Origin of the sequence: Paenibacillus puerhi (assembly GCF_009846885.1) — a bacterium.
Classification (GTDB): domain Bacteria; phylum Bacillota; class Bacilli; order Paenibacillales; family NBRC-103111; genus Paenibacillus_G; species Paenibacillus_G puerhi.
Map to the genome: position 1 here is coordinate 1 of NZ_WUWM01000026.1, position 57,671 is coordinate 57,671.

Annotated in this window: 41 protein-coding genes and 4 pseudogenes (1 of these 45 running past the window's edge); 8 read left to right on the forward strand and 37 right to left on the reverse strand. The window is 49.2% G+C overall.

Going from position 1 to position 57,671, the window contains the following annotated elements; genetic code table 11:
* The 4 genes from GSF01_RS21165 to GSF01_RS21180 form a co-directional block, all read right to left on the reverse strand.
* A partial coding sequence (locus tag GSF01_RS21165) for a polysaccharide deacetylase family protein (protein WP_159887299.1) occupies positions 1 to 452 on the reverse strand: 452 nt, incomplete at its 3' end.
* Positions 453 to 654: 202 nt separating this feature from the next.
* Positions 655 to 1,497 carry a carbohydrate ABC transporter permease gene (locus GSF01_RS21170; RefSeq protein ID WP_407945786.1) on the reverse strand — a complete coding sequence of 281 codons (843 nt, stop codon included), beginning with the start codon at positions 1,495 to 1,497 and terminating at the stop codon, positions 655 to 657.
* Between the two features lie 63 nt (positions 1,498 to 1,560).
* Entirely contained in the window at positions 1,561 to 2,475 is a 915-nt protein-coding gene (locus GSF01_RS21175; RefSeq protein WP_159887301.1) for an ABC transporter permease, read from the reverse strand.
* 95 nt (positions 2,476 to 2,570) lie between these two features.
* On the reverse strand, positions 2,571 to 4,094 hold the full coding sequence (locus tag GSF01_RS21180; RefSeq protein WP_159887302.1) for an extracellular solute-binding protein: 1,524 nt from the start codon (positions 4,092 to 4,094) through the stop codon (positions 2,571 to 2,573).
* Positions 4,095 to 4,352: 258 nt separating this feature from the next.
* On the opposite strand from GSF01_RS21180, the gene GSF01_RS21185 reads away from it, so the two are divergent.
* Entirely contained in the window at positions 4,353 to 6,659 is a 2,307-nt protein-coding gene (locus GSF01_RS21185) for a helix-turn-helix transcriptional regulator (protein WP_159887303.1), read from the forward strand.
* A 156-nt stretch (positions 6,660 to 6,815) separates the two neighbouring features.
* Here GSF01_RS21185 and GSF01_RS21190 read toward each other — a convergent pair whose 3' ends face one another.
* Positions 6,816 to 7,427 (reverse strand): sialate O-acetylesterase, encoded by a 612-nt coding sequence (locus tag GSF01_RS21190; protein ID WP_159887304.1) that lies wholly within the window; start codon positions 7,425 to 7,427, stop codon positions 6,816 to 6,818.
* A 274-nt stretch (positions 7,428 to 7,701) separates the two neighbouring features.
* Here GSF01_RS21190 and GSF01_RS21200 point away from each other — a divergent pair, with 274 nt between their 5' ends.
* Positions 7,702 to 8,190 (forward strand): helix-turn-helix transcriptional regulator, encoded by a 489-nt coding sequence (locus GSF01_RS21200; RefSeq protein ID WP_159887305.1) that lies wholly within the window; start codon positions 7,702 to 7,704, stop codon positions 8,188 to 8,190.
* Positions 8,191 to 8,345: 155 nt separating this feature from the next.
* Here the strand turns inward: GSF01_RS21200 and GSF01_RS21205 are convergent, their stop codons facing one another.
* A complete protein-coding gene (locus GSF01_RS21205; RefSeq protein ID WP_201305455.1) occupies positions 8,346 to 9,095 on the reverse strand; it encodes an SGNH/GDSL hydrolase family protein in 750 nt (249 codons plus the stop codon).
* A gap of 12 nt (positions 9,096 to 9,107) precedes the next feature.
* The gene (locus GSF01_RS29410; protein ID WP_201305456.1) at positions 9,108 to 9,320 is read right to left on the reverse strand and encodes an SGNH/GDSL hydrolase N-terminal domain-containing protein; all 213 of its coding nucleotides are present in this window, start codon (positions 9,318 to 9,320) and stop codon (positions 9,108 to 9,110) included.
* A gap of 409 nt (positions 9,321 to 9,729) precedes the next feature.
* Here GSF01_RS29410 and GSF01_RS30610 point away from each other — a divergent pair.
* Positions 9,730 to 9,945, forward strand: a pseudogene (locus GSF01_RS30610) (hypothetical protein); the annotation flags it as partial.
* A gap of 82 nt (positions 9,946 to 10,027) precedes the next feature.
* On the opposite strand, the gene GSF01_RS30220 reads toward GSF01_RS30610, so the two are convergent.
* The 18 genes and pseudogenes from GSF01_RS30220 to GSF01_RS30440 form a co-directional block, all read right to left on the reverse strand.
* Positions 10,028 to 15,943 (reverse strand): rhamnogalacturonan lyase family protein, encoded by a 5,916-nt coding sequence (locus GSF01_RS30220; protein ID WP_328803701.1) that lies wholly within the window; start codon positions 15,941 to 15,943, stop codon positions 10,028 to 10,030.
* 217 nt (positions 15,944 to 16,160) lie between these two features.
* Positions 16,161 to 17,822, reverse strand: coding sequence for a type 2 periplasmic-binding domain-containing protein (locus GSF01_RS21215; protein ID WP_159887306.1), 1,662 nt, complete (start codon positions 17,820 to 17,822; stop codon positions 16,161 to 16,163).
* 31 nt (positions 17,823 to 17,853) lie between these two features.
* Positions 17,854 to 18,723 (reverse strand): carbohydrate ABC transporter permease, encoded by an 870-nt coding sequence (locus tag GSF01_RS21220; RefSeq protein WP_159887307.1) that lies wholly within the window; start codon positions 18,721 to 18,723, stop codon positions 17,854 to 17,856.
* 13 nt (positions 18,724 to 18,736) lie between these two features.
* A complete protein-coding gene (locus tag GSF01_RS21225) occupies positions 18,737 to 19,681 on the reverse strand; it encodes an ABC transporter permease (RefSeq protein ID WP_201305460.1) in 945 nt (314 codons plus the stop codon).
* Between the two features lie 114 nt (positions 19,682 to 19,795).
* Positions 19,796 to 22,108, reverse strand: coding sequence for a helix-turn-helix domain-containing protein (locus GSF01_RS21230; protein ID WP_159887309.1), 2,313 nt, complete (start codon positions 22,106 to 22,108; stop codon positions 19,796 to 19,798).
* A 117-nt stretch (positions 22,109 to 22,225) separates the two neighbouring features.
* A complete protein-coding gene (locus GSF01_RS21235; RefSeq protein ID WP_159887310.1) occupies positions 22,226 to 22,810 on the reverse strand; it encodes a glycoside hydrolase family 88 protein in 585 nt (194 codons plus the stop codon).
* A 138-nt stretch (positions 22,811 to 22,948) separates the two neighbouring features.
* The gene (locus GSF01_RS21240) at positions 22,949 to 23,140 is read right to left on the reverse strand and encodes a hypothetical protein (protein ID WP_159887311.1); all 192 of its coding nucleotides are present in this window, start codon (positions 23,138 to 23,140) and stop codon (positions 22,949 to 22,951) included.
* A 502-nt stretch (positions 23,141 to 23,642) separates the two neighbouring features.
* Complete coding sequence (locus tag GSF01_RS21245; RefSeq protein ID WP_159887312.1) at positions 23,643 to 24,008, reverse strand: hypothetical protein; 366 nt, start codon at positions 24,006 to 24,008, stop codon at positions 23,643 to 23,645.
* A gap of 18 nt (positions 24,009 to 24,026) precedes the next feature.
* Positions 24,027 to 24,509, reverse strand: a complete 483-nt coding sequence (locus tag GSF01_RS21250) for a type 2 periplasmic-binding domain-containing protein (protein ID WP_235941658.1) — start codon at positions 24,507 to 24,509, stop codon at positions 24,027 to 24,029.
* A gap of 852 nt (positions 24,510 to 25,361) precedes the next feature.
* Positions 25,362 to 26,405: pseudogene (gene bglB / locus GSF01_RS29825) on the reverse strand (beta-galactosidase BglB).
* A 40-nt stretch (positions 26,406 to 26,445) separates the two neighbouring features.
* Entirely contained in the window at positions 26,446 to 27,708 is a 1,263-nt protein-coding gene (locus tag GSF01_RS21260) for an FG-GAP-like repeat-containing protein (RefSeq protein WP_235941659.1), read from the reverse strand.
* Positions 27,709 to 28,043: 335 nt separating this feature from the next.
* Positions 28,044 to 29,069: a GDSL-type esterase/lipase family protein gene (locus GSF01_RS21265; protein ID WP_159887313.1), complete on the reverse strand. Its 1,026-nt coding sequence runs from the start codon at positions 29,067 to 29,069 to the stop codon at positions 28,044 to 28,046.
* Positions 29,070 to 29,931: 862 nt separating this feature from the next.
* The gene (locus tag GSF01_RS21270) at positions 29,932 to 30,696 is read right to left on the reverse strand and encodes a sugar phosphate isomerase/epimerase family protein (protein WP_159887314.1); all 765 of its coding nucleotides are present in this window, start codon (positions 30,694 to 30,696) and stop codon (positions 29,932 to 29,934) included.
* Between the two features lie 79 nt (positions 30,697 to 30,775).
* A complete protein-coding gene (locus tag GSF01_RS21275) occupies positions 30,776 to 32,113 on the reverse strand; it encodes an ABC transporter substrate-binding protein (protein ID WP_159887315.1) in 1,338 nt (445 codons plus the stop codon).
* A gap of 125 nt (positions 32,114 to 32,238) precedes the next feature.
* Complete coding sequence (locus tag GSF01_RS21280) at positions 32,239 to 34,413, reverse strand: rhamnogalacturonan lyase (RefSeq protein ID WP_456238671.1); 2,175 nt, start codon at positions 34,411 to 34,413, stop codon at positions 32,239 to 32,241.
* A gap of 535 nt (positions 34,414 to 34,948) precedes the next feature.
* Positions 34,949 to 36,250, reverse strand: a complete 1,302-nt coding sequence (locus tag GSF01_RS21285) for a glycoside hydrolase family 28 protein (protein WP_159887316.1) — start codon at positions 36,248 to 36,250, stop codon at positions 34,949 to 34,951.
* Positions 36,251 to 36,315: 65 nt separating this feature from the next.
* Positions 36,316 to 36,624, reverse strand: coding sequence for a helix-turn-helix domain-containing protein (locus tag GSF01_RS21290; protein ID WP_159887317.1), 309 nt, complete (start codon positions 36,622 to 36,624; stop codon positions 36,316 to 36,318).
* Between the two features lie 448 nt (positions 36,625 to 37,072).
* Positions 37,073 to 37,168 (reverse strand): annotated as a pseudogene (locus tag GSF01_RS30440) (D-mannonate oxidoreductase); the annotation flags it as partial.
* A 378-nt stretch (positions 37,169 to 37,546) separates the two neighbouring features.
* Between GSF01_RS30440 and GSF01_RS21305 the strand changes: the two are divergent.
* Positions 37,547 to 38,398 carry an AraC family transcriptional regulator gene (locus GSF01_RS21305; protein WP_235941660.1) on the forward strand — a complete coding sequence of 284 codons (852 nt, stop codon included), beginning with the start codon at positions 37,547 to 37,549 and terminating at the stop codon, positions 38,396 to 38,398.
* A gap of 80 nt (positions 38,399 to 38,478) precedes the next feature.
* On the opposite strand, the gene GSF01_RS21310 is transcribed toward GSF01_RS21305, so the two are convergent.
* Both GSF01_RS21310 and GSF01_RS21315 read right to left on the reverse strand, forming a co-directional pair.
* Positions 38,479 to 41,283 carry a glycoside hydrolase family 2 protein gene (locus GSF01_RS21310; RefSeq protein WP_159887318.1) on the reverse strand — a complete coding sequence of 935 codons (2,805 nt, stop codon included), beginning with the start codon at positions 41,281 to 41,283 and terminating at the stop codon, positions 38,479 to 38,481.
* A 908-nt stretch (positions 41,284 to 42,191) separates the two neighbouring features.
* Entirely contained in the window at positions 42,192 to 42,548 is a 357-nt protein-coding gene (locus tag GSF01_RS21315; protein ID WP_159887319.1) for a helix-turn-helix domain-containing protein, read from the reverse strand.
* 189 nt (positions 42,549 to 42,737) lie between these two features.
* Here GSF01_RS21315 and GSF01_RS21320 point away from each other — a divergent pair.
* Positions 42,738 to 43,550 (forward strand): annotated as a pseudogene (locus tag GSF01_RS21320) (IS3 family transposase); the annotation flags it as partial.
* A 481-nt stretch (positions 43,551 to 44,031) separates the two neighbouring features.
* Positions 44,032 to 44,187: a hypothetical protein gene (locus tag GSF01_RS21325; RefSeq protein ID WP_159887321.1), complete on the forward strand. Its 156-nt coding sequence runs from the start codon at positions 44,032 to 44,034 to the stop codon at positions 44,185 to 44,187.
* A gap of 143 nt (positions 44,188 to 44,330) precedes the next feature.
* Here GSF01_RS21325 and GSF01_RS21330 read toward each other — a convergent pair whose 3' ends face one another.
* The 4 genes from GSF01_RS21330 to hxlA form a co-directional block, all read right to left on the reverse strand.
* On the reverse strand, positions 44,331 to 44,969 hold the full coding sequence (locus tag GSF01_RS21330) for a histidine phosphatase family protein (protein WP_201305459.1): 639 nt from the start codon (positions 44,967 to 44,969) through the stop codon (positions 44,331 to 44,333).
* Positions 44,970 to 45,012: 43 nt separating this feature from the next.
* Positions 45,013 to 45,393: a winged helix-turn-helix transcriptional regulator gene (locus tag GSF01_RS21335; protein ID WP_159887322.1), complete on the reverse strand. Its 381-nt coding sequence runs from the start codon at positions 45,391 to 45,393 to the stop codon at positions 45,013 to 45,015.
* A 109-nt stretch (positions 45,394 to 45,502) separates the two neighbouring features.
* On the reverse strand, positions 45,503 to 46,063 hold the full coding sequence (gene hxlB, locus GSF01_RS21340; RefSeq protein WP_159887323.1) for a 6-phospho-3-hexuloisomerase: 561 nt from the start codon (positions 46,061 to 46,063) through the stop codon (positions 45,503 to 45,505).
* Positions 46,064 to 46,068: 5 nt separating this feature from the next.
* Positions 46,069 to 46,701, reverse strand: a complete 633-nt coding sequence (gene hxlA / locus GSF01_RS21345) for a 3-hexulose-6-phosphate synthase (protein ID WP_159887324.1) — start codon at positions 46,699 to 46,701, stop codon at positions 46,069 to 46,071.
* A 221-nt stretch (positions 46,702 to 46,922) separates the two neighbouring features.
* On the opposite strand from hxlA, the gene GSF01_RS21350 reads away from it, so the two are divergent.
* Together GSF01_RS21350 and GSF01_RS21355 are read left to right on the forward strand one after the other, a co-directional pair.
* Entirely contained in the window at positions 46,923 to 48,215 is a 1,293-nt protein-coding gene (locus GSF01_RS21350; protein ID WP_159887325.1) for an arsenic transporter, read from the forward strand.
* Positions 48,216 to 48,464: 249 nt separating this feature from the next.
* The gene (locus GSF01_RS21355; RefSeq protein ID WP_159887326.1) at positions 48,465 to 50,441 is read left to right on the forward strand and encodes a TOMM precursor leader peptide-binding protein; all 1,977 of its coding nucleotides are present in this window, start codon (positions 48,465 to 48,467) and stop codon (positions 50,439 to 50,441) included.
* A gap of 13 nt (positions 50,442 to 50,454) precedes the next feature.
* On the opposite strand, the gene GSF01_RS21360 is transcribed toward GSF01_RS21355, so the two are convergent.
* The 6 genes from GSF01_RS21360 to glyS form a co-directional block, all read right to left on the reverse strand.
* A complete protein-coding gene (locus GSF01_RS21360; RefSeq protein WP_159887327.1) occupies positions 50,455 to 51,357 on the reverse strand; it encodes an NAD(P)/FAD-dependent oxidoreductase in 903 nt (300 codons plus the stop codon).
* Between the two features lie 81 nt (positions 51,358 to 51,438).
* Entirely contained in the window at positions 51,439 to 51,843 is a 405-nt protein-coding gene (locus GSF01_RS21365) for an RrF2 family transcriptional regulator (protein WP_159887328.1), read from the reverse strand.
* A 135-nt stretch (positions 51,844 to 51,978) separates the two neighbouring features.
* Positions 51,979 to 53,094, reverse strand: a complete 1,116-nt coding sequence (locus GSF01_RS21370; protein WP_159887329.1) for an extracellular solute-binding protein — start codon at positions 53,092 to 53,094, stop codon at positions 51,979 to 51,981.
* Between the two features lie 32 nt (positions 53,095 to 53,126).
* Positions 53,127 to 54,926: an RNA polymerase sigma factor gene (locus GSF01_RS21375; RefSeq protein WP_159887330.1), complete on the reverse strand. Its 1,800-nt coding sequence runs from the start codon at positions 54,924 to 54,926 to the stop codon at positions 53,127 to 53,129.
* A 192-nt stretch (positions 54,927 to 55,118) separates the two neighbouring features.
* A complete protein-coding gene (locus GSF01_RS21380; protein WP_159887331.1) occupies positions 55,119 to 56,351 on the reverse strand; it encodes an aminopeptidase in 1,233 nt (410 codons plus the stop codon).
* A gap of 145 nt (positions 56,352 to 56,496) precedes the next feature.
* Positions 56,497 to 57,671, reverse strand: partial view of a glycine--tRNA ligase subunit beta gene (gene glyS, locus GSF01_RS21385; RefSeq protein ID WP_159887332.1) — the 3' portion only. Its footprint extends 910 nt past the window's final position; 1,175 of the gene's 2,085 nt are visible here — the last part of the coding sequence; the start codon falls outside the window, past its right edge; it ends in the stop codon at positions 56,497 to 56,499.

A 57,671-nucleotide genomic window follows, 5' to 3' on the forward strand; every position in this document is an offset into this window, starting at 1 on the left:
CACTCCAGCCAGTCATCCGGCAGACCAAAGCCTCCCGTCGTCTCCACCACCCGGGCGTACTCGATGCCCAGATGTGGAAGCAGGTTCTTAATGGCCTGGTTAAAGGATCCGCCGGGATAAGACATGCCTCTGATCGTGTAGCCGAAGATCCGCTCCAGGTTCTTACGGTCTTCCATCACCTCATGCACGAGCAATTCCTTGGGAATCCGGGCAATGCTCGGATGGGTTAGCGTATGGGCAGATGCTTCATGCCCTTCATACGTACGGCCAAGCTCCCCTTCCTCCATCCGGTCAAGTGTCCCCGTCAGACCTGAGTTAATATGGAAGGTTCCTTTAATTCCGTTGCGGTTAAAGATGTCAACCAGCCGCTTGTCGGCATTGCGTCCATCATCATAACTCATGGTCAACGCCTTGAACTTTCCTTGCGGATAACGCAATTGGATACTTTTCATCGTCACGCCTCTCATTATGAAATCGGCGGGACAGGATTGCCTCCAGCCGCTGGAGTTCCGGCTCGCTTGCTTTTCCGGATCAATCATATCCCGACGAAACTTCCAATTGTCCTGTTTACTTTATGGAGAAATTTTGAACCTGCAAATTCCACCCGTTTTCATAAATGAAACCTCATCATACCAGCGAGTCTGACAGCCAACCTCATCCTTTCACTGAGCCTAGCATGACTCCCTTTGCAAAGTGCTTCTGTAAGAATGGATACACGCATAGAATCGGCAGCGTCGCCACGACGATCACTGCCATCTTCACAGCTTGCTGCGGAATAACGACATTTGGGTCTATCTCCGAGGAGTCTCCTGCGCCGCCTTGCGACAAAATAACAATTTGCCGCATCAATACTTGAATGGGCCATTTCGTGGAGTCGTTGATATACATGACGGCGGTGAAGAATGTATTCCAATGCCCTACCGCGTAGAACAAAGAGAACGTAGCAAGTGCCGGCAGCGATAGTGGAAGCACGATACTGAACAAAATGCGGAATTCATTCGCACCGTCGATCTTCGCCGACTCCGCCAAGCTTTCAGGGATATTTTGAAAAAAGTTCTTGAGCACAATCAAGTTAAACGTGCTGATTGCGCCCGGGATAAGAAGCGACCAGTACGTATCCAGCATGCCCAGTGACTTAACGATGAGGAAGTTGGGAATCATGCCGCCGCCAAACAGCATCGTGAAAATAATCGCGAGCATGAGCTTTCGCCGCGCGAACAAGTTCTTATGCGCCAGCGGATAAGCCATTAGCGACGTGAATACGATATTGATCAGCGTCCCCATCACGGTAATATATACGGTAACGAGCAGACTGCGAAGCACGGAGCCGCTTGAAAAAATATACTTATATGCATCCAGCGAGAATTGCGTAGGGAACAGGATGAACCCTCGACGCAGCAATTCGTCATTCGTAGCAAATGATCCGGCGATCACATATACAAACGGAATGAGCGCCAATATGGAAGCCACAACAAGAATCACATATATAATTGCCATAACTCCGATATAGCTTAAACTTCTTCGATGCAGCATGGATAGTCTCCCTTCACATTCGCGATCTTAGTAGATGCCCTCTTCTCCGAATTTCTTCGCCAAATAATTGGAGCCCATCACCAAAATGAGTCCCACAACTGACTTAAACAGCCCGATAGCCGTGCTATAGCTGAATTGCCCACCGGCAATCCCTTTGCTGTACACGTACGTATCGAAAATTTCGCCGACGTTGCGGTTCATCGCATTGAGATGCATATACACTTGATCGAAGCCGAGATCGAGGAAATCGCCAAGCTGCAGGATGAGAAGGATGACGATCGTGCTGCGGATCGCCGGCAACGTCACATGCCAGATTTGTCTCAACCGGCTTGCGCCGTCCATACGTGCGGCTTCGTAGAGCTGCGGATCTACCCCGGCTAACGCCGCCAAAAAAATAATCGTCCCCCAGCCTGTCTCTTTCCATATCCGTTCGCCGACAATGAACGTACGGAACCATTCTTCGCTCAGTAGAAAGTTGATCTTGGTGCCGCCCCACGAGTGAATCAACTCGTTAACGACTCCGCCCTCTGTCGTAAAGAAGATGTGGACGATGCCAACGATAACGACCCAGGACATGAAATGCGGAATGTATGTCAATGTCTGGACGACCCGTTTGAACACTTCTAGCCTGATTTCATTCAGCATAAGCGCCAGCACAATCTTGATCGGGAAGGTAACAACCAAAATAAGCAAGCCTAGCACAACGGTGTTGCGCAGCAGCAACCAGAAGGCGGGTTCAGAAAAGAAACGTTGAAAGTGTTCGAACCCGACCCACTTGCTGCCGGTGAAACCGAGGAAAGGCTGGTAATTCTGAAAGGCAATAACTATGCCTCCCATCGGGATATATTTGAAAATAATAAAGTACAAAATGCCTGGAAGCATCATAATGAGCAGCCAGCGGTCTTTGTGTATATGCCGCAGCGATTCCTGTATTGGCTTCATGATGGTCTCCCCCTCCTGATCGTCATTTTATGTCTGGTCGACATAGCGGGAGCCGCCCTCATAACGGTTCGGCCCCCCGCTACTATCATGTATTACTACTTCTTCATTTGGTTATACTGAGCGGTCATCTCGTCAATAACCTTGCTGCCACCGCTCGTCATCCATCGATCAAGCTCTTTCTTGAAGCCCGCCTCGTCAATAGAGCCGAGGATGAATTTGATCCGTGCATCCTCAATGATTTTTTGCAAGTCGTCGCCCTTACTCGTTTTTGTCTCGGAAATGAAGGCTGCCGCCGGATCGTACACCGCGAATTTCTCATTTTCCTTCGTGAGCTTGCTCGCCTTCATAATAATATCGTCAACATTCTTAGGAATTGCCGCGTCTGTGGACAACTGCAGCTGCGAGAGAGTCGTTAAGTTGTCCGCTTTGGCCTGGTTTGTGTTCATGATGGCTTTGCCGTTCTCCACGGTGAAGTCCCGTCCCTCTATCCCGGTAAACAGAAGCGTCTGATTTTCCGGGGTGAGCAACTTATCCATGAATCCGAGCGCTTGCTTCAATTGCTGTTCTGTCTTGAGGCTCGTCTTTGGGAACATGAATACGCCGAAATAGCCGTTGCCCGCATAGCGCCTATCTCCCTGCGGTCCGGTAAGGCCGCCGACGAAGTCTAACTGCGCCTTCGGATCGATCTTGACCAGATCTTCCATCACGGCGATGGTACTGCCCGGCTTCTCGAATATGACACCGGCTTTGCCTTTGGCGAAATTATCCCGCTTCTGATTCAACGTAGGAAAATCTAGATTCATCAGCTTCTCATCATACAGTCGCTTGTAAAACTTCATTGTTTCCATAAAAGCCGGCGACATGAAATCTGGACTGAGCTTGCCGTCCTTCACTTCCCACTTGTTCGGTCCCCCTAAATAGGTTGCAATTTCACGGAACGAAACAGCCAGGTTCTTGTCCTCGGTCAACCCGATAGTATCGTTCTTGCCGTTCTTGTCGGGATCGTCCAGCGTGAACGCTTTAATGATTTGATACAGATCGTCCATCGTTTTCGGTTCCTTCAAGCCGAGGTTATCCAGCCAGTCCTTGCGGAAATTAATCGATCCCTGAGTTAGATCGCGCTGCCGATAGATGCCGTACAGTTTACCATCTACAGAAATATTATTCAGAATATTCGGGTTCAGCTTGGCCAAATTCGGGTAGTCCTTCAAGTAAGGACCGATCTCCCAGAACATGCCGGAGCGGACGGAGTTGACGATGCTCGCCATACCGGGATTGTCAACCATAATAATGTCCGGCAGCGTGCCGGAAGCAATCGTCACATTTAGCTTGTCGCTATAGGTCTTGTCAGGAGTCCATGTTATTTCCAACTTTGTGTTCGTTCTTTTCTCAAGCTCTCCAATAATCGGGTTGTCCGCCTTGGGCGCTTCAGGATCATACAAGATGTTGAGCATTGACAGCTTGAGCGGCTCCTTGGAACTTACGGAAGCATTATCTCCGGGTGCTGCCGTCCCTTGTCCACCATCGTTCTGCACGTTGCCTTTCCCGCACCCAGCCACCATCACCATAAGTAGCGATGCCACACATATCACTGTAACCACTTTCATTTTTCTCTTCATACCAGAAACCCTCCTGAACGTTAGTATATTGGTCCCTTACACTCCTTACATTACATACCCTGGGCGATAACCGTCTATACTCCAAACCGTACCCGTTTGCCTCAGTTGCCGAAATACCGCGGAAATACATCGGATACTTCAACGAATAATCATCTTCGGCGCTGCGGATAATCATATTCGGAAATTCCACCTTCCTGCAATAATATTGTATGGTATAATGTTCGCGATACGATACCTACAACAAGGGGATTATTTACGATGAAACTGCCTGTCCTAACTTATCGTTGGAAGATGTTCTGGTTCATTCTTCTGTCTGCGACTCTTCCCGTTATGCTGCTCGGCCTGTTTTCTTATGTACAGACATCTACCAGCCTGGAGCAGAAGGTGCTACTTTCCAACAACCAGAATGTGCTCCAAACCCAGCTCAGAGTTGAACAACTGCTCAAGACTATTGACAACTCGATGGTACAGTTGATCCAGCAAGCCAAATTTGAGGATATATTGGAAATGGAGATTTCCCGTTCCCCATATCATTTCGATGAGTTAAACGACATTCGCTCTTCGCTCAATTCGCTGCAAGCTTATGAGCTGGGGATTTATGATGTGTATCTCGTTAGTCTGAAGGAAAGTTGGTACAGCGGAAACAATGACTTTCAGCGTCTTTCGCAGGAAGTCCAGCAGGCGATGCTCAGCGAGTTGGGTCCGTTCACCTATGGAACTCGTTGGGTGTATACACCAACGCCCACACTTTTCGGCACGCCGCCACCCACAAGATCTATGCCGACGATTAATCTGGTCAAGACCATTCCCTTCAACACGACAAAGCCCGAAGGCCTCTTGATCGTGCAGGTCACGAATGATGATCTCGCCAAACTGATCGCGCAAACAGAAGGACTTGGAAATTTTACGATTGCGGATGAGAACTTCCGACTGCTGGCGAGCCCCGCAGAGAACACGCCGCCTATGCAGGCACTTCCACCGGCGATTACCAACCATCTTCAAAATCAGAATGCAGGTGAAGGATATTTCCAGATAGCGCTCCAAAAGGAAGCTTACGGGGTATCGTACCGCAAATCGTCCTATAATCACTGGATCTACATCAACACTGTCTCTATAGGAGACATCAAGCAAGATTCGAGTGCGATCGGATTAGTGACGCTACTCATCACAGGTCTGCTCGTCGCTCTTATATCCTTCATCTCGTTGCGCGGCTCTCAAAGGATGTACAGACCTATCCGTGGCATCTATCAAGCTTTAACCTCGCAATTTGACACCACCGCGAAAGACAGGGAAAGCGACGATATCGAGGATATTCAGAACCGGATTTATGCTTTGGCTATACAACATTCCGCCATGTCTGATCAAATCAAAGGGCAGTCGAACCAAATCATGCAGTTCTTCCTTACCAAGTTGTTACGAGGTGAAGTATCCGCCCACGAGGTTCAAGAGAAGCTAGAATGGTTTCATCAGCTTGGCACATGGAAGCAAATGTGCGTGCTTACGACGCAAGTGGACGCATTCGAAGACACAAGATTTGACGAGCGGGACAAAGATTTGCTGCTTTTTGCCGTCAACAATATCATTGAAGAAATCGTTTCGAGAGAACAGTGTTTACAGCCCGTCCTTATTCATGAATCCCAAGTTACCGTTCTGGGAATAGACAGTATCGATGAAGAAAAATGCGTTAGTCAAGCTATGGAACTAGCTAAACATATTCAGAGTACCGTTCAAATGTACCTCCAGTTGAAAATAAGCATCGGCATCAGCCTTCCTTTCCAAGATTTGCGGTACGCGTCCCTCGCCTTTCAGGAAGGTCTGGAAGCGCTTAAGCACCGCATTCGACTCGGACAGGAGCTTATCCTTTATATTGGGGATGTGGAGCCGAAGCAATCCATGAAACACCATTATCCGAAATTTATAGAGAAAGAGCTTATCGATGCGATTCGGTTCGGCAATCGGGAACAATCCCGCGAGCTGCTGCACCGCTTCTTTCACGAAGTCAATCAGAAGAATATGGGGATTAAAGAATATCAACTGTACTTGAATCGGCTATTGCTGGAGATGCTTTCTCTTGCCGAGAATACAGATCATACGATCAAGGGAATACTGGATGACAATGGAAATCTGATGGAGCATATCTCCCGTATTCAGAGCGAGCAGGAGATGAAGACATGGTTTGAATTCCATATTATGGAGCCGATTGTAAGTGATCTAGAGAAAGAGAGCAAAGACAGGTACAAGAAGCTGTCGGAAACAGTGATTCAACTCATTCAGCAGGAATTCGACACAGAGATGACGCTCGAATCGTGCGCAGCACGGCTGAACTACAACCCCGATTATATTCGCCGCGTATTTCGCCAGGAGACGGGCATGAACTTTAGCGAATATTTATACCAATATCGTCTCGATACGGCCAAGAAGTGGCTTATCGAAACCGATATGAAGATCGCCGACATAGCAGCTGCACTGAAATATAACAATTCCCAGAATTTTATCCGGTATTTCCGCAAATTCGAAGGGATGACGCCAGGGCAATACCGGGAACAATTCAAGCTTGACGGCTAAGGCTTCTAGCCCCCGAAATCTTGCCTTCGCATGAATAAGGCGCGGGATTACGGCTTGCTGCTGCGCTCCGCGCCACCTCACTTACTTGAAAAGATCGTAATCTTTTTAAGCGCGAAGGGATAGTTAGCAGGGATTGATTTCCCGGCAATAAAGGCATTACGGCCGAAGCGTCTTCCTTTCGCTTGGTTTTTGCATTTGTGATCGCCTTTGTACGAGCTCTGAAATCTCGATTGTCGTAGGGAGATCGACTGGCAGACTCTGATCAGACTCACTTTGATGCCACAAAATACCTCTGAGTGTTCCGGATTTCATCGCCTCCTTCGTTCTTCGGACGGCCTCCTCATACAGTTCTGTTCCAGCTTCCATTTGCCACTCTTCTATTCTTGTTCCGCCTCGGGAATTCGAGATCACTCCGAGCGAGCTATGTGGATAGCTTTTCGATGTCAGCCTTGTAAATTCGCTTGCGATACTCAAACCGTTCAGCTTACGCTCCCATTGATTCAAGCCATTGAACAAAGATGCTCTATCTATAGGCTCTAAGTCCTTGATCTCAAGTCTCGCTCGGCCAGCCCTGTTGGACTTTCCGATAAAAAAGGTGACCTTTTCCAACTCGAAAATCTGTTCTTCATAGCTGTCTGACAGCGTGAACTCCACCAGCTGATTTCTCTCCCCCTCGTGATTCACAAACCAGACATGAATCGTATTTTTATCGATCGGGGATCTGCCGTAAACGACAAGCTTAGTGGCGCCGGCATTTGTGAAATCCATGTGTTCAAATTCCAGGGAAACGTTATTTCCTATGGCGAGAGAGCTTAGAAACCAATCAGAACTATGAAGTCAGTTTCACCTTGGGCATGCGAGGGATTCATGACGACGCGTTTAAGACTCAGGCCATTAATGAGGATGCGACCTTGACCGAGGAGGAGAAGGTGGAAGCCAAGGTCCGGGTGATTTGATTGCGCAACCTATGAATATAACGAAGGGCGTTGGCAGAGTCCGACCCCGCTTGGCAGAATGAATTTGACTTTGCTTCAACAGTTTGATGGGGGTTACGGTATGGAACTCGAAAAACTGTTCACTGCATTACATCAACATTGGCTCCCAACTCGCATCGGGGGTCAGTCTGCCACCAGCTATTCTGCAGGGCATTGTAGTCAAAGTTCACTTTCCCGATACAATTGCTCAATTGACTGACCCTTCCTTAATAGCCTATGAGCATATCAAGCGAATAATCGAAAAGGACTTCTCACTATCCATCAGAATTGAGAAACTGGCCGGTTCATACTCCATTTCCCCTTCGTATCTTCGCAAGCTGTTTCTTGAGCGTGTGGGACTTGCCCAAAAAAAATACCTGGAGCTTGTCCGCATCCAACACGCCATACGCTACCTCGCTTTTTCCGATATGCCCATCTATGTGATTGCCAAAGAGTGTGGCTACTTGAATCCTTTTCATTTCAGCAAAATGTTCCACAAGGTGCATAACATCTCTCCATCCGCTTATCGGGAAAAACATCAGATCCGATCTCGTTGACACAGCTAGCGAATTATCAAAAAAGCTGTCGAGGAAAGTCTCGACAGCCTGCTTGGGGAATCAGCCACTCTTATCTTCGTTTTTTCGTGTCTCTTTGTACAGCGTATCTTTGGCTTTACGTTGCGATGATTTGTCGCAGCAGCGGATAGATTCGCTCAGCCATTCTCATAAAACCAAGGCTGTTCGGGTGACATCCGTCGATTGTGCATTCCTCCCGTCCCATCGAACCAAAAAGAGCTTTGGCCATCGATAAAATACACATTACGGTCGCCGTTTCGTATGGCCGTCAGATATGTATCGTTTATGATAGCGCGACGTCTGTTGCTGTCCTCGGGATTTCGATCAAAATCCGGACGCGTTAGCAGCAGGATCGGGATCGAAGGATGCGCTTTGCGAATCACTTCGAAGAAAGGCTTGTGCGTTTGCTCCAAATGTTCCGACGTAGGCGCATTGTGATCGTAGTCGTAGACAAAGGCTCTTATGGTCGGATGAGCGGCAATAAATTCAGCAACGACGGATTCGCCCTTGGCGCTTCCGGAAAAGCCGTAATTGAAGGATTCGGCATCCAGCCATCTGGACACTATACTGGTATATGCCGTCCCCGGACGGTCAGCGCAGCCTCCTTCGGTGATCGAGGAGCCGTAGAATACAATGGGTGACGGGATGGTATAAGGGTTTGCAGCTTCCACATGGTCATCGTCCTCCACCACAATCTCTATATGGGACAATTGCTCGTTTCGCGGCAAGTTAATGGTTACCGTCTCCATAACCGGTTTCTTGTTGATAGTTCCTTCAATAATCGTATTCTTGAATCCGTATTGGGCTGGAGCCACATAACCTGCATAACGCGAATTCATGCCTGAGCCGATATACACATCTACTCCGGCAGACGCCGGAAGCGCCATAGAACGGTCGACCTATTCCGTCTTTAGTGAATAACGAATGATAATCCTGGATGCATCTGTGCGAAATCGCAATCTGGCACCGGCACATCTTCTCCCAAGATGCTCGTATTGTGGCATCAGCTTCAGAATATCGAGCGGAAAACGCCAGTATTCCCCAGTATCCGGCTGGATATGATTCAAACCATGGAGACTGAACGGCTTCTCGTAGCATGGATAGGTTTTCATAAGTTCCTCCTTTTGATGGACATGATATTGAGCGAAATCTTACTTCTGATTTATAAAACTGTCAAGAGATTTGAAAAAATATGTACATCACGAAACGATTTGGGTACTGGAAATTACTTATTTCTCGGCACTTACTTCCGTACCATCAACCGGTTTCGCTCAGAACGGGCCAATGCCAATCGGAATACCTTTGTTAATGAACGAAAAGCTATCGTCATATACAATATGTATCATCGTGAAACAAGCAAGGCCTGGCAAAAGGACATCAGCAAGATCGACAATTAGACCTATGATACAAAAACGGATACATGGACATGTGCAGGGGGAAAACCGCTCCATTTCCACCGAGTGAGCAAAGAAAGTGGTAGGAAATCGAATACCGGTATTACCGAAATGCAAGCAGTGAGGATTGCCCGCTGAAGCAGGCTATGCACTAGCGGTGAGACGGAATCGAGCCGTAGCCCGTGTTTGGAGATATCAAAAAAACCAAGATAAACGGTTCCTGCCTCGAGGCTGACCAAAAGTAAGTCTGGAGGTCGGGTGGCTTTCCCTTGCCCATAATTTGCTCAAGAAAGTCGCAGTGGACGTTAAAAACCAAGGTGTTAGGCGAGAACAGGCTGCCTAGCACCTTGATTTCTTCTACATACCACCTTGTTTTGTTGACGAGGGTGTTCCAAACATTACTTTTGGAACACCCTCAAACCTGGTTATTGACGGACTTGTACAGTAATAGTGGAACTTGCCGTCTCACCCGCAGCATTGCTCAATACAGCCTTGTACTCATAAACTCCCTTAGCCTTATTACTGATAACAGATATGGCGGATTGGGCTCCAGGCGTATGGGCGTTCAGCGTCTGGGAATCAACCAGGGTTCCGTTTTCATACAGCTCATACCGGGTAGCATTTGTTCCCCACCACATGTTCATGGTGACCTTGTAGTTGCCGTCTCCGTCCCAATTATCCTGGGAGAGAACGGGCTGGCCTGGCGCAGCGTCCGTCACGGTCACAGTCAACGGATCGCTTTTTGTAGAGCCATATGCATTGAGCAATTCGCCTGTGTAAACATAAGTGCCGTTTTTCTTGCCGGCAATGTCAATCTTCACTGTCTGTGCTGATGGGGATTGGTCGGTCAGATTCTTGGTGCTGACCAGTTGCCCGTTCTCATAAAGCTTGAACTGGCTGCCGTTATTGCCCCACCACATATTCATGGTGACCATGAAGTTCCCTTCCCTTAATCCCGTATAACCGTTATTGTCCGACAGGACCGGCTTGCCGGGAGCGCTGGAGGCCAGGGGAGGAACTCCAACAACGGAAATCTGTGGTTCAGCCGGCTCCTCCATCCCTGTACCGAGGAAGAAGCCGGTATGAGGCGGCTGATTGTAACCCGCATTTTGCCAAGCAATTCCCAAGCGGTAGATCGGATCGTGCATCAGGGTGCGCAGCCGGGTTTCCGTAAGATCTGTTGTCGTATAAATCCTCAGTTCCGAGCTGTCCACAGACCGGAGCACAAGCTCCTCCCGCCAATCACCGAACAGGTCCGCCTGCAAATTGGGGGTTGCCTTCGTGCTGTTATTGGACGCCGCGCCTTCAGCAGTAAACAGACGGTTCGTGGTATGGTTCACATAATCCCACTTGTCAATATGGTTATCATCTAACAGTTCCCGGCTCAAATCCCCGTCCCACCAAATACCGAAATTCGTGGAGCTAGGTATGGTCGTACTAATAACTTCTCCCTTGGCGCTATATAGGGCTGAAATCGGAATATGTTGGGCATTGGTAATGGTAGCTGCCCACATCTCCTCACCCGGATAGCTCGGATCAAGATCCGCCGTCATTCCCCGGCCCGTATCCAGACCGGTCCAGACTCCCCAGATCACTTCGCCCGTTTTGGCATCGCGGAGTTCGAGACCATAGGGGGAAGAACTATGCTCATGGACATCGAAATATTCCAGTCCAGGGCGTTCAGGGTCCAAATCTCCCAGATGCTGGGCATCCCCATGTCCAAATCCAGTGTTGTACAACGGCTTTCCGTTATCGTCGATGGCCATGCCGCCGAAGGTAATCTCGTCTTTGCCATCACCGTCCACATCGCCGACGGACAGGTTGTGATTCCCTTGACCCTGGTACGCCTCACCGATCTCGTCATCGTTGGTATCGAATCTCCAGCGTTTCACAAGCTCGCCATTTTTGAAGTCATAGGCCACAATCACTGTTTTTTGGTAATAGCCTCTGCTGAAAATCAGGCTAGGACGCTCACCGTCCAGATAGGCCACAGCCGCCAGGAAACGGTCCACCCGGTTGCCGTACGTATCACCCCAATCGCCAACCACGCCGCGGGGAGGATCATAATCGGTTGTCGCCAGCGCTTTTCCGGTCAGACCGTCAAATACCGTGAGGTACTCGGGGCCTTGGAGGATATAGCCGCTGCTGTTTCTGTGATCGGCATTGGCCACGCCAATAACTGCGCCAGTGCCATCTTTTGTGCCATCCGCCGTTTTCAAGGCGACCTCCGCTTTGCCGTCTCCGTCCATGTCATACACCATGAACTGGCTGTAGTGAGCCCCCGCCCGGATATTTTTGCCCAAGTCAATCCGCCACAGCCGAGTTCCATCCAGCTTATAGGCATCCAGGTATACGTTACCGGTGTAGCCGCTGTGGGCATTGTCCTTGGAATTCGACGGGTCCCACTTGACGATCAACTCATAGGTACCGTCACCATCCAGATCGCCAACGCTGGTATCATTAGCTCTGTACGTATAAGCCAGTCCATTCGGCGTAATGCCATCCTCCGGCTTCTGCAATGGGACAGACAAGTAGTTGGCGTCCCACACTCCCGTTTCCTTGGCGGCTGTCTTATCGGCACCAGAAGCGCTTACTGTCTTTAAAGCATAAACCGAAGACAGCTTCCCGTTGCGATCCAGGATATTTGTTGCACCGGTAATTGGAGTTGCATTGACTTTCATCCCGTCCCGATAAAGGTTAAAGGCAATATCGGAAGGATCGGTGCCAAGCATTTTCCAACCGACATATACTCCCTCATCGGTTTTTACCGCTACCAGCGCCCGGTCCAGATATTCCGCCTGTCGGTACAGCACGGTCACAACAGGGGTGGTTAACATCTCCGAAAGCTCTGACACTCCGCCTGCGCTTACAGCGGCCACTTTGTAGTAGTAAGGAATGGTAGTAAGAACGGTTGAATCGGTGTAGCTGGTTTCCTTGGTTTTACCAATAAGCTCAAATGTCTTCTCGACATCATCCGTACGGTAAATATTGTAGGTTTTGGCGCCTTCAGATGCAGCCCAATTGAAGCTTACATCCAGTTTGTTGACCGTTCCCAATTGCAGGTTGACCGGTGTTGCAGGAACCGGCACCAACGGATCGATCATGGATACGGCCAAAGGCGCGGCAGGTCCGGTTTCCATCCCGGCCAAGTCTACGGTTGTTACCTGGTACATATATTCCATTCCCACATCGGCTGCCGAATCAACATATCTATTCGTCAGACTTGTGCCGATGAGCTGGAACGTGGAAGCATCCGCGGTTTTCCGGTAGATGTTATAATGGGCCGCATCTTCCGCACCAGTCCAACTCAGCGTTACGGATGGTTGTTCAGGGTCCGTACTCTTCTCCTCTTCCTTCAACTGGGAAGGCGCCATTAGCACCGGAGTAATTTCCACACCGTTGGCGATGCCTGTGTCTGAGCCAAATTTGAAATTCATCTGTCCGTCTACAACAGAGATTTGGTTAATAACTTTTGTTGAGACACTATTTTTTGCTGTTACAGAACCCTGGCCTTTGTCTTCCACCGTAATACTGGTTTTAGCGCTGCCGTTCATATCTCCTACATATATCTTGGCAGCGTACAAGCCATTGGGCACATCCACGGCAAACTGCCAGCCTGTCGTAAACTTGCCCAGCCAATCCCGGTACAAATCACTGCCCAATTTCCGGTCACGAGAGGAAACGCTTGCGGAGTCGACAATGCCGTAGCCAAGCTCCGGCGTATAGAAGGTATTCGGATACACACCGGTATATCCTTCCATCACGGGGGCGGATTCGGGACCAAAGTCGAATTTAAACGCTGCCTGTTTTGTTTTGATCACCACTGCATCCGACAGCTCAGATTCGCCTTTTCCATTAACGGCTGTTACGGCGAGTTCATAAAGCTGCCCCTCAGACATGCCTTGAACGGTTATCGTGGGAGCAGTTGCAGTACCCACCAGCGAATATTCAGAATCCTCAGAGAGCTTCCGGTAAACTTTGTAAATATCCGCACCTTCCACAGCATTCCAGGTCAGCATAGCGCTGACGTTGCTGATGCTTCCTGCGACAAGTCCTGTTGGTTTTACCGGAACATGTTCTGGAGGAGTAATATCCGTTACATAGGCGGACAGCGGATTTCCCAGATCCCGGATGCCTGTGGAAACCAGGCGTGCAATCTGGATGGCGCCGTACTCCTGGAAGTGAGTATTGTCCTCCTTGCCCTCCGGAAATGCCGTGTATACACCTACCGGAACATGAAGGAACACGGCCAACGTCCCGCCAGGACCAATGGAATTGTAATATTCCCGGCTCAGGGCGCTCAAGTCCACAATGTCCACTTGCTGTTCAGCAGCCACTTCCTTCATAGCATTGACGTATGCCGGGAAGCTGACATTGAATTGTCCCGTATCTGCATTGAAATCCCGGCGGCCAACAGGAGTCACCAGAATCGGAATACCTCCCCGTTGACGTGCTCCCTCAATATAAGTGTTCAGGAAAACCTTATAATCCGAGGGAGAAGCATACCGATCAGGGTTGGAGATTGTAGCATCATTATGGCCGAATTGAATCAGGAAATAATCATTGGGTTTGATGGAACGCAGAATCGTATCCAGACGTCCCTCCCTAATGAAGGACTTGGTGCTGCGCCCTCCGATGGACTGATTGCTGAAGGACAGATCGGTTGTAAAGTAGCGGGATATCATCTGGCCCCAACCTGCTTGCGGCTGCCAGTATCCATCATAAGTCTGGACAGTGGAGTCACCAGCGATATAGACCGTCGGAGTTTCTCCTGTTGTCCTGTCCGGAAGCTTGTTAATCACAATCCCGTTTATCTTAGGCGCCGTTCCGGCAAAGGAAATATTCAATTGCCCGTCAACCAGAGCTATCTGAAAGGTTTGCTCCAGAAATTCTCCGGCCGCTTTGGAGGTAAGCGCAATCTTGGTGGAGGACATGCCCTCCACAGAAACCTGAACCTCTGTGGCATCTGCATAATCTCCCGCAGTAACGGTTACGGAATAGTCTCCGTTAGGCAAATCCAGATTGAAGTCCGTTCCGGCCGGGTTCAGGTAATCATCCTTCAGGGGATTGGAGCCTGTACCTGTATTGCCCAGACTTACAACGCTGGGATTAACAAAGCCGTATCCCAGTTCCTCCGTATAAAGAACGGGTGACTGGATTCCGAAGTATCCCTCCGCAACTGTACCTGGACCAAAATCCAGCTTCAGCGGAAACCCGGACGGCAAGGAGTCAGGCGCAGTATATACCTGGCTTTGCGCAACGTTGGAGCCAGAGGATTGCCCAGCTTCATTGGATGCCTTGACCTGATAATAGTGTGAGCTGGAAGTATCCACTTGGTCCGTATAGGCGTATGTGGCGGCAGTTACAGTGGAAATCCTCGTAAACGGTCCTTCAGACGATTCCGCACGAAATACTTCGTAAGCGGTTGCAAAATCAGAAGCAGACCATCGCAGATTAACACCTGCTGGTGTCACATAGGCCACAGCCAGATTTGCGGGCGGCTGTGGAATGTTCATCCTTGATACAATCTCGACTGAAGCCGCAGCGCTTGCCTGGGATTCCTGACCGAAGGCATTCAAGGCGGTCACCTGATAGGAATAACTTCCACGAGGCAAGACAGCAGCATCAACATAGGAAGTAGCCGAGATCCGGGAGAGAAGGCTGTAAGTAGCCCCTGCATCCTCCGACCGGTACAGATGGTAATACACAGCGTCGGTGACACTGCTCCATTGCAAGGAAGCGGTTGGCGGCATATAAGTGACACCGCTTACAGAAACCGACGCGGGAGCTGCCGGTGCAGGCACGGTCACCTTACGGACGATAAGACCGTTCAAGTAGGCACTACCACCGCTAACGCCGTTAAGCCCGACGGTTAATTGTCCGTCCAGCACCATGGCGCGAAACGTCTGCTCACTCACCGATGCTTTGGCTTGTACAGTCCCGACGGAAGCACCCTCCAGAACCACGTTAAGCTTGGTCGTAGAAGTTCCTGTCAGCAAATCACCGGAATATACGGTGACATCATATAATCCGTTGGGTACATCCACCATAAAGTTAAAAGAAGCAGCCAAGACAAAGTCATTGGTCAACGCCGTACCACCGGAACGGTTGCGGGAACCGACGGTGCGGTCCAATCCATACCCCAATTCTGGCGTATAAAGTGTCGTTTGATCAACCTTTGTAAACCCTTCCATTACTGGGCTGGTCGAAGTGCCGAAGTCAAATTTTTGCTCAAGCACTTCTTCAGCGTAAGCCGCATGGCTCAGAAAGGGAGTTGCGGGAAGGATGCAGTAAAGAAAGAACACCGTGCTCATAAACATGGCAAATGAACGCCTAGTCATACGTTTCACAAACTTGTCCTCGCTTTCACAATTTAGATTTTTTTCCTTTGAAACGATTGCTAATTGGCTTGGCAGCTCACCTCCCGGCGCTTGCTATTTCCCTCGCTTGCAATTCCATGTTTTGGAATCTGCCTCAGAATATCATACCAATACGCCTGCAGGGAATAATCATAAATTATGATTATTCCCTGCAAGCGATCCTCCTCTTTAATGCAGCTTAACGCTTCTCATAACGCGCGTAGGAATCTTCGTATACCTTGATAATTTGATCGATACCCATCGATTTAATGGTTTGAACAAACTTGTCGTAGTCGGACATCGGCGCCTTGCCGACGATAAACTTGGTCATCATTTCGTTCAGATAGGTGGTGATCGGAGTAAGTACAGAAGCCCGAAGTCTGGCTTCATCCTCCGTAAAGCGAAGGGATGACGGAATGGTAAGAGACTCATCCGCATTCATCCAGAGAGCATTCGCCTCCCTTTGCGAGTCGAAGCCTATAAGAGCATCCAGATAACGGGGATCCTGGTTGATCGGTCCATCCATAATGGAAAGGGCATAGCTGGCAAGAGCTTGGTCATACGTTAATTTTTCATTTTTCATAATCTTGTCGGTGAATTTAATCGTATTCCCTTCTTTGGTATAGCTCTCGCCTTCGATACCGAAGTTGAACAGATCATGGCCTTGCTGGCTGTAGTTAAAGTCCATCCATTGTACGATATACTTGATCTTTTCCTTGCTCGCCGAGGAAGTAATGGCTTCTCCGAAGTTCGTAACCTTCCTACTAAGCTCGTTGCTGGAATAAGCCTTACCGGCCGGTCCGGTCGGCCGTGCTACGCCGGTTACGTTAAAGGACGGGTTCGTATCCTTCATCAAGTTCATGTACTTACTCATACCGCTGAAGATGCCTCCGGAATAAGAACCTGCAACGTTGTTCGTGACCTTATAGTCAAAGGCTTTAGCGTCATTGGTGATCATTTCCGGGTCAATCAAGCCTTCCGCATACCACTTGGACATAGTCTCCAGGAATGCCTTGTATTCCGGCTCAAGCGGCCCATAGGCGATTTTACCATTCTTGAATTGGAACCCGCCGGTCACACCGTAAGCCGGGGCAAAGGTGTGGAGCCCGACCATTCCAGGGCTACTCGAGTTGGCCGCTGCGCTGAACGGAAGCTCGTCCTGCTTGCCGTTGCCGTTCGGGTCTTTTTCCCGGAACGCCTTCAACACGGTGTACCATTCATCAATGGTTTTCGGCTCCTTCAGGTTCAGCTTATCCAGCCAGTCCTTCCTCATGATCAAGCCTGTTGTTCCGGACAGTTTTTTGGCATCGGAACGGATGAAGGGGAACATATAGATCGTACCATCATCAAGAGATATTTCCTTCTTGACTCTTGCATCGGATTCGATCAGCTTCTTCAGATTAGGTGCATATTGGTCAATATATTCATTCAGCTTGATAATACGGCCATCAGCCAGCATCTTCTCCGGCCCGCCGACTGCAGTAGACCAATCGTAATAAATAACGTCCGGCATATTGTTAGTGGCCATCAGCAAGTTAAATTGATCCTTTTGCTGTCCAAGAGGTGGGTGTGTCCACTTGACCTTAATCCCGGTCAGCTCTTCCTTTTTCTTGTAGGCGGCAACATCTCCAAAATTCTGAAGAGATGCTGTTACCTTGGCATCATTGGCGCGCCAGTAGTTAATGGTGAACGGCTCCGTCGTTATGGGCAGCGGAATGGAGGTCAGTGCACTTTCGGTTGCTTTGGGAGACTCGTTTGCTGGACTTGGCGCTGTCTCGCTGCCCTTATCGGCGCAGGCTGCAAGCAGTCCGGTTGTCAAAAGTGTGCTGCAAACAATCAGAACGAACTTGTGTTTCTTCATTTTTTGAACTCCCCTTTGCTTCTTTTAGTTTTTATTGTTTCACGGCGCCGACTAAAGCACCTTGAACAAAATATTTTTGGATGAACGGATAAACCAGCATGATTGGAAGAGTAGACACAATAATCGTTGCGTACTTAATGTTCTCGCCAATCGCAAAGCCGCTGTCCGTTCCGGCTCCCATCGCCTCCACGCTGTTGCTGAGCAGAATATCCCGCAATACAATTTGCAGCGGATATAATTCCTGGCTGCGCAAGTACAAGAGAGGGCCCATAAAATCATTCCAGTGATCCACCGCGTAATACAGGGCCATAACGGCCAAGATCGCTTTGGAGATCGGAAGGATAATCCGGAACAACACGGTGAAATCATTTGCTCCATCCAATTTGGCGGATTCAATTAACTCTGTAGGAATATTCTGAAAATTGGTTCTCATGATCAGGAAATTAAACGTACTGATGATTCCCGGAATAAGAATGGCCAGTCGGCTGTCGACCAAACCGAGGTTCTTGACCAGCAGGAAGGTTGGAATCATCCCGCCGCCGAAAAACATGGTGAAGGTAATCAGCTTCATCATGGTTTTGCGGCCATAGAGATCAGGCCGTGAAAGCGCATAAGCTGCCAAGGAGGTCATTAGCAGATTGAGCGTAGTGCCGACAATGACATAAAACAAGGTGTTCAGATAGCCGTTATATATTTTGGGGTTTTGCAGGACCAGCTCATAGGCTTGAAGACTAAAGCCTTCCGGCCACAACATGAAGGATCTGCTCATAAGCAGCAGATCAGGATCACTGATCGATGAGTTCAGAATATAGACCATGGGATAGACGGTGAGAATGATCACCATGCTTAGAAGGACATAGTTCACTACGTCGAATATACGTTCACCAGCCGATTGTTTCATGTTATGAATCCTCCTACCACAGACTTGTTGAATTTGCTTTTCGGCTGATGGCGTTCGCAATGACGAGGAACGTAAAGTTAATGACACTGTTAAACAAGCCGATTGCAGTCGAATACGTATAATTGGCCTCCAGCACGCCGGCGCGGTAAACGAAGGTAGCGATCACATCCGATACCTCATAGGTGGATGGCGTCTGCATCAGGAAGATCTTCTGGAAGTCCGAGCTCATCACGGCGCCCAACCGCAAGATCAGCATGATGATAATCGTCGGCAAAATTCCCGGAATGGTAACATGCAGCAGCTGCTTCCATCTGCCTGCTCCATCGATTTTAGCTGCTTCATACAATTGGGAGTCAATCCCCGCGAGGGCCGCCAGGAAAATAATTGAAGCCCAACCTGCTCCTTGCCAAATGTTAGACAAAATGTACATGGGACGGAACACGTCCGATTCTGTAAAGAACATGATCGGCTCTAAGCCAAACATGGAACGGACGAGGTTGAACAAACCGCCATCTAATGCTGAGAACGTGCTAAGTATGCCCACAACCACAACGACGGAGATAAAGTGAGGCAGGTAGCTTACAGTCTGGACAATGCGCTTAAAAGATTTGGCTCTCACCTCGTTAAGCAATAAAGCGAGAAGAATCGGAGCCGGAAAACCAAATACAATGCTGTAGAAGCTCAGCACAATTGTATTTTTGATCAATCTTCCAAAGTAATAGCTGTTAAAGAACGTGGTAAAGTTATCGAAACCTACCCATGTGCCGGCAAAAATGCCTTTGATCGGACTGTAGCCCTTCTGAAACGCCATTAACAGACCATACATCGGACCATAATGGAAAATGAAATAATACGCGAACACCGGCACCAACATCAAATACACATACTTATTGCGGATTAGCTCCTTCTTCAAGAAGGCCAGCTTGCCTTCTGGGACTGCCATTCCTGCTGCAGTCATCTTCTGTTGTCTTGCATCCACTGTTCAGTCCTCCCACCGAAATAACTGGTTAATCTCTTTCTGATTCTGAGATTACCACGTCATAACCGCGAAATATATAATCTTAAATTAAGATTATCCCTTGTCAGGCCTGGAATAGCGGCTTCTGTATTCGCCAGGAGTCATTCCGTTCATCTTCTTGAAGATACGGATGAAATTTTGCGAGTTGTTGTACCGGAGCTTCTCGGCAATATCGGAAATCCGCGTATCTGTCTGTTCCAGCAGCTCCCTGGCCTTCTCCATCCGGTGGGAAATCAAATACTCGGAGAAGTTAATCCCCATCTCTTCCTTGAACATATAGCTAAACTGGGAAACCGGCATGGAAACCATGTCGGCAAACAGGGTCAGAGACAGGTCCGTATCGTAATAGCGGTGAATATGGTCCAATGTCATCTGAATGGTGCCGTGGTTCCGGTGAACCATTCTGTTGTGGATATGTTCAACAATGGGCGGATATACCTCTGTTTTCAGCCAGTGAACGATCTTCTCCGAGGTATTCAATTCATTGAGATGTTGGTACAGGTTGTACTCGTGGAGCTGCGGAAAATTGGAATCCAGCTCAAATAAGGAGCGAAGGGATACGGCAATAAGTTGGGCGAAGGATTGACGGACGTATTCACTGTTGGCTACTTCGGTCTTGAGCGCTTGATTGAATTCATCTATGAAGCTGTGTATGGAGGCTAGATTGGCCATTTTCAAGTGGGTGACAATCTGCTGTTCAATCTCGTACGGATAGGAGAAGGACGCGGCTCCTGGCTTGATTTGTTCGATAAACAGCACTCTGCCGCTACCTGCAATCAGTTGATATTCTAACGCCTCCAGTGCCTGGCAGTACGAAGCCCTCACTTGGGCAAGTCCCTCATAGCTGCGGCCGATCCCCATGGTGACCGTGATGTGAAGCAAATTCTCGGATACGTTGCGTATTTCCTCGGCAACTCGGAATGATACCGATTTCAAATCAACGAGCAAGGAGTCTTCTTCCGCAGCATGATTAATCAGAATCGCAATATGGCCGCTGTACATGCGGATGACAATTCCCTCTGCATGATGGCTGGTAACTTCCCTTGAGATATTGGCCACCGCATAGTAGAAGAGATTGATGTCCTGCTCCGTGTGGCCCCGCATATTGTCCAACTCTACGCAGATGACCGTGTAGTAGGCATGCTTGAGCGGAATATCATAATACTTGGCCCGGTCGGTCATACTGCTGTGGAACGGTTCGGACAACAGATTCTGGATAAAATTAACCCGTAGCAGGGGCATGGACTCCTTGATCTGTTTATCCAGAAGCTCGTTGCTCTTTTGCAACGACTCAAAATAATTACGAATGACAGCGAACTCACTCTGATTTCTGTGGAATTCGACAGGTCCGCTTTTATTCTTGATTAGGTCGACCAAAGACTGCAAGGGTCGGTACCAGCCTTTGGAAAATAGTCCCGCGGAGACAGCGCTGATTACAACAAGCAGGAAGCAAATCAGGAAGGTGGTTTGCTTAATTCCGTCCAGATATCGGGTCAGATCGCTATATGGAATAATGGTTACATATTTCCACCCATTATAGCTGGATCTTAAGGATGTAATGAACATGCTCCGGCCAGCCACTTGCTCTTGCAGCAGCATTTCGTTTATGTCGGATTTCATCAGCTGATCGATAAATTCATACTGGCGCAACTGATTCGGCAGAAGAGCGCTGCCCCCATTGGAGAATATGTTGCCGCTGGGCGTTACAATCAGCAGTTCTCTGGAACCCAGCTGCATATTGCTAAATACGCGAAAAAAAGCGGTATCGTTTAAGTTAAGCAGTAAATAGCCGTCCGATGAAGAATTGGAAGCGTGGATTCGCCGTACGTACGTAATCCGATGGAAGCCCTCCCGCACCAGGCTGGAATCCAGAGCATGATCAATCCACACGCCTGACGGATTTAGACTGACGGCCTCCCTTATGTGCGCGGGGAGCATCTCTTCCCCTTTCATCCCAGCGTTGGGAGAGATGACCAGACGCTTATCCGGACGATACAGGTACACATTGTCAACGTCCTGGATCAACACCTGCATGGAGTTCAAGAGTGACATCGTCTTGCCGAATGTTTCGAAATCATCCTCCGGATTCTCCAGAGAAAGAAACTGGGCAAGTACCGGGTTGACCGCATTCTGAAGGGTCACCTTCTCCAGCATGACCAGCTTCTCATCAATCCGCTGTTGAATTTGCAGCATGGTCTGTCTATTGGCCAGCCGGATCTCTTCCTTGAATGCCCCGCTAATCATATAATAAGCAGACATTCCCATGACTAACACGGGAATCGTCGCAAGCAGCGAAGCCACGATCAGTACCTTCTTGCGTGCCCATCCAGATTCTGATGTAAAAAACGACCTAAGTTTATTGAGCATCCGTTTCCCGCCTTTTTACTTATCCATATGATGGTCAAACTCAAACGCCTCATAGTTCCGCCAAATCCAGCGTTGGATTTGCGGAACTATGAAGCGCGCCTGTACAATCTGTATGCTCTATTCTCCCTGGCGCTGGAGCAACGACACCAGAAACGCCAGTGTCAGTCCTTGCCCCCAACCCTGAATTCTTTTGGTGGAAATAGCCTTGTAATCTTCTGCAGAATACATCACGGCTGTTCCCGCTGACACCTTCCGAATCGAACCGTCATCATCGATCTGGGCTACAATTCCTTCATACGCTTTGGCAATGGCCTGCTCGTGCAGCGGATGGCCCTTGAGTACCAAGGCGGCAGCGATGACTGCGGAAGCGGAGGTTTCCAGATAAGAGGTGTCATCATCCAGCACCGTCCGCCACAGTCCTTCCGGTGACTGCAGCCGGACTAGTGCGCTCAATTGATCGCCGAGAGCGCCACCGATCTGCATCCACATGGGCATGAACGGATTCAGCATCATGGAGGCTTGCGCCATGGTATAAGTGGCCCATGCATTGCAGATATTTTCAACGAAGCCACCCCGGCCTCGCATGGACTTAAGTCGGATTCCCCGATCTCCCCCACTAATTTTGCAGTGCTGGGCGTACACATATCTGACTCCTCCGGACATTCCGCTTCCTATTACTAATCCGCCATGTCCTTTCTTCATTACTCAATTCCTGATAATATTATTCTCACAAGGCTTATTTACTCTCCATCCATCCTCATTCATACCTAAGTTTATTGCGATACAGTCATCCCCTGCATTCCTGTTCCCACGCAGCCCGGTCGTCCTCATATTCGCCCTTTAACAGAATTTGCAGAAATTGCTGCTCCGGATAACCTGGTGTTCCTGCTGTTTTTCCTGAAAATCCATATTACTTGTTATTAAACGTTCCATAGCTTGTTCGATAAATGCAAATTCATTTCCTTTTTGTTCTATGGGCTTCACAACAGAAGAGAACCGATCAATACGCTGTAAAATCGCTTTGATCAGCATGTAGCTTTTCCGGGTTACGTACAACGTCGAGCATATAGCAAAGATGATCGATCCTAGGCCCACCCATAAGCCAAATTGTATTGCCATGAACCAGATTAACAAACCATTTGCCGCCTTTAATATTAATCTGGTATTTCCAGTTCGTATAATTGGATACGATATCTGAATTCAAACCATTATTAGATGAGGCTGAGTGACCCTCGAAGAAAAGCTTTCTTTGGGAGTCGAATATCTGCACCTCGGTTACTTCTTGGTTGATCATCTGATTAATAAATGATTTTAGCGAAGAAAGATTGACATTGATGATTAAATATCAAAGACTTCCGGAATCATGCGGTATTTTTAAGATTAACGAGATGACGGATGTAGACATGTCTTTCCCGTCATTCTCTATAAACCGTGGTGAAGACCAAACCCCTGTCAGAGTTTGCTGTAAGGAGCTGCGCATATAACTGCGGTCCGGGAATTGTTCAATCGAACGCAACGCATTTTGATCAAGCACCTAGCCATCCTTAGCCCGATACAAGTATATAGAATCGATCAGCCCGTATCGAAGATCCATGAGGTTGCTCAGTAAATTGGAAATATCGAATTCAAGTGCCCGGTCTGAAGGACCTTCAAGGAAATAGCGCAGCTGTCCGTTCGTATCCGCCATCTTCTGTGCATCGTCAGCCATGCCCTTCAGCGTGTTGTCGACCACATTCACGATAAAGGCCGCCGTTAAGTGATTCGCTTTAATGGCATTACGAACATTGACTTGATTAAATATGGAAAAGAAGATAAAGATCAGTATGCTAACCGTTACAAACAAAATGGGGAGATATGAAAGCAGCATTCGCTTGATGTAATTGGGATTTTGGTCTTTCATATCTCCACTCCTCTGCCTTTATTTCGACTTCATTTCCTTATACGCCGCTCTGCGTTCGTCAATGACGGCTTGGCCGCCCAGCTTCAAAAATTCCTGAGTCATCGAATCGAAGGTTTTGTTGAAGTCCTCCGGCTTGGCCAAAATACTCTTCACGACAGTCTCCTGGGATTTATCCACAAGCGTTTTGTTGTATTTGTTCTCGGCATCAATCGGTCGATCGAATCGGGGCTCTATATATCCGTCTGCCAGCCCGTTGAGTATGCTTTGCTTAGCGAGCTCTCTATAGTCCGGAAATGCAAGAGTGGTCGCTTCGATATTTTTTTCCAGGGATCCATAATCTTTACCATTAACTATAATTGCAATATCGACGTTATTATAGAAGGTTTTCTTTGCTTCATCTGTTGTGATTGCTTTCGGGAAGCCATTCTCGAGCATGTAATACTGGCCTTCGATGCCATTTGTCAACGTGAATAACACGTCTTGCGGAAACATCCAATCCAATTATTTAATCGCTTCCACCGCATGTTTGCTCGACTTCAGAATCATAATGTGCATACCGGACGGACCGTAAATATTTTCGGATGCTTTCCTTCCTCATTCGTAAAGGGATCCATCGCGACAAACTCTCCGCCTGGGACGTTTTTCTTTAACGTGTCGAATAAGTTGCCCGGAGCCAGAATGCTATTATTTTCGCACTCTCGGTTCTCCGTGTCCAATATTGAATCTAGCACCAGTCTCAATGAAATGCGGTTTGATATTTGTAGAACTTTTGTTCATGTGTAACCCTCCTCTCTATATCGTTATAAGCTTTGGTGCCTGAGCCCAATTGAACGAACCAAATGTAACCACACTATACTTTGAACGTTGCGAAATACACAATAGATATGATTCTGTTGATATGCTGGATTCCGAATCCCTTGTTACGACTGGTCTTTTCGGCATATCTAATGAAATTCCTTGAGAGAATAAAGCACCCTTTGCCGATATGATTATGTCTTTCTCGCAGGAATCCTAAATCCTAAAATGTACATCACAAAGCGAATTTTATATCAATGTCAACCGCGAGTACATCTTGTTTCTGTGGTGTCCACATTCTCTTCATGAAACATGCATTGTCCCGTTGGTGTGATTCCGTCAGTCGGCTCTCGCGAAGGAATTTACAGTACTGACTGATCCAAGGGGTAACTTCGACACTTTGTCCGACTTCCGTCTCGTAGTAGTCCAAATAATTGTTGCAGTCGTTGACTGCTGCGATGACTCCATCGTCCAAATTCCGATACTACATCGAAAAAAAAAACATCCCACCCTTTATGAGTTTAGCAGGAGAATTAAAGACCAGGAACAATAAATCATTCACTTCGACGCTTCGGTCAGCAAAAGGATCGCGAGTGCTTGTCCGTAGACCGTCTGCGTAATCGGAATGCTCTTGTAATGCTCGTCATTCATCCCGATAGCAGTTCCAAAGGACACCTGGTTTACCGTGCCGTCCGCCTCGATTCGTCTAAATACTGCCTGCATTGCCTTCCGACCGACGTCTTTGAAGCGCCGGTCTACGAAGTCACAGCGAACTCCCTTAAGAATCCCATAGCCGAACCCGGCGGTCGCCGACGTCTCGACATAGGAGCTCGGATCGTTAAGAACGGTATGCCACATGCCGTCTTCAGCCTGAAATTCGGCCAATCGCTCTATCTGCGAGTTAAGGGCTTCTAGCACGAACCGCTTCACTGCTCCCTGAGAGCCGGAGATCTCGAGAAACTCCACTGCCCCTGCGGTGAACCAGCAATTTCCACGGGCCCACAACGTCTTGTTGAAGGCGTGACGACCAATGAAGTTCCAGCCATGGTACCATAAACCTGTGGACGGGTCATGTAGATATTTAATATGCAGCAGAAACTGGTATTCCGCCTCGTCCAGCAGTTCCTGACGGCCTGTTATGCGGCCCATCTTGGCAAGGAACAACACGGTCATAAACAACGTGTCGTCCCAGAGCTGACCTTAGTTGTCGGCTCTGATAGTGATATGCTGCAAGCCCCCCTCTTCGGTCCGCGGCATGTCATTCAGCACCCAATTGACCCATTCGTTACAGAGTGCCCCATACTTCGGATCCTTTCCCTGTTCGTAAATATGCGCTAGCGTCAGCATCGGGGCTACGGAATTGACGTTCTTTGGCGGAAGGCCTAAATCTATTTGCCGGTCAAACCATTCTTTCATGAAGTCCAGCATCATCTGGTGACCTGTGCCTTTGTAGTAGTGGAACAAGCCATAGAGCGCCACTCCTGCCGGCCACTCCCATTTCTGAAAATCCATATGATTGTTGGAATTTTCCGCATTAGCTTCAATCAACCGCTCAAACACAGTTTCCAGCAGCGTTTTGGTTTGCGATGGCGTCATAAACATAGAACCAGCCCTTCTTTATGCGTTTTTGTAAGTACATAGATCATAAAATTTCACCGCCAGGATATAAGGTTGAGCTGTACAGCCTCTTGGTCTGCAACAGCGGCCTTCCTGTACCTTTGCTCAAACTCAGTCTACGGCTGCTGAAAATGGATGCCGACTCATCATTGAAGATGATCACCTGCTCCGACCCGCTACCGAGCAGATCCGCATGCACAGCGTAGCCCTCCGCAGGAAACTCAGTGACGACATTCATATAGCCATCGTATAGCGATGGAGGGACGCCGCCGCCCCGGCGATAAGCCAAAATATAGTCAATTCCACTATCGTCCCATCCCCGTAACGTCTCAATAATTGTGAGCCATCCGTCCGTTTTGCGATCTTCTTTCAAGAGCTCCCGACCTTCCGAATCAAGCAGGAAAATTCCGTCCTTGCCTTTGCGACCATGCCCCGTATCCTCACGAACGATGCGATCAAGTCCGGCCACCTGCAATCCAGGCAGGTCCATGCGGAAGCTGCCAAGCGCCACGTGTTGCGACTCAATGGAGCCGTCGTAGCGCCACATCTCCATGCCCTTGGCATTGTACATGACCGTGACGCTGCCACCGATAACTAGCTCCGGCTCGCCATCTCCATTGACGTCACCGACCCAAATACAATCAGCGTGATCTTCCAAATCGCGGCAAGCCCACTGTACATCGCCGTCAGGACTCAACATCTCGTAGCCCGCCATCACTTCGTCCCGGCCGTCCCCATCGAAATCGTATACCCAAGGGAAGTGGCCCGGATTGCCTTTGTGCTTCCACAGCAGCTCGAAATCACGGTTGAACGCCCAGAGCCTACGGTAACGGTCCTTAAGGATAATATCCTGCGGTAGTGGGCCTCCCGTCAGGTTGGCGATTACGATGCAGTCGTGTGCCTGCGGATCCGGAAGCTCATGTGAACGTTTTGTCTTTCCCGTTGCACCGTCTATCACAACGAATTGACCATCCATGACGCAAACTACCTCGAGTTGACCATCCCCGTCGATATCTACCACCTGGGCAGGGTAATCTGAACCAGGCGATCCTGCATTCGTGCTAGGTGTACCCACCTGCCACAACAGCCTTCCATCCAGATCAAAGACTGTGATGCACTGAACATAGTGCGGAATATGGCGCACATCCGCCCTGTCATCTGGCTGGACAAGCACCATCTCCATTCGACCGTCACCGTTCAAATCGCCTAGCAACATTTTGCAACGGTAGCCCGCTTGTGTAATATCGATTTTACCCAACAACACAGCCTTGGAATTCTGCGACTTCATCAATGACGCCTCATTTCACAATGGATTGAATAAAAATATGAAATATCCCAATAACATGAACTCCTTAACAATGTAGCCCCGGCAGTGACTAATCTTAACCTGACTGTCTCCACTCCGTCGCCAGTAGTCCATTTGACGCTTCTCTTTCCAGAACCCTTTCATTTGCTGCGTAAGAAAAATGGCATCTTTGACCTTTTTCGTCTCCCCCGATCAAGTGTCAAGCCCAGCAACTAAGATCGGACAAGTGACTACAAAAATGCCCTTTGCTACCACCAAGTCTTCCTGCTGGATATTGGTTGTTAAGAGGTAAAGCGGAATTGGCTTTTAAACCAATGCTATTCCGCCTCCATCCGGCGACGCATGAGATCGGACCAACGCAGGGCAATGGCCTCTTGGCCCGCTGCCGAAGGATGAACAAGATCGGCGGATAACTCCGTGACGCTTCGCAAGAGTTCCGTTCCCGGTGTGTAGACGGTCCTCGAATCACCTAAATCCTCGACTGCGCGGCGAACTGCCTTCCTATAGGCTACGATCCGATCCAAGCCATCCAGATCACGGTTACAAAGAAATAGGTCCGTCACGAAGAGCAAGCGATTGCGTTTGCCTCCCAAGATGGCAGCCAGAAAATCACGCATCCTACTCTCGAATACTTCGGCCGTCCATAACCCGATAACGTTTATACCCATCTCAAGAGATGCGAAATCCCAATCGTCCCGTTCAGCTATATGAAGACCGAGTGCCGGGTCCATATAGGCACTACCCGCGAATCCCTTATTCAATAGATCCACGCCAAGCAGGTCAGCGATGCGCATAGCATAAGATCCGGTTGGACGCACGGCGTCGCCGCCGTGCGTGATGGAAGAGCCGTAAGCCAGATACCGACGTTTCGGCAACTGCTCCGGCTTCGGAGGGACTAGGTCACCTTCCGCATCGATGAAGATAATCTTCCAATCGTACGGCAACACGATTCTTATAACGTCCGGATCAAAGATGAAACCGCGCTCTCGGTGTAGCGATGAGAGCTTCTTCGTATCCGGCCGTTCGATAGTGATCGTCGTAGGCTCAGTTCCAATCATTCTCGGCGTGACGGTGTAGGGCGCCTGAAACTGGCCGTAATAGATTTCGGCCGCATGCGATGAATTGGGGCGCGCCTCGTCCCGGCGAAGAGTGAACGTCGCCCGCTCACTCCGCATTATGAAGCGCAGCTCCACGCCGCACGTATTAACTGCCCGGTCCACTCTGGCTGCCTCGTTCAGCTCCTCTCTCACATGGGCAGGAACACGGCTTAGAGTCCAACCTCCGCCTTCAAACGGCACGAGTTGATCCACGTTGTGAAATGTAATTCCCTTAAAAACCTGCATGTTTAATTATCTCCTTCTCAAATTGCATTACTTTTCTAGTCCGAACCGAGACACAGTTACGCGGTTCGTATCGTTTCTCGGTTTGTGGCATTGTGTAGTCTAAACCTTATCGTCGCTCTTACCTACGATTAGACCTTCCTTGTATAATTCGCTCACGCCATGAACATCTTAAAGATAGGCTTGATCGGCTCTTCGCCAAGCCGCCCTTCGAGTTATAAAAAATTGATTCCGTTGTGCCGCACGATGAGAACATCTCATTCGAATGGCCTAGATATATGAATAGTAACATTAATTGTCTCGAATCGGAATGTAAGAAAGCGAAAGTAAACTTGTAATAAACAATACTAGATTGCATATTAATAAAAAGATTTTACTTTATCGATTCTTTGGTCTGAAGTAATAAAACGCAAGCACCTTCGAGTTGGAAAAAATGGTAAGAGCAACGGATATCTTGATGCCCTAAAAAACGTGTAATGCTTTCTAGGCGACACATGAAGCTGTTGCAATGTGTTTCAAGGGGATCTGTAGTACATAAAAAAAGCCTACGGTGTCCAGGCCGAAGGCATCTCATTGTATACTATTCCCTATTCCCATTACTCAGGAAGATGAAAATAAATTCAATGCATCATTCCATGTATTTTGATAAGGATTCGGCCATTTATTTCTAAAGACAGTGACTCTGAAAACATCCCCGATTTTCTTATGAGACCATTCACCGGAATGATATGGGAGATACCGCTTTAGGTTTGTTTTCATGGAGACGCTAGTCCTCACTCCGCTTCCTGCTTCGATAAATGCTTGGCGAAACGCCATTGATCTGCTTGAACATTTTGCTGAAACAAGATCGATCGGATCGGTATGCTTACTTAAACCTATTTTTCATAAAATCCAAAGCCGCCGTAAGCTCTACTTTCGGGTTTTTCACGCTGCATTCTGCGGATATGAGGCCGGAGTAGCCTGCTTTTTTTAGTGACTGAATAAATTGTTCATATGGGTATTGCCCCGTCCCTGGACTTAACCGTCCTGTATCAGCCAAATGAATGTGTGCCAGCCAGTCCTTATGCTCCACTAGCGTATCAAGCGGTTCGTGTTCTTCGTCCATATGATAAAAATCCGCCAATACGCGAATCGAGCGGCGGTTGGCTTCCTTTGCAAAACGTACCGCTTCCGAAACATTATTGATTAGATTCGTTTCCTTCTTATTGAGCGGCTCGATCACTAGGGTAACACCGGTTCCATCAAATTCGTCACCCATCCAACCCAGCAGTTGAGCAAACTGCTCTTCCGCGCGTCCCCGCTCCCAACCGTCCGGCACATTCCGGGCGCGACCGCTGCCCAATACCACGACACGCGCACCGATCCGGTTCAATGCGGATGCTGCCTTCGATACATATCTGCGAATGCGGTCGGAATCCGTATCAGGACCGATTACAGATAAGCCGCCTGGAAAAAAGACGTTAAACGCAAGAACCGGCAGCGGACTATCCGTATACTTCGGTAAAACCTTCTCAAATTCCGAGTCATCCTCCAGCTTTAACGAAGTGACAGTACATTCGATGTAGTCGAATCCCAGCCTGTGAAGCATCTCCGCATCATCAATACTCGTACACCATCCGAATGAATACATATTATTGCTCCTCTATTTGAAATATTTATGTTTCTAGACGCAGCCGTTCCCAACCGGGAACGGCTGCCAAGTATAAGTATTACTTGTTTTTTTCCGATGTGATCGCTTTGTTCGCTGCCTCCTGAGCCTGTCTGAGCGCTGAGTTAATGTCGGTCTTCTTCGCCGCGATAGATTGCGTCAAATCACTCAGCGGCTTCTCAGCGATGCCATCATACGCGGATTTGTAAGACACCTTCGCAGGCTGGTTATAAAATGACGCTCCCCAGTTTATTCCTTTGCGGGGGTAATCAGAGCCGTATGCCTTCCGGATGTCGGGATTAATCAGCGACGTCAGCTCCCCACGCTTGGAAAGAATCAGTTGGAATTCGTCCGAGGTTAAATATTTAATCACTTGCATCGCCGCGTCCTTCTGCGTGCTGGTGGAAGCGACGTTCCAATAAAGCGGATACGATTGAGATCCTATTTTCGGCATGTCCTTAAATGTAGGAAGCGCCACAACATCCCAGTTGATAGAATCCATTTCCGGATAAGAGATCGGTAAATCCGATAAATAACCGAACATCGCGAGGTTTTTATATTTCAAAAACTCATCTTTGTACGGGATTTTGTTTTTATTCGATTCCATGTATTTTTGGTAGCCGGCGTCGTCTGCTTGCCCCACGTAAATTGTGGAGAGGATCGTTTTCCATTTTTCGTTGTCGTAGATGGACTGCTGAGTCTTTTCGTCAACATATCCGATCGAATATTGATTCATACGCAGCATATGCTGTGACGACACCGCGAGTCCGAGATACTGTGTTCCGTTCTCCGAACGATTCAGCTTCTTCGCCAGCTCAAGCGCTTCATCCCAGGTCATGCCATCCTTCGGATATGCGACGCCGAATCTATCGAAAATGTCCTTATTGTAGTACAGATTCAAGGTATAGTTATACACCGGCAGGCCGTACAGCTTTCCACCGGCTACTGCACGCATCCCGTCAATTAAAGTAGGTTCAAACCGGTTTAAATCAATATTCGCTTTTTTTGCCAAGTCGGTAATGTCCCCGCCAAGACCCGGTCGAATAAGACCGTCAACCATCGAGCCTATCGATTCAAAAATCAGGTCGATCTTTGTACCCGCCACTAAAAGTTCGTTAATCGATGTACCCGAACCTACAGAGCCCTTTTTAATGTAACTGATATTATAATTAGGAAATTTTTTCTTAATGTATTGGCCGTAGTTTTTTTCGAATACCGCATCATCCAGAGCGCTACCCGATGTGATCACAAGATTAGCCGGCTGATTCGCTGCATCGCTCCCCAGCTGGGATGATCCGCCGTCCGTGCCGGCCGTACCGCCTCCTTGGTTACAACCTGTAAGCGCTGCCGCTACACTGCCTGCAAGCAGCAGCAACGTCCATTTTTTATTACTCCGCATATAGATATTCCCCCTTCTCATTCCATTCGTTCGACGTACCTGTCTGACCGTATCACACATTATTTCCCTTGAACTTGGCCTCAGTTGTTTTATTTTTCGGCTTCGAGGCATACAGCCGAGCCTAATTAATGAATTACGTTAAGTATCCCGTTCCCATGAAAATGTGTTCCATCCTCCAAAACACCTGAAACTGAAACCGGAATACGACCGTTCTGCCCGGCCAACGCCGAAATAACCTGCTGGCGGTCAAACTTGGCTTTAAAGCCACTGTTCCCTTGTCCTTTTTCAGGAGTTTGCGCGGCAATTTCAGCTCCATTCACCTTCATCCGTAACGTCTCCTGATTGATTCGTGAAGCTTCATATCCATCCGGTAGGGAAATGCTCACCGTCACTGAATTTTCATTGCCGTTGCTTTTCCGATTGAGCACAGTCGGCTGCACATCAACATTTGTGGGCACTGTCAAATAAATACTCGGAACCGGCGGATTTTGCATTCCAACTCCCAAATAGAATCCGGTATGCGGCGGCTGGTTATAGCCTACATTTTGCCAAGCAATGCTCAATCGATATAAAGGATCATGCATCAACGTATAAATTCGGTGTTCCGTGAGATCCGTCGTCGTGTAAATGCGCAGGGCGGTGCTGTCTTCCGTTCTCCATACGGCTTCTTCTCTCCAGTCACCGAACAGATCGGCTTGCAGGCTGGGAGTAGCCTTTGTGCCGTTATTGGACCCGGCTCCGTTCGCAGTCAGCAAGTTGACGCTAACGAAGTTGTTGTAATCCCATTTGTCGATACGGTTGTTGTCCAGCAGTTCGCGAAGCAAGTCCCCATCCCACCAGATGCCGAAGTTTATGGAAGGACCCTTGCTGCTGATCTTTTGCCCTTTAACGGTATAAAGTCCTACCCCCGTACTGGCCCATTGCTCTTCACCCAAATAATTGGGATCTATATCGGCCGACATGCCGCGTCCGGTATCCTTCCCGGTGTACACTCCCCAGGTAACTGTTCCGGTCTTGGCATCCCAAAGAGCGGCTCCGTAGGGAGACTTTGTAGATTCCATTACCTTAAACACTTCGAGCCCTGGACGAGTCGGGTCCAGATCGCCAACATGTAGAGCATCGCCGTGCCCTAGCATCGTGTTGTACAAGCCTTGCCCATTATCGTCGACCGTCATGGCTCCATAAATGATTTCGTCCTTGCCGTCTCCATCCACATCCGCAATGCTTAAGCTATGGTTGCCCTGACCACTCCATGATTCGTACCCCGGGGTTTTGCTATCGAATCTCCACTGCTTCGTCAACTGGCCATCACGCCAATTGTAAGCGACGAGCACCGTGCGGGCATTATAATATCCACGCGCCACAATTAGGCTCGGTCTTTGACCGTCCAGATAAGCGATGCCGGCCAGAAACCGGTCTACCCGGTTGCCGTAACTGTCGCCCCAATCGCTTACGGTTCCTCTTGGCGGGTCGTAATCGGTCGTTACCATTTCCTGACCAGTCTTGCCGTTAAAAATCGTCAAATATTCCGGTCCGTCCAAGATTCTGCCTTTATTATTACGGTAATCCGCATTTGGATCGCCTATGACTTTGCCCAATCCATCCGTTGTACCATCTGCCGTTTTGACAGCTATTTCAGCACACCCGTCTCCGTCCAGGTCATAGACCATAAATTGGGTATAGTGGGCACCGGCCCGGATGTTCTTGCCCAAACCAATTCGCCACATAAATGTTCCGTCGAGCTTATAAGCATCAAGGAAGACCTCACCGGTAGTTCCATCATTGGAGTTATCTTTGGAGTTGGTTGGATCCCATTTGAGCACGATTTCGTACTCGCCGTCACCGTCCAAATCGCCGATACTAGCGTCATTTGCCGTGTATGCAAAGGAAACACCGTCTTTTGTGATGCCACCTTCAGGCTTCTGCAAAGGTACAGTTAAATAATTGCTGCCCCAGACGCCGACCGCTTTCGAATGCTCTTGTTGTTTTCCATTCAGCACGGCCCTAATCATATACTTGGATTCCGGGGTACCGCCAGTATCCAAAAAATTCGTGCTGTTCGCAATCGGTTCGGCATTGACTTTCACTCCATCCCGATACAGGTTGAACGATATGCCCGAAGGTTCGGTCCCAAGAAGCCTCCAACTGACGAATACCCCGCTGTCCACCTTTACGGCTACAAGCCCGTGATCCAAATATTCCATTTGACGTTGGAACTGCATCGGATTTGCTGCCGCATTTTCTGCCGCAAGAGCAGGTGGCTGGGGGACGAATGACGCAATCTGAATGACGCCGAGCAGTGCAACGCCCGCTTTTTTCAATCGACTGTTAATGTTCCGGATCAATTCATATGCCTCCTTAGTTTTAGATGCCTCTCGGCATTCGCCGAGGCAGATGGACAAGAATTTCCTTGAACCATCAATCTTGCTTCCTCCAACATTTGTGGAGGGATTTTTTCGTTTGCACCATATTTTGATCTGGAAAAAAAATACTTCAAAAATATGGTTTTTGTTACAAAAATACACTTGACTTTTTCGAAATCGCCCCCAAAATCCAAGAGTCTATTTAGTTAACTAACGACCTGTATCCATTGAGTATACCTCCTACCACCTCCTTTCAGGCATGGCATCTTTTCAAATATAGGTATAAGCCACGTCCAAGAAACCGCTTTCTTTTCGCTTCATAATTCAATTAGCGTTTTCCTAAAAATATTGGGCGCGCCACCGTTCGGCAGTACAAAGTCCTTGGAAAAACTTAGAGGCTTCCCAAGGACTCAATGGTGTAACTCGAAGATGCATCCGAAAGGATGAGGGTCTGTCTTATTTGGAACAACATTTATTTCACAGATAAATCCTTTACCTTCAAATCGTGAACATTTGCAAAATCCGTACTCTTATTAATGGTTGCAAAAATATCGAGTCCTCGAATGTCTATTTTTTCTACGTCGGTGCAAATTATTGCATTTTCAGCAGATAAATTAATGTTTTCCAGGCTGATATTCTTTAATCGGCGCTCCGGTAATCCCTTAATTTCAACAGCGATTTTAGCACCTTTTCCAGTAATATTTTTGATGTTTATATTATTGAAATCGGAAGGAGCTTGGGTTTTTGGAACAACTGTACTATATCCGTAGAACATATTTATTTGTAATGCCTCTTTTCTAACATCGTTTATATCTATATTTTCAAACCAGACATTTTCAACAAATCCCCCTCTGCCACGCATTGACTTAAGACGGATTCCTTGGTCTCCCCCACCGATTTTGCAGTCATGGGCATATACATTTCTCACTCCCCCTGACATTCCGCTTCCTATTACTAACCCTCCATGACCTTCCTTCATGACGCAATTCCTTATCACTATTTTCTCACAAGGTGTATTTACCCTCCGGCCATCCTCATTCATGCCGGAGTTTATTGCAATACAATCATCCCCTGTTTCGAAGAAGCTATCCTCAATCAGCACATTTTTACATGAGTCGGGATTCAATCCATCGGTATTAGGACCGTGACTTACAATCTCAACTTTTCGTACTATAACGTTTTCGCAGTATACCGGATGTATTGTCCACTGAGGTCCATTCTTGACAGAAAGGCCCTCAATTAGAACATTTTTACAATTAATAGGTTGGATAAATGAAGGCCTTAGAGCGTCTTGCTCCGTACCGAAAATTCTATCTTGAACCGGTATGCCGTCGTTCTCGGCATAGCATAGCCTGTTTGCCGCATCCTGCTGGAGCTTTTTCCAATGCCACCAATACTCCCCATTTCCAATAAGCGTACCTTCTCCTGTTACGGCAATGTTTTCGCAATCCTTGGCATAAATGAAAGGTGAATAATTATAACACTCCATGCCCTCCCATCTTGTAAATACGACAGGTAGATAGTCAGCAAATTTGCCACTAAATTTAATAATTGCGCCTTTTTCAAATGTTAAATGGATGTTGCTTTGTAAATGAATTGGCCCTGACCACCATTCTCCTTCGGGCACAATTACCGTGCCACCTCCATTTGCGGAGCACGCTTCAATCGCCCTTTGTATAATACGATGGTCAGCTTCTCCATCCCGTTGATTATATTGGAAATCAGTTATATAGAAAATCTTATCCGGGAATTGGGGAGCGACGATCTCTTCCATCTCAAACGGAGTCCCATAAAAGTATCTGCTCATAACGATTCTAAATTGCCACCCTTCTTTAGACTTTACTTGTCATTGTCAACAGCCAATCTACGTTCTTCGTTTTTTGCTTGAGACTCCCGATATTGCCCGGGAGACATGCCGACGATTTTCTTAAAAGACGTTGTATTCGTATAACCCACATGCTCTGAAACACCCCCTACCGTAACCTCTGTCTCGCGAAACATTTTCTTTGCATATTCCATTCTTAGAAAGACCAGGAAATCAATAAGCCGCGGAGATGACCAGTCATCTGTAAGCGTTTTCATAAAGGAACTGCTGACATAATCTGATTTACTTCTTCTTTTCCTTATACGCCACCATGCGTTCATCAATGTCAGCTTGCCCACCCAGCTTCAGGATCAGCACGGCCAACTGCTGGTTCCCTGCTCCTGTTCATGCGCGCATCTGTAAAAAGAATCTTAACCGGTGACAAGTTCTCACTTTTATTCATTTACATGATTAAGTACCACTGACAATAAAGTATACACAATGTTCGCTCCCAAGACCTTCATTACATGTACCCTCCTCAAATCCCCACGAGCCAGGTATAGCTCTGTTGTTCGAGTGTGATGCACTCTGATAGTATCATGTTGAATTCTGGTTAGGAATGGAAAAAAACGAGTAGCGCTTGTAAGATTCGAGCTTAATTCAGCCAGACGACTTTAAAGATAATTAATTCTCACATAGCACTGTCTACTTAAAAGGGGTTGTATCAACCGCACCACATCGAATGGGAAGTATACGAATGCCAGAGCATTTGTCTGCTTCCAATTTCGTTTTCTATACCCCCGAATACGCCATAAACCCTCCGCCAACCGGAACCGTGATACCGGTTACGAAAACGATGGCCGTATTGTCAGCCAACCAGAGCAGCGTGCACGCGCCATCATAGAGACCGTAGCCCAGACGACACCGTTCATCCCAAATGTAAACCCGCTCTCATGATACTCCCTGACGATTTCGCAAATATTCACGGTCCCATCGGAGGCGCGGTGCGAAGTTTCAATGAATGCCGTACAGCTCTCCTTTCTCTACGTGTTGGGACGGTATCTTTCGATGAGAAAGATTCTGAACCAATATAATCTATTAACCGATCTAAGCTCTAGGTGCTCATACCTAATTATAGGGTTGTGGTTCAAAAGCGGAATATTAGATGGTTTTCATTTCATGTTAAAAAGTACGATTTTATGCGTTTAGTAAGTTTAAATGATATAATTCTTTGTGAAGGATATGTCTTATGGTAGAGGTAGCCAAGTGGATAAGAACTTAATGGATATGAGTATATTCAATGAATTGGCGGAACAAATTACGATTCACCTTAAATCTTATCATGCGCTTACTAAACCCAAAGGTTGGAGTGAACATAAAGTTCACATCGATTACGATCTTTGGATCGTTCAATCCGGGACCATATATATTTCAATAAATGGTATCACACATGCAGCAAATCCCGGAGATGTGATCTTTTTTTACCCCCAATTACCCTATATGGCGGCTTCGCCCGATGATGAATGCCGGTTTATTTACATTCACTTTGATTTTGAAATCGGCGGGCAGCAACGAATCCTTAGCGACTTTCCACTTTCGGGGATCATACCGCAGGAGCTCATCGGTGAGGAAGCCCTCCTTTTCAGCAAAAACTATATGCAGTTAGAAAATATAAGCAATATACCTGGCATGCAGTTATCTTTAAAAGCTAGTTTAATGCTAGTTGTAGCGAAAATCATTGAAATTTACGGTAATGGTAAATATGCAGGCACATTTTTGAACGGCTTTTCATCAAGAAAATCAGAGAAAAGTCTCGATGCATTGCGACCGGTATTTAGATATATCAATAATCATTTACATACTCCGATTAAAATGAGTGAGCTTGCTGAGCTTGTTGGCATATCTGAAAAATATTTTATTTCCTACTTCAAGAAGGCATTGGGTATCACTCCGGGTCAATATATCAACCAGGTTAAAATGAACCGAGCAAGAGATTATCTCTACGAAAAAAAGCACACGATTCAACAAATTGCCTGCTATCTCGGTTATCCAGACCCATTTACCTTCTCGAAGGCTTTTAAGAAACACTATAATTCCCCCCCGTCCAAATTTCTCTAAGCCTGCTTGAATCGAATAGAAATAGCGACAGCCAAATCAAACGTTTGACTGCCGCTGTTTATTATGTGAAATTCGATCTTTTAAAGCGTATCTACATGTCCACCATTGTCATAACCTTCATCTGTGGAAAAATCCACTTTTAGTTCTTGTGAAGAGTTCAGCAAGTCGGATATTTGATCTAGCTTAACCTTCACTTTTGGCGAGAATGCATCAGAAATCAGATAGGAAAGCATTCGATGTTGAAGATATGAAGCGCCGGGATTGGTAGTATCCAAATTCAGTGTGCAGACGATCAATCCCCCACTTCCAATTCCAAGTTCGAATAAACTTGCTTGCTTGCGAATCATTTTATAGCTGCTGACGATTTCCACAATCGGCACGAACGGAAAATTCAGTTCATTAAAGACGACAGTTTGTGCACCCTCCATCATGGAATAAAACTGCCAGTCACAAAATCCTTCATGGGGAAATGCGCTCAATATTGGATGATCATGAATCACTGTTGCATTATTCCCTTGTACCCGACCACCCGACATAATTTGAAAAGTTGTTTTCAAAGTAGGAAAGGGACCTTTACCCAGAAGCAGCGCCCTACCTCCGTCAGCAATAAAATTCAATGTTTCTGAATCTATTTCATTTACAATCTTTATCCCATGTGTTAGTGCAGATGGCTGGGATAGCTGATCGATAGATGGAAATACCCAATAATCCCACTGGTTTCGTATCTCATAGGCTCCTCCCGAAAGAGAAGCTTCGAGTATCAGATGCTTGGCAATCAGAAGATCAGGTGTTTCAACCTCAACCATTCCTAGATCCGTCACTTTACCATTACATATGAAAGGGATTTCCTTCTCTCCACGGGCATAGACTCTCCGCTGATCATCGACCAACTGCCACTTTAGCATCCCCAGTTCCAAGTTATCACTGCCATAAAGCGAGGCAAACATGCGAACCGACAGCACTTCTCCGGACTTGAGATTACGACTGGTTCCGCAGTTAGCCAACAACACGCTTTCCCCGTTGTATCGCATGACGGCTTCTTCAGAAATACCAGCCTTTAGTTCATAAAACTCGTTAAGCAAGCCAACGGCATAGCCTGTGCGGTGCCAATGACAGTCAATTGCCCCAAGCAGATCATACCCTGATACATTTTCATAACGGCGTGCTTGCTCTAGGCTGAATTTGACTATTTGATGCATCCACCTGCACGAGTTTTGATAATACACAGGAGCATGCTTTAACACGCCCATCTCCTTCAGATAAGCTCGCGCAGCGGTGAATAGTTCCGGCCCGATCCTTGTGCCAACATACCGATGCTCAAGATCGAGATTGAGATAACTGTCGTTAATCCCAACTTCATGCATGAGGGATGGTCGCTGTAGCATAGCAAGTCTACGTTCCATCAAAGCATCGTCCGTCGCTAGTGAGTGATAACTGAAGATCGAGCCGTGTGGCGCATAGACATCACTAAAGGTGTCCAAACGCTTGAGCTTGGCGGCGTTATGCGGATACGGTTCCTCAACAAAACCTGGATCACTCTCGTCGAGTTCATATTCAACGGCACGAAGTCCCTCCATCGGATTAAATAATGCGTCCGGCGCAAGTCGCTTACAGTGCTGCGCCATCAGCTCCAGATGATCAAGCATCTGTTCATCCAAGGCTACTTCGTTTCCACAACAGTAAATAACTACCGACGGATGCTTTCGACAAGTAGTCAATATGTCAAGCCAATCGGTCTCCTGAAATCCGTTCGGTGCCTCGACCTGCAGCATCATCCCAAGTTCGTCCGCAGCAATCAGGCATTCCTCAGGAGGTGTCCAAGTGTGAAAACGAATCCAATTGAAGCCGATCCGCTTGAGTTTTTGTAAAGTATCCATATAAAAGGACCTTGCTGTCGGAACCGTACAAGTTTCGGGGAAATACGCGTGGTCGGTTAATCCGCGCAACAGGACTGGTTCGCCATTCAACAATAGCTTACGCCCCAGTGCTTCCATATTTCTGAAACCGAATGGCTGCTCGTGCGTGTCCAGAATACGAATACCGTCACGCAAGATAAAGCGAAGTTGATACAGCCTTGGATTCCGGTCAGACCATGCTTCCAACCCGAATACCTCCGTCGTCCATCGGGATAGGGGATAACTCACATTCTGAGAACCTTTTGCAATCTTTTGACCAATTAATGGATCCACGATCTCCCAGTCTATAGTAAGCTGTGCAGCAGCCGACTTGTGCGCTATATCCATCTCCCAAATCAGCTGATCCCTCACAGCGTTTGGACGGACATAACAGTCACGAATCCTTGTTTCTCCTGTGACCTGCAGATAGACCGAACGCGTAATCCCTGCGCTTTTTCCTTGGAACCCACGGATACTGCAGCCAATTCGGTCCGTTCTCGTATTGGCTACAACTATGACTAACTCATTGCGTTCCCCAAATCGCAATGCCTCATCCATGCTTAGTTCGAAAGGGGTCAAATGACCGAGGTGATAGCCAATAAATTGTCCATTCAACCAAACCCATGCCTCAAGCGTTACCCCTCCGACATGAAGCGTAACGGAACGTTCTTTCCACTCCGCATCGGCTGTAAAGGACTTTTTATACCATCCTGCCCCCAATAAAAAAGGTAGCGAAGTATCTGGCGGTTTCCCTGCGCCCATCGGAAATGCTGAAATGTTTCTGTAATCCGGATTAAATTTACAATCTCTAGACCAGAAATTTGTATATCTAAGCCGGTCCGTATAGTCATCCCAATAACCTGGAACTGGCATTTTAACTTCATAATCATCACGCTGTGGGAATTCAAGTTGCTGCATATCCGGAGCTTCCTTCCGGTAGGCAAACTCCCAATCACCGTCCAGTGATATCACTTTCCTTCTTACATCCAACTGCCTCACTCCTTGATTTCGTCGTAGATTTGCTCCCCAATTACTTTCTAAATGCGGACCTAAACTTATTATAAGCGTATTGCTCAAAAACAGAATATTCGACGGTTTTGAATTCATGTCAAATAGTACGATTTTTTATATCAATAATGTTTCGATAATATAATGCTTTCAAGAAACAAATGTCGAATAGTCGAGGTTACAAGTGCAAATGGAAATCAAAGACATGGGAATTTACAACGAATTATCCGAACATTTTTCGATTCACATGAAATCCTGTAAAAAGGCTTACTCACGACCGTGGTTGGATCGAATATAAGATTCACAGTGATTACGACATGTGGTTCGTGCAATCCGGAACCATTCATATCACTATTAATGGAATCGAACACAACGCCAATCCATCGGATTTAATCTTTTTTTACCGCAGATGTCATATAAAGTGGCTCCACCAGAAGAAGATAGTCAACATACCACTTGTATTAGTTCATGTAGAAACCACTCTGTTTAACAAAACTACCAAGGTTTACTCTCCTTTTGAAAATCAAATCTACTTTAAACATTACTTGCCCTTCCCCCGATCCAAGAGAGACTTATAAACATTACGGAAAATATAAATAGGATATAATGTGAGATCCCAAGCATACTTAGACTGAGTCACAGTGTGAAGGAGAAGCTAACTTCATAGTCTTTTATGATCAAAAAAAAGGACTGCATATCGCAGTCCTCTAGGTTGCACGTAGCCTTATTAAACGATTAGTTAATAAATTCAACTTAAAGAAAAAAAAACGATGTATCGAGGCTTTGAGCCACATCGGGACAGTCTTAGTTGTGACAAATTCACTTCCAAATCGATGACAAACGATATTACAAATGGTGACAAACTGAATTACTACTCACAGATCACGACTTTATATCAGATTTGATTTTTCTTTATTTAAAGAAATCTTTATTTTAATGATTTCATCTATTTCTTTTTGATCAAACCCATTTAACAACCTATAGTTTGATATCATGCTTAATTCTCCTTCAGATAAAACAGAAGAATTATTTGATTTAAATAAATCATTCTCAATTATAATTAAATCATCTATATTACAATTGAATTGTTTCTTTATTGCTACTAATGTATCAAAAGATGGATTACAATTCCCTTGCTCAATCTCACTTAAATTCCCTTGAGAAATGCCTATTCTACTCGAGAACTCCACTTGATTCATATTATTTAATTTTCGTAATCTACGAATATTGGGTCCAATATTTATCATTATTTCACATCCAATTAAATAATAAGTGACCCGAACACCTTATTGATCGGATCACTTTGAATGAAAGCTGTTAGTTTATACAAGAATTAATTATTGCGGTTCCACTCTATTTTTAAATCAAAACTTTATTGTAATTATTCGCAAAGAACAACACTTTATTGCTTAGAACAATACTTTATTGTAATGAGTCAATACTCGGTATCAGCAATGTGCGACGTCCTGCAAATCGCAAGAAGTACGTTCTACTACGAAGCCAAAGAAACAGCCGAGGAAGATGACGTTACCGAAGCCGTTGTAGACATCTTTCACAAGAATCGGAACGCTTACGGCGCCCGAAAACTCAAGGTCAAGCTCCAGGAATGCGCGATGGTTGTGTCCAGACGCCGAATTGGTCGGATCATGAAGGAGCAAGGACTTGTATCCACATACACGGTGGCGCAGTATAAGCCGCATAAAGCCGCGTGCAATGAAGAGGCAACTGCTAACACCTTGAACCGGGATTTTAACCAAACGGAGGCTAAGCGATTCTTCGTCAGCGACTTGTCTTATGTGAAGGTCCAGAACCGATGGCATTATTTGTGCGTGCTAGTCGACCTGTTCAATCGAGAGATCATCGGCCATAGTGCAGGTCCCCATAAGGATGCTACTCTGATTTCCCGTGCTTTCGCTTCGGTCAAGGGCGATACACGTCAGATTCAATGGTTCCATACAGACCAAGGAAGTGAGTTTAAAAATCAAAGAATGGATGAGCTCTTGAAGACGTTTGATATTGGCCGGTCACTCAACATGAAAGGCTGTCCGTATGATAACGCCGTGGCTGAAGTGTCTTTTAAGATCATCGAAACCGAATTCGTAAACCAGATGGCCTTCGAGAGCCTTCGGCACCTTGAACTGGAGTTGTACGATTACGTCAACTGGTTCAACGGGCATCGGATTCATGGAACTTTAGGGTACTTGACCCCTGTTCAGTACCGCGTTGCGGCCTCTAAAAAAGTTGTTTGATTTACTGTTGACAATCCATTATTCCTTCGAAAAAAAGAAAGTGGATACCGATCGCAATGACTGCTTTACCACCGAAGATGAATGTGATTTTTGGGGTAAGTGATTCCGATTTTATTGACATGGTAAAAACAAACATGGGTGCAAAAGACATACATTACGAAAGCTTGGGAAATGATCTGCTACATTTTAGAATAAATGAGTACAATTTTTATTTAACGGTTACAAATTTCTCCAAAGAAATACCTGCACTTTTAAATTTACCTTATTCTAGAAAGTAAACACCGAACTGGATGGGTCGAATGAGCGGCTACTGGATGGTTACTTTACCCGTTGGATCGCTTAGATTACAAGTAACGGCTGCAGATCATGATATAGGCGAAATGCCGTGTGATCTGGATCACATACACCGGAAGTAAAGTCAGATACACTTTCGGTAGATGAACGATGGCCAATGATCTTAGCTGAAAAGGGGAATTCTACCATGGACAAAAACATCGCAACACAAACTCAGGACCACACATATCGCGGCTTTCCACTTATTGTCCTGCTGTTTACGGTCATTTTGTTTTCTCCGCTCTTTTATTTCGTGATTCACCTGATACTCGGAAATGAAACCATGTTTCTTGCGCCACAATAAGGCTTGCCGGATATGCCCATTTTGAGCGATTCGGGCTGCTGCCCAAAAGCTGTATCTAACACGTATGAACACGAATAGGACCGCCGCTAAGTCCTGTGAATCGGGTTTCCCCCATTCTACATCAGGCTTGCGGTCAGGTCCTATTAGTCTCGCCGCTCGCTTGCTTCCCGATAATGGCCGATGTCCCCATGCAGGAGAATATTCGCCCGGTCTGCATGGATCTCAAGCTTGCACAGACAGGCCGGATGAATATACGGAAGCTCCCATAGCTGCTTCAGGGGCCGTCCTTCAAAGTAAGCCATCAGCAGCTTGACGACAACCGTATGCGTAACAAGCAGGACGGATTTTCCCTGCCATTCCACCAGGATCTGGTTAAGCAGGTCGACCCCCCTTTGACTAACGTCGCCGAACGTCTCGCTTCCCTCCACTCGGAACAACTCCGGATCATTCCAGAAATAATCGAATTGCTCGGCGTGCTGCTCCTTGGCCTCTGATTGTGTCCGGCCTTCCCATACACCCATATTGATTTCTTTCAGCGACTCGTTCGGAATAATCGCAATGTCCCTCGCACCGCGGATAAGTTCAGCAGTTCGGCAAGCCCGCTGGCTTGTGCTGGCGAATATCGCATCCAGCGGTTCGTTCTGCAGAGCCTCACCGAGCCACCTAGCCTGGTTTATTCCCAACTCGGTCAGAGGCGAGTCTTGATGTCCTTGCAGCCGCTGCTCCACATTCCATTCGGTTTGTCCGTGGCGCACAAGGTAGATGGTGGTAATCTTGCTCAACCGGTATGCCCTCCTATAGCTTTTCTGACATAGACGAACGAGCTTATGCCTCATCCCGGCACGGATGCCCATCCTTCCAGACGACCTGCTCTCCGTAGCTTTTGCCCCAGTTATACATCATCTTCAGCACCGGCATCAGACTTACGCCATACTCGGTCAGCGAATATTCGACACGCGGAGGGACCTCCGGGTATACCTTCCGGTATACCAGCTTATCTTCTTCGAGCTCGCGGAGCTGGTTGGTCAGCATTTTTTGCGTAATATGCGGAATCTTTTTTTTCAGTTCGCTGAACCTTTTCGTCCCCTCCAGTCCAAGATGCCATAGAATGATGAGCTTCCATTTCCCTCCGATGACGGCGAGGGTTAGTTCTTTCTCACAGTTGATCTCCAGCAAATTAATCCGTTCCTTGACCTCACTTGCCATCTGCGAATCACTCTCCTGCCTTTAGTATAAAGGATGATCAGGCCAGTTACAAAAGCAGCCCCCACGACGAGTCGTGGGGACTTCTGGAAACCGGCGATATTCCGGTTGGCTATTCGAGATTGGCATGTCGGGCGTACATCGTGTCGGAAGTTAGTCCGCGCAGCTCCATCATCCGGAGTATGAGCGAGTCGTAAAATACGAGCAGCGACTGCTCAAACAAGGAAGCCATCGGTTGGATCGTCCTGTAGTCGCTTCCGTTTCCTTGATCCTTGGGCACGCCCGGAAGCTTAACCGATGTGCCCGCCAATCGTCCGATCGCAGACTGCGGAGCCGTCGTCACGAGTGCGACCTCCGCGCCGAGGTCAACCGCTTTGCGGGCCATCGCTACAAGGCTTTGGGTTTCGCCGGAGCCGGAGCCGATCAGAAGCACGTCATCCCGGGCAATCCCCGGCGTTACCGTCTCACCCACGACATAAGCTTGCAGTCCCATATGCATCAGTCTCATCGCGAAGGCGCGACCCATCAAGCCGGATCTTCCGGCTCCCGCCAGAAAGATACGCTTGGCGGACAAGAGCAGCAGAGCCAGCTGCTCGGCCTCCTCTTCCGCAATTCGCGATGCCGATAGCTGCAGCTCCTTCACTATGCTGGCCGTATATTGATTCGCCTTCATAGCGGCTAGGCCTGGCTGACCAATCGCTTCATTTCGGCCGCTCCCGCCTTCTTATCCTCCAGTGAGGTAATACCGCCGCCTACGATGACCAGATCCGGATTCGCCTTGATGACCTCCGGCAATGTATTCAGCTTAATGCCGCCGGCAATCGCCGTCTTGGCCCGCTTCACAACACGCTTGATGGCCGCGAGCTCCTCGAATGAATTTTTGCCGTCCGCTTGATGATCGTAGCCGGAGTGCACGCAGATGTAGTCTACGCCAAGCGCATCGATCTCTGCCGCTCTTCCTTCAATATCCTTGACATTGATCATATCGACCATGATCTTCCTGCCCTGCTTCCTTGCTTCTTCGACAGCCCCCTTGATCGTCGAATCATCGGAGACGCCAAGTACGGTTATGATATCCGCGCCCGCTTCCGCAGCTTTCATGACCTCATAGCCGCCCGCATCCATTATTTTCAGATCGGCCAAAACGCGCAGGGAAGGAAACGCCTCCTTCACTTCTTTAACCGCTCTCAAGCCTTCGTTAATGACGACGGGTGTCCCGATTTCCACGATATCGATGTATTCAGCCACCTCGGCGACCACTTGCTTCGCTCCGGGAATATCGACAAGATCTAGTGCCAGTTGAAGTTCCATGCGTAATCTCTCCTTATGGACAATGTATGATTTCTTTACATGCCCATTGTAGCCCCTACCTACCAGTTGAGGAAGTACGCACTTCAAAGTGGGGTAGTTACTCTCAGGATACTAGCTGACCTTGGCGTGCCCTACCCGGCGGCGCTTACCGATTACCCGTTTACATCTAAGACGGAAGGTGTATAATTCATAGTTGACATCATCCGGATACAGGAGGCTTTATGCTAGTCATTGCTTCGATTATATTTTTGCTCACCTTGATTTTGGTCATCTGGCAGCCGCGCGGGCTCTCCATCGGCTGGACGGCTTGCGGCGGGGCCATCCTTGCTCTGATGTTCGGAGTGGTCTCGCTCCAGGATGTCCGGGACGTAACCGAGATGGTCTGGAATGCCACCTTGACCTTCGTCGCCCTTATCCTGATCTCATTGATTCTGGACGAAATCGGTTTTTTCGAATGGGCGGCTCTGCATATGGTCCGTTTAGCCCGCGGGAGAGGCAACTTATTATTCGTGTATGTCGTCCTGCTGGGAGCTGCGGTCGCTGCCTTTTTTGCCAACGACGGGGCCGCCTTGATCTTAACGCCGATCGTGCTGGCCATGGTACGCGCTCTACAATTCGATGACCGAATGATTCTGCCTTTCATTATGGCAAGCGGCTTTATCTCGGATACGGCCTCTCTGCCCTTTGTGATCAGCAATCTGGTCAATATCGTATCGGCGGATTTTTTCGGCATTGGCTTTGTCGAGTATGCAGGTCGTATGGTCCTGCCGACCTTCTTCTCGATCGGAGCAAGCTTGCTTGTTCTGTTTCTCTGCTTTCGAAGACATATTCCGGTTTCCTATGACTCAGGCTCGATGAAAGCCCCTTGCGAAGCCATCAAGGACAGGAAGCTGTTCCGTCTATCCTGGGTCGTGCTGGCTGTTCTGCTCGTCGCCTACCTGACCAGCGAGTTCTGGAAGATTCCGGTATCTCTCCTTACGGGTACGGCCGCACTGGCATTTCTCTTGCTCGCCAGACTAAGCCGCCAGATGAACATCGTCAAGCTTATGAAAGAGGCTCCCTGGACCATTGTCATTTTTTCCATCGGCATGTATGTCGTCGTCTATGGCTTGCGCAATGTCGGCTTGACGGATCAGCTTGCCGGTCTGTTCCAATGGACAGCGGATAAGGGCCTATTTGCTGCCGCCATCGGCACAGGACTCATCGCGGCGATCCTCTCTTCCCTCATGAATAACTTGCCTACGGTGATGATTGACGCTCTTGCTATCCAGGGGACGAGCACGGAGGGACTCCTGCGTGAAGCGCTTATTTATGCCAATGTGATCGGCTCCGATCTGGGTCCCAAAATAACCCCGATCGGCTCTCTCGCTACCCTGCTCTGGCTGCATGTATTATCGCGCAAAGGGGTCAACATCACTTGGGGCTACTACTTCAAGGTCGGCATTGTACTGACGGTTCCTGTTTTGCTCGCCTCGCTGTCGGGACTTTATCTGTGGCTGCGCTTTGTCGGATAGACACGCACCTTCCTTTCTATCCCAGCCCTCGCCCCCTTCGCCTCCGAAGGGGGCTTCTTGATCGACCGGGCGAGCCTATCCGGCAAAATTGACGTGGACAGCGTTCATCTAACCGATTTCCTTCATACTCTACTCGTATAGGCCCCGTTGCTTTCGATGATGCTGCCTAAGGGACTAAGGGGCCGCTTGTCGACGTGCGAGGATTGAAGCGCGAGAGTCAGGTGATAGGGTGCGGGAGGTATCGAACGTATGAAGACTTCAGGTAAGGTTAATAAGGGGAACGAGCCTATAGTGGTGGCTGTTATCGGCGAAGGCGTGCTGGCGCAGCTCGTCGGCGAGGAGTTATCGGGGCAATATGAGGTCATCAAGCAGGCGAATCTGAAGCCCGGTGCGCCCCAGGGGTCCCAGCTCATCTTGCTGCTGCATGATGACGAAGACGCTTGGCAAGGCTCTGATGATATCCTGCAGCTCGGCGATACGCCATGGCTAAGCGCAATGGTATCGGTGGACGAAGGATGGATCGGCCCGCTGGCCAAGCCGGGCTTGCCAGGCTGCACGTCCTGCGCCGAGTACCGTCGCCGTCTGGCGGGACATGATTCGGAGGAAAAGCTGGAACAGCTGATGAACCGGCTGCTGATGCCGGAAGATTATGTTCGCAAAACGTATGCGTCGGTAACAGGTCTTGGGCAGATGGCTCTTCTAATCGCGGCAGAAACGAGGAAGTTTGTGAACGGCGGCACGGCGGTCACCGAGAATAGTCTTTGCCTCATCGACCTGAAAACACTGCAAACCTCGCTTCATCCGTTCTTGCCCAATCCGTTATGTCCGTCATGCAGCCGTTTGCCCGACGATTCGCCGGACGCCGCTCGCATCCGGCTTCAGCCAAGGCTCAAAGTCCATCCGGCGAGTCTCCGCTGCCGCCCCAAAGAGGATCTGATAGCGGTGCTTGCGAAGCAATATGTCGATGAACGAACAGGCCAGTTCAACAGCAGCATCGACGATCTTGTCTCTCCGTTCGCGAGTACGGTTGTCCAGCTTCCGCTGGATACAGGCGGAGACGAGCTGACTGGTGGCCGGGCTCACACGTTGGCAGACAGCCGCATGACCGCCATACTGGAGGGGCTGGAACGCTACTGCGCCTACAACCCTCGGGGGAAACGGACGGTGGTCCACGGCAGCTACAGATCTCTGGCCGAGCAGGCGCTGGACCCCGTACAGGCAGGAGTGTACTCGCAGCAGCAGTATGCACAGTCCGACTTTCCCTTTGCACCCTTCGATCCGGATCAATCGATCCCTTGGGTATGGGGCTATTCGTTCCTGCAGGCGCGTCCGCTGCTGATTCCCGAAAGACTGGCCTATTACAGCCTGGTAGGCGGTGACGGCTTTGTCAACGAAACCTCCAACGGCTGCGCGGTAGGCTGCAGCTTGGAGGAAGCCATCCTCCACGGCATCCTGGAGGTCGTGGAGCGCGATTCCTTTCTCATGACATGGTATGGCTCCCTGCCGGTCCCCCGTCTCGATCTGCGTACCGCGAAAGATCTGGAGCTGAACCTCATGATCGAAAGGCTGTTGGCCGTTACCGGCTATGAGCTGCATGTGTTCAATATGACGATGGAGCACGGTATTCCCGCCATCTGGGCCGTAGCGAAAAATACCAGGGAGCATGGGATGAACCTGCTCAGCGGCGCGGGCGCCCATCTGGACCCGATCCGGGCCATCAAGAGCGCCATTCACGAGCTGGCGGGCATGCTGCCTGCTCTGGGGGAGACATTCAGGGAAGAGCAAGCCAGGGCTGAGGAGATGCTTCGCGATCCCTTCGAGGTCCGGGAAATGGCGGATCATTCCTTGCTATATGGACTGCCCGAGGCCGAAGGGCGGTTGGCCTTTCTCTTGGAGAACAACCGGCCCCCCGAGCCCATCAGCGAATCGTTTCGGCCAGCGATGCTTAGCGCCGATCTGACCATGGACCTGAAGGCAGTTCTTCGGAAGCTCCACCGCCTGGGGCTGGACGTGATCGTCGTCGATCAGACCCCATGCGACATGCGGAGAAACGGGCTATACGGCGTCAAAGTGCTGATACCCGGCATGCTGCCGATGACATTCGGCCATCATCTTACCCGGCTGACCGGATTGGAGCGGGTACTTACCGTTCCTGAGAAGCTGGGGTATGCGCGGGAGCCGTTAACAGCCGCACAACTGAACCCGTATCCGCACCCGTTTCCTTAACCGCTAGTGACCGCTAGTCAAAATCCTCTTCGATCAAATCCATGTTGACTCCAGAGGCGGTCAGGCTGCCGGCCGCCGCAGCAAGGATCAGCGAGGAAGGCATCACATAAGCCGAATCTCCCGCAGCGTAGACGCCCGGTACGGAACTCCTCCCGAACTCATCCGTTTTCACTCCGCCGAGCTCCGTCAATTCGCAGCCGAGCTTCTCTCCGAACCCCGCCTTCGGCGTCAGCTGCGGAGTTATGAATCCGCCGGTACGGTGAATATACGTACCATCTGTAAAGCGGATCTGATCCAGCCTGCCGTTCGTTCCCGTAAAGGCGGCAATAGGCTTTTCGAAGACAGACACTCCTTTGGACTGGAGCTTTTCCTTCTGTTCGTCCGTAAGAACGGGATGGCCATTGGTACAAACCACTAGATCCTTGCTCCAATTCAACACCAGCTTCGCCATATGGAACGCGGCCGGCTTCTCGGAAACAACAACTAACAGTGAGTCGCGGAGCTCCCAGCCGTCGCAATAAGGACAATTAAACAAGCTTTTCCCATACATCTGATGGAAGCCTTCGATATCGGGAAAAGTCTCCTTCAAGCCGGTAGCCAGTATCAGCTTGCGCGATTGAATCCGAGTACCCTGCTCCGTCTGCATCTCGAAGCCGGCTCCGGTCTTGCTGACCGCTGTCACTTCCGTTTGGGTATGCTTCACAGAAGGATAGCGCAGCACTTCCTCAACCGCTATTCGGCGAAACTCGGCCGGCTTGACGCCGTCTCTCGTGATAAACCCGTGCGATTCATGCGTTACCGCATTTCTGGGCTGACCGTTGTCCAGCAGGATCACGCTTCGTCTTGCTCTGCCCAGCACCAGCGCGGCATTCAAGCCGGCCGGTCCTCCACCGATAATAGCGCAGTCGTAAATCATATTTCGCCATCCCCTCTCTTGATTCATCGCCTAAGCGGATATCACAGATACTTTATGTCCGCGATTAGGACAAAAAAATAATTAATCTAAATGGATAGGCGCCTTCTTAGCCAACTCGGCAATTGTCGTTCGCTTTAGATGCTGCTCCATCTGCCGCTCCGCCTCAAGCATGACTTGCCTGATCAGGCAATCGGGGTCGTGCCCCGAATCGCATTCGAACAAGGATGCGGTTCCCTCTATGGCTTGTATAATATCCAGAAACGATATCTGGTCCTTCGCGCGGCTTACCCGATATCCGCCTTGGGCGCCGGATGCCGACTCGATCATCCCCGCTTTGACAAGCTTGGTCAAAATTTCGGACAAATAGGTCGGGGACACTTTCTGAAACTCAGCGAGCTGTTGAACGCCTACAGGTTTTCCAGGAGAAGCGGCGACCAGAATAAGCATGGTGTGAAGTGCATAATTCGTCGCTTTGGAAAACTTCATCCGACATCCTCCTTTCACAGATATGATGTATCTATAATATCGATAATCAGAACAACTGTCAATCTTCAGCGGAAAAAGAACCTCCCGGCGCTATCGCCGAAAGGCTCTCGGATAAGGAAGAATGAAGCCGATCTATTACGTATATCTCGTCCAGGAACGAAGCGTTTGGGCCACGTCGGTTCCCTCCAGGATCATCTTATGGATATCTTCGTTGATCAGCTGCCGGGAAGCATTCCACTTTTTGTTATAAAAGTATCCGCTCAGCTGCACATGGTCTAGCTCCGTTAAGTAACGGGACCATATCCGGTGTTTGGCAATGCCGCGCTCCTCCGACTGCGCCCTAGAGATCGGCGGCATCAACGAATGACATTCGACCAGATAATGATGCAAGAACTTCCAGGCAAGCCGTGGATGCGCTGACTTCTTCGTTACACCGGCTCCCCCCATGTAGATCATATTCGCTTCCACGCCGCCCGGCATCGCTGGCAAGCCGACAACCTCATACGGCTCATGCTGCTTGCGCTGGAAGGTATCCCATATAAAACTGAAGGTCATCGCGCTTTCCGCTTGTCCATTGTCAGCCGCCACGGGTTCTCCGGGCTTTCGAATGATTTGATGTACTCTGAACGCATCGATGATCTTACGGAAGGCTTCGATGGTAGCAGGACTGTCGATATATCCTCTGCAGGTCGACCCGTCAGGGGATATGTATCTCCCGCCGTTGCGCATCACGAATGGCTCAAACCACTCGATATCGACACCCAGCCCGAAGCCAAATTGACTGGCAACCCCTTGCTCGTCCCGTATCGTCAGCCGCTTCCCCATTTCCACCAGATCATCCCAGGTCCAGTCCTCAGTCGGATAGGAAAGTCCTGCCCGGTCAAAGCATTCCTTGTTGTAGACCACAAGCGGCGGACTGACCTCGATCGGCAGTCCCGGCAGCATCCCGCCATGTCTGGCCACTCTCAGCAAGCCGGGAAACAAATCGTCCTCCAAGCCTTCAATCTCCGCCACATAGGGGTTCAAATCGATGAATAAGTTGTCCGGATTGCCAACCTGAAAACCGCCCAGTTCAATAATATCGGGTGCAGACAGGGGATCGGTCTTTAACTCTCTGGTTATTTCATAATAATCCTTGAACTGCTCGACGTTGATCCGAACGCCCGGGTTCAACTGTTCGAACGATTCCTTTGCAGCCATCACATTTTTCATATTGTACGTTATTTGCGTTAAAAAACGAATCTCGGTCATGTACAGCTCCGTCCTTCCAATATGTCTTCTCCCTATAAAGGCACTTCAAGTAATGCTAGCGCTTTCTCTAAATAACCGATCGCGGCCGTTTCAAAGGCCTTCGCTTGCTCCAGGAGCAAGGCGCAAGCTTCTTCTCTTTCCGGCGAAAGCATCTCGGACGTGCGGATAAACGGAACCTCCCCGCTTAAGGACTCGAGCGCTTCCGCAGCCTCCTCATAAGCCTCCGAGGCCAGGAGCGTTAAGCGCATCGCCTCCCCTTCCAAGGGAACGCTGCGCAAATAATGCGAAGCGTAGCGCTTCGCCTCCGCATTCGTAAGGGCAAGCTGTCCCATCCCGTACCGGTTCGGAACGATATGATCGCTTCGCAGATGGCTAATCCAGCGATCGTAAGCCGCAAGTCCTGACGTGTAGCGCAGATAGACGGTGTTGGGCTGGTAGGAGCAGCCGTTCCTTGCATAATCGACGGCGAACCGGATGGCCCTGACCGCCTGCAGCCGCTGCTTCGATCCAGGCCGCACCGGAGGGTGGGCTTTCTGGGCTTTCAGAGCTCCGTCAATACCCACTACAAAACGAACCGGGTTGTCCGTCACGTCATCATAAGACAGCGCTTTGCCTTCCGGATGCATCGGATCGGTCAAATATACGATTCGCTGCGCATCGTCGTATCCATAGATCAGCGCCCACTCATGCACGTAAGGCTTGGCTGTCAACGTATCGAAGTACAGCACCGGCCGGCCGAGGTCCACATACTTTCGAATAAACGGCATCACCGCTTCTTCGATCGGCAGGACGACCGGAAACCGTTCCACGGCGCCGAGAAGCGGGATAGGCGACTCCGACAGCTGTCCGAGGAGCATCGTCACCCGGTAGCCCAGCTCCTCCATCAGCGACTGAACCGTCCGCTTCCAGTCGAACATATAGATGCCGTCGGCAAAGGTGGTTTGATCCGAAATCTTCATCCGAAAAGCAAAGCCCGAAACCCCCATTACATAAGCAGCCTCGCGGCTATCCCCCAGGGAAGCCAACAAGCGTCCAATACTGTTCACGAGAGAGATTTGCAACGGGGACGCCGCCTGCCAATCCGTGAGCTGCACGATCTTTTTTCCTGTCAATCCGGACCCTCCTTTCTCCAGGCTAAGGCCGAGAGAGACGCGGATATGCTCCTGTCGGAGCTTCTGGCGGGAGCGGTGTATGTACGTATAAATGGAACCCACCGTCATGCGATACATGGATGCGATCTCGGCAGGGCTCAGCTGCTGGAAAAAATAAGCGTGGAATATGCCCCGCTCCTTCGGGGTCAGGCAAGAAATAAGCGCGTGTATCGTTTCATACATTTCTTTGCGCAGCAGATTTTCTGCCGGGTCCTGGGCATCCGCCGCTTCATCCGCCGCCTTCCGGGCAAGATGATACAGGATACTGTCGAGATCCTCCCAATCCACCCGCGAACCATCAGCCTGCGCCGCGGCTCCCATCGATGAGAATGACTTCTCCTTCCGGGTCGGTCCCCCTCCGCGGCGCAAGCGCATATTCGCCTGATTGCGAACAATACGGTACAGCCAGGGAAGGAACCGGCTTGTATCCGCCAGCGTGCCCAGATGCATGAAAGCCCGTATCAGCGCATCCTGGACGACATCGTCTGCCAAATGCGGATCTCCGGTCATCCGCTCGGCCCAGCCGCGCGCTTTAGTCCGGTGCTGCTCGATTAGCTCCCCGAAAGCTTCCGTATCCCCCAGCTGTGCCCGCTCCACCAAAGCTTTGTCCAGCTCAGCCTGCGCCGCGGCCTGCCGTTCTGCTTGGGTTATGCTTGCTGTGTGCTCCGCCCTGATAACCATACCCTCCTTCTGCTTCTCTTCCGGCCTATTCGGATAGATGCCCCCCGCCTCACGGATTTGAACAGATTTCGAACAAATAATTTCACCATCTTGCGGGAAGACGGATCATCGGGAAAATAAAAGGCGACCTGACCAGGTCACCTTAGCTTTCTTGCTATTCCACATTCCCTGGGCCGCATCGATCAGCCCGAATCAAATGGCCCAGTTCCCGTTCCTGAATATCGCCTCGGTCTTCCCGTCCGGCGTCACGCCGTCGATATTCAGATCAGCCGATCCGATCATAAAGTCGACATGGATCAAGCTTCTGTTAGCTCCATGTGCCGCCAGCTCCTCCGGCTTCATCTCGGGGCCGCCGTCCAGGTTCACAGGGTAAGCCTGACCGAGCGCGAGATGGCAGGAAGCATTCTCATCGAACAACGTATTATAGAAAATAATATTCGAATTCGATATCGGCGAATCATGCGGAACGAGCGCGATCTCCCCGAGCGAGCCGGCTCCCTCATCCGTCTCCAGCATCTTGGTCAGGGCATCGGCGCCCTGCTCTGCAGTAAAGTCAATGACCTTCCCGTTCTTGAACGTCAAGGAGAAGCCGTCGATAACCTGCCCGTTGTAATTCAGAGGCTTGGTGCTTCGAACCGTGCCGTTCACGCTGTCCTTATGCGGCATTGTGAATACTTCCTCCGTCGGCATATTCGGATTGAACAGGTTCCCTTCGCCATTCCCTTTCGCTCCGCCGAGCCACACATGGTGCTCGGGAAGGTCGACCGTCAGGCTCGTGCCCGGACCTTCGTAGCGCAGCTGCTTGTAGCGCTTGGCGTTGAGCTGCTCCACCTTCTGAAGCAAGGTCTCGTTATGCTTCTTCCAGGCCTGGATCGGGTCTTCGGCATTAAGACGAGTCGCGTCGATGATCTTCTCCCACAGCTTGCTTACAGCCTCGTCCACAGCGAGGCCAGGGAATACTTTGGCCGCCCACTCCGGCGTAGCATACGAGATCAGAGTCCATGAATTCGTATGGTTCATCAGGTAAGCGCGATACTTGCTCAGCGCCTGGGCTGCCGCTCGAGTAGCCGTGGAAATCCGCGAGGCATCCACACCATCGAGCAGATCCGGGTTGGGGGCATATATCTGAATAAAAGCGGCGCCGTTCTCGGCGTATTCCTCCATAGACCTGGCCCGCCACATCGGATACTCCCCGAGCGCCTCCTCGGGAGCGAGCCGGTACTTGATCAGCGACAGCTCCTCGTCGTTATATTCCACGTGGACATGGCGCGCCCCCGCCTCATAGGCGCTGGCTGCGATGCGCCTGACCAGATTGGCTGCGGCGATCGGCGCCATGATGACAACCGTCTGGCCGCTCTGTACATTGACGCCGACCTTGACGGCCAATTCGGCATAGTGATCTAATTGCTTGGCTGAAAGAATCATGATTGGGCCTCCCTTATACACTTGCGATTTTCCCCTATTATATCGTTCAGGCTCCGCAATATCAAAGACCCGGCCAATAAAAAAAACGATGGATCAAGGCCTTGAGCCCCGTCCATCGTTTCTAAAAATGGCATAAGCCGTTCGTTTATTTCGAGACCAGCTTCGAGAAGTCGGCAAATGCCTGGATATCCCCGGCGACGTTCGCAAGCAGCGCCAGCCGGTTGCGGCGAACCGCCTCGTCCTCCGCCATAACCATCACCGCATCGAAGAATGCTGTGATCGGAGCGCTGAGCGATGCCAGCAGCTCGTAGGCTTCCGCAAGCCGGGCCGCGCGGACAGACTCGGCGAACCGGCTGTGCACATCCTGCCACTGCGCATACAGCTCGCCTTCCGCCGCTTCCGTGAACAGTCCGGCATCGACCTCGCGGGATTCCGACTTGGCCGCCAGATTGCAGACGCGGTTGAAAGATTCTACGGCCTTGCGGAGCGATTCCTTATGGCCATCGGAAGCCGCGTCAGCCAATACCTCGGCACGGAGCAGTGTACGGCGCACATCCTCGGCGCCGGCACCCAGCACGGCGTCCACGACATCATACCGGATGCCTTTATCTGCCAGCACGTTCTTCACCCTCAGGGTAAAGAATTCCTGCATGTCGCGGCGAATCTCTGCGGCAGCCCGCTTCAGACCGCGCTCAGCCTGCACCTCCAGCGCGATATCGAAGAGCTCGGTAAGCGTCAGCTCCAGCCCGTGGGCCAGCAGCGTGCTGACGATACCCGCTGCCTGGCGGCGGAGCGCGTAAGGATCCTGCGACCCTGTCGGGATGATGCCGATCGAGAAGCAGCCGGCGATCGTATCGATCTTGTCGGCGATGCCGACGAGCGCTCCCACCAGCGACGCAGGAGGCTGATCCCCGGCGTTGCGCGGCGAATAATGCTCGTTGATCGCACGGGCAACCGCTTGATCCTCGCCTGCCATCGCGGCGTAATCTTCGCCCATAATGCCCTGAAGCTCAGGGAATTCGTAGACCATCTGGGAGACGAGGTCGAACTTGCATATATCAGCCGCCCGGCTGGTCTGCTTGCGAACCGGTTCATCCACAGCCAGATGCGCGGCCAGCTTGTCCGCGATCTTGCGGATGCGGCGAACCTTATCCGCTACGGAGCCGAGCTCCTCGTGATAGACGATCGTCTCGAGCTTGGCGAGCGCGTCTGCGATTACCAGCTTCTTGTCTTCCTCATAGAAAAACTTGGCGTCGGACAGACGCGCCCGCAGTACCTTCTCATTGCCCTTCGCCACTACGTCAAGCGCCAGAGCGTCGC

What these genes read in the sequence shown, in the direction of transcription:
- GSF01_RS21225 (WP_201305460.1), bottom strand. Translation starts at nt 19,681, where the DNA reads ATGACTGCAGCAGGAATGGCAGTCCCAGAAGGCAAGCTGGCCTTCTTG.
- GSF01_RS29410 (WP_201305456.1), bottom strand. Translation starts at nt 9,320, where the DNA reads ATGAAAACCTATCCATGCTACGAGAAGCCGTTCAGTCTCCATGGTTTG.
- GSF01_RS21245 (WP_159887312.1), bottom strand. Translation starts at nt 24,008, where the DNA reads ATGAAAGACCAAAATCCCAATTACATCAAGCGAATGCTGCTTTCATAT.
- GSF01_RS21335 (WP_159887322.1), bottom strand. Translation starts at nt 45,393, where the DNA reads ATGGCAAGTGAGGTCAAGGAACGGATTAATTTGCTGGAGATCAACTGT.
- GSF01_RS21370 (WP_159887329.1), bottom strand. Translation starts at nt 53,094, where the DNA reads ATGACCGAGATTCGTTTTTTAACGCAAATAACGTACAATATGAAAAAT.
- GSF01_RS21350 (WP_159887325.1), top strand. Translation starts at nt 46,923, where the DNA reads ATGCTAGTCATTGCTTCGATTATATTTTTGCTCACCTTGATTTTGGTC.
- GSF01_RS21230 (WP_159887309.1), bottom strand. Translation starts at nt 22,108, where the DNA reads ATGCTCAATAAACTTAGGTCGTTTTTTACATCAGAATCTGGATGGGCA.
- GSF01_RS21285 (WP_159887316.1), bottom strand. Translation starts at nt 36,250, where the DNA reads ATGGAAGAGATCGTCGCTCCCCAATTCCCGGATAAGATTTTCTATATA.
- GSF01_RS21220 (WP_159887307.1), bottom strand. Translation starts at nt 18,723, where the DNA reads ATGAAACAATCGGCTGGTGAACGTATATTCGACGTAGTGAACTATGTC.
- GSF01_RS21265 (WP_159887313.1), bottom strand. Translation starts at nt 29,069, where the DNA reads ATGCAGGTTTTTAAGGGAATTACATTTCACAACGTGGATCAACTCGTG.
- GSF01_RS21260 (WP_235941659.1), bottom strand. Translation starts at nt 27,708, where the DNA reads ATGAAGTCGCAGAATTCCAAGGCTGTGTTGTTGGGTAAAATCGATATT.
- GSF01_RS21270 (WP_159887314.1), bottom strand. Translation starts at nt 30,696, where the DNA reads ATGTATTCATTCGGATGGTGTACGAGTATTGATGATGCGGAGATGCTT.
- GSF01_RS21275 (WP_159887315.1), bottom strand. Translation starts at nt 32,113, where the DNA reads ATGCGGAGTAATAAAAAATGGACGTTGCTGCTGCTTGCAGGCAGTGTA.
- GSF01_RS30220 (WP_328803701.1), bottom strand. Translation starts at nt 15,943, where the DNA reads ATGACTAGGCGTTCATTTGCCATGTTTATGAGCACGGTGTTCTTTCTT.
- hxlA (WP_159887324.1), bottom strand. Translation starts at nt 46,701, where the DNA reads ATGGAACTTCAACTGGCACTAGATCTTGTCGATATTCCCGGAGCGAAG.
- GSF01_RS21315 (WP_159887319.1), bottom strand. Translation starts at nt 42,548, where the DNA reads ATGATAAATATTGGACCCAATATTCGTAGATTACGAAAATTAAATAAT.
- GSF01_RS21200 (WP_159887305.1), top strand. Translation starts at nt 7,702, where the DNA reads ATGGGGGTTACGGTATGGAACTCGAAAAACTGTTCACTGCATTACATC.
- GSF01_RS21355 (WP_159887326.1), top strand. Translation starts at nt 48,465, where the DNA reads ATGAAGACTTCAGGTAAGGTTAATAAGGGGAACGAGCCTATAGTGGTG.
- GSF01_RS21360 (WP_159887327.1), bottom strand. Translation starts at nt 51,357, where the DNA reads ATGATTTACGACTGCGCTATTATCGGTGGAGGACCGGCCGGCTTGAAT.
- GSF01_RS21380 (WP_159887331.1), bottom strand. Translation starts at nt 56,351, where the DNA reads ATGATTCTTTCAGCCAAGCAATTAGATCACTATGCCGAATTGGCCGTC.
- GSF01_RS21190 (WP_159887304.1), bottom strand. Translation starts at nt 7,427, where the DNA reads ATGGATTTCACAAATGCCGGCGCCACTAAGCTTGTCGTTTACGGCAGA.
- GSF01_RS21215 (WP_159887306.1), bottom strand. Translation starts at nt 17,822, where the DNA reads ATGAAGAAACACAAGTTCGTTCTGATTGTTTGCAGCACACTTTTGACA.
- GSF01_RS21180 (WP_159887302.1), bottom strand. Translation starts at nt 4,094, where the DNA reads ATGAAGAGAAAAATGAAAGTGGTTACAGTGATATGTGTGGCATCGCTA.
- GSF01_RS21170 (WP_407945786.1), bottom strand. Translation starts at nt 1,497, where the DNA reads ATGGCAATTATATATGTGATTCTTGTTGTGGCTTCCATATTGGCGCTC.
- GSF01_RS21235 (WP_159887310.1), bottom strand. Translation starts at nt 22,810, where the DNA reads ATGAAGAAAGGACATGGCGGATTAGTAATAGGAAGCGGAATGTCCGGA.
- GSF01_RS21365 (WP_159887328.1), bottom strand. Translation starts at nt 51,843, where the DNA reads ATGAAGTTTTCCAAAGCGACGAATTATGCACTTCACACCATGCTTATT.
- hxlB (WP_159887323.1), bottom strand. Translation starts at nt 46,063, where the DNA reads ATGAAGGCGAATCAATATACGGCCAGCATAGTGAAGGAGCTGCAGCTA.
- GSF01_RS21185 (WP_159887303.1), top strand. Translation starts at nt 4,353, where the DNA reads ATGAAACTGCCTGTCCTAACTTATCGTTGGAAGATGTTCTGGTTCATT.
- GSF01_RS21240 (WP_159887311.1), bottom strand. Translation starts at nt 23,140, where the DNA reads ATGCTGATCAAAGCGATTTTACAGCGTATTGATCGGTTCTCTTCTGTT.
- GSF01_RS21375 (WP_159887330.1), bottom strand. Translation starts at nt 54,926, where the DNA reads ATGGTTATCAGGGCGGAGCACACAGCAAGCATAACCCAAGCAGAACGG.
- GSF01_RS21325 (WP_159887321.1), top strand. Translation starts at nt 44,032, where the DNA reads ATGGACAAAAACATCGCAACACAAACTCAGGACCACACATATCGCGGC.
- GSF01_RS21205 (WP_201305455.1), bottom strand. Translation starts at nt 9,095, where the DNA reads ATGGCGCTTCCGGCGTCTGCCGGAGTAGATGTGTATATCGGCTCAGGC.
- GSF01_RS21175 (WP_159887301.1), bottom strand. Translation starts at nt 2,475, where the DNA reads ATGAAGCCAATACAGGAATCGCTGCGGCATATACACAAAGACCGCTGG.